General features: G+C 36.3%; 65 protein-coding genes and 5 tRNA genes (1 of these 70 only partly in view). 25 read left to right on the top strand and 45 right to left on the bottom strand.

Annotation, left to right across the window (positions count from 1 at the left end; translation table 11 throughout):
• The first annotated feature begins 632 nt into the window (after window positions 1-632).
• Window positions 633-1,295, top strand: a complete 663-nt coding sequence (locus BUC21_RS11480) for a uracil-DNA glycosylase family protein (RefSeq protein WP_073402500.1) — start codon at window positions 633-635, stop codon at window positions 1,293-1,295.
• A gap of 629 nt (window positions 1,296-1,924) precedes the next feature.
• On the opposite strand, the gene BUC21_RS11475 is transcribed toward BUC21_RS11480, so the two are convergent.
• The 5 genes from BUC21_RS11475 to BUC21_RS11455 all read right to left on the bottom strand — a co-directional run bounded on the left by BUC21_RS11475 (window position 1,925) and on the right by BUC21_RS11455 (window position 8,560).
• Window positions 1,925-2,218 (bottom strand): PG0541 family transporter-associated protein, encoded by a 294-nt coding sequence (locus BUC21_RS11475; protein WP_073402498.1) that lies wholly within the window; start codon window positions 2,216-2,218, stop codon window positions 1,925-1,927.
• A gap of 15 nt (window positions 2,219-2,233) precedes the next feature.
• Entirely contained in the window at window positions 2,234-5,380 is a 3,147-nt protein-coding gene (locus BUC21_RS11470; RefSeq protein WP_073402532.1) for an efflux RND transporter permease subunit, read from the bottom strand.
• A gap of 86 nt (window positions 5,381-5,466) precedes the next feature.
• Window positions 5,467-6,489, bottom strand: coding sequence for an efflux RND transporter periplasmic adaptor subunit (locus BUC21_RS11465; protein WP_073402496.1), 1,023 nt, complete (start codon window positions 6,487-6,489; stop codon window positions 5,467-5,469).
• 32 nt (window positions 6,490-6,521) lie between these two features.
• On the bottom strand, window positions 6,522-7,886 hold the full coding sequence (locus tag BUC21_RS11460) for a TolC family protein (RefSeq protein WP_073402494.1): 1,365 nt from the start codon (window positions 7,884-7,886) through the stop codon (window positions 6,522-6,524).
• Window positions 7,887-7,897: 11 nt separating this feature from the next.
• On the bottom strand, window positions 7,898-8,560 hold the full coding sequence (locus BUC21_RS11455) for a TetR/AcrR family transcriptional regulator (RefSeq protein ID WP_073402491.1): 663 nt from the start codon (window positions 8,558-8,560) through the stop codon (window positions 7,898-7,900).
• Between the two features lie 225 nt (window positions 8,561-8,785).
• Here BUC21_RS11455 and BUC21_RS11450 point away from each other — a divergent pair, with 225 nt between their 5' ends.
• Window positions 8,786-10,066 (top strand): O-acetylhomoserine aminocarboxypropyltransferase/cysteine synthase family protein, encoded by a 1,281-nt coding sequence (locus BUC21_RS11450; RefSeq protein ID WP_073402489.1) that lies wholly within the window; start codon window positions 8,786-8,788, stop codon window positions 10,064-10,066.
• Window positions 10,067-10,161: 95 nt separating this feature from the next.
• Here the strand turns inward: BUC21_RS11450 and BUC21_RS11445 are convergent, their stop codons facing one another.
• Window positions 10,162-10,779, bottom strand: a complete 618-nt coding sequence (locus tag BUC21_RS11445) for a cyclodeaminase/cyclohydrolase family protein (protein ID WP_073402487.1) — start codon at window positions 10,777-10,779, stop codon at window positions 10,162-10,164.
• A gap of 170 nt (window positions 10,780-10,949) precedes the next feature.
• Here BUC21_RS11445 and BUC21_RS11440 point away from each other — a divergent pair, with 170 nt between their 5' ends.
• Window positions 10,950-11,648 carry a glutamine amidotransferase-related protein gene (locus BUC21_RS11440; RefSeq protein ID WP_073402485.1) on the top strand — a complete coding sequence of 233 codons (699 nt, stop codon included), beginning with the start codon at window positions 10,950-10,952 and terminating at the stop codon, window positions 11,646-11,648.
• A gap of 1 nt (window position 11,649) precedes the next feature.
• Here the strand turns inward: BUC21_RS11440 and BUC21_RS11435 are convergent, their stop codons facing one another.
• Window positions 11,650-12,270 carry a glycine zipper domain-containing protein gene (locus BUC21_RS11435; RefSeq protein ID WP_083547681.1) on the bottom strand — a complete coding sequence of 207 codons (621 nt, stop codon included), beginning with the start codon at window positions 12,268-12,270 and terminating at the stop codon, window positions 11,650-11,652.
• A gap of 299 nt (window positions 12,271-12,569) precedes the next feature.
• Here BUC21_RS11435 and BUC21_RS11430 point away from each other — a divergent pair, with 299 nt between their 5' ends.
• On the top strand, window positions 12,570-14,384 hold the full coding sequence (locus tag BUC21_RS11430) for a MutS family DNA mismatch repair protein (RefSeq protein WP_073402481.1): 1,815 nt from the start codon (window positions 12,570-12,572) through the stop codon (window positions 14,382-14,384).
• Window positions 14,385-14,664: 280 nt separating this feature from the next.
• Here the strand turns inward: BUC21_RS11430 and BUC21_RS11425 are convergent, their stop codons facing one another.
• The 35 genes from BUC21_RS11425 to BUC21_RS11255 form a co-directional block, all read right to left on the bottom strand.
• On the bottom strand, window positions 14,665-15,192 hold the full coding sequence (locus tag BUC21_RS11425; RefSeq protein WP_073402479.1) for a hypothetical protein: 528 nt from the start codon (window positions 15,190-15,192) through the stop codon (window positions 14,665-14,667).
• Between the two features lie 545 nt (window positions 15,193-15,737).
• The gene (gene rplQ / locus BUC21_RS11420) at window positions 15,738-16,223 is read right to left on the bottom strand and encodes a 50S ribosomal protein L17 (protein WP_073402477.1); all 486 of its coding nucleotides are present in this window, start codon (window positions 16,221-16,223) and stop codon (window positions 15,738-15,740) included.
• Between the two features lie 3 nt (window positions 16,224-16,226).
• A complete protein-coding gene (locus tag BUC21_RS11415) occupies window positions 16,227-17,219 on the bottom strand; it encodes a DNA-directed RNA polymerase subunit alpha (RefSeq protein ID WP_073402475.1) in 993 nt (330 codons plus the stop codon).
• 11 nt (window positions 17,220-17,230) lie between these two features.
• Entirely contained in the window at window positions 17,231-17,836 is a 606-nt protein-coding gene (rpsD, locus tag BUC21_RS11410; protein WP_073402473.1) for a 30S ribosomal protein S4, read from the bottom strand.
• Window positions 17,837-17,951: 115 nt separating this feature from the next.
• A complete protein-coding gene (gene rpsK, locus BUC21_RS11405; protein WP_073402471.1) occupies window positions 17,952-18,341 on the bottom strand; it encodes a 30S ribosomal protein S11 in 390 nt (129 codons plus the stop codon).
• 11 nt (window positions 18,342-18,352) lie between these two features.
• Entirely contained in the window at window positions 18,353-18,733 is a 381-nt protein-coding gene (rpsM, locus tag BUC21_RS11400; protein ID WP_073402469.1) for a 30S ribosomal protein S13, read from the bottom strand.
• Between the two features lie 33 nt (window positions 18,734-18,766).
• On the bottom strand, window positions 18,767-18,883 hold the full coding sequence (gene rpmJ / locus BUC21_RS11395; protein WP_073402467.1) for a 50S ribosomal protein L36: 117 nt from the start codon (window positions 18,881-18,883) through the stop codon (window positions 18,767-18,769).
• A gap of 11 nt (window positions 18,884-18,894) precedes the next feature.
• Window positions 18,895-19,113: a translation initiation factor IF-1 gene (gene infA / locus BUC21_RS11390; protein ID WP_073402465.1), complete on the bottom strand. Its 219-nt coding sequence runs from the start codon at window positions 19,111-19,113 to the stop codon at window positions 18,895-18,897.
• 1 nt (window position 19,114) lies between these two features.
• Entirely contained in the window at window positions 19,115-19,912 is a 798-nt protein-coding gene (gene map / locus BUC21_RS11385; RefSeq protein WP_073402463.1) for a type I methionyl aminopeptidase, read from the bottom strand.
• A gap of 10 nt (window positions 19,913-19,922) precedes the next feature.
• Entirely contained in the window at window positions 19,923-21,269 is a 1,347-nt protein-coding gene (gene secY / locus BUC21_RS11380; protein WP_073402461.1) for a preprotein translocase subunit SecY, read from the bottom strand.
• 4 nt (window positions 21,270-21,273) lie between these two features.
• The gene (gene rplO, locus BUC21_RS11375; protein WP_073402459.1) at window positions 21,274-21,720 is read right to left on the bottom strand and encodes a 50S ribosomal protein L15; all 447 of its coding nucleotides are present in this window, start codon (window positions 21,718-21,720) and stop codon (window positions 21,274-21,276) included.
• 31 nt (window positions 21,721-21,751) lie between these two features.
• A complete protein-coding gene (rpmD, locus tag BUC21_RS11370) occupies window positions 21,752-21,928 on the bottom strand; it encodes a 50S ribosomal protein L30 (protein WP_073402457.1) in 177 nt (58 codons plus the stop codon).
• 9 nt (window positions 21,929-21,937) lie between these two features.
• Window positions 21,938-22,456 carry a 30S ribosomal protein S5 gene (gene rpsE, locus BUC21_RS11365; RefSeq protein ID WP_073402455.1) on the bottom strand — a complete coding sequence of 173 codons (519 nt, stop codon included), beginning with the start codon at window positions 22,454-22,456 and terminating at the stop codon, window positions 21,938-21,940.
• Window positions 22,457-22,461: 5 nt separating this feature from the next.
• Window positions 22,462-22,806, bottom strand: coding sequence for a 50S ribosomal protein L18 (gene rplR, locus BUC21_RS11360; protein WP_073402453.1), 345 nt, complete (start codon window positions 22,804-22,806; stop codon window positions 22,462-22,464).
• 21 nt (window positions 22,807-22,827) lie between these two features.
• Complete coding sequence (rplF, locus tag BUC21_RS11355) at window positions 22,828-23,382, bottom strand: 50S ribosomal protein L6 (RefSeq protein WP_073402451.1); 555 nt, start codon at window positions 23,380-23,382, stop codon at window positions 22,828-22,830.
• Window positions 23,383-23,399: 17 nt separating this feature from the next.
• A complete protein-coding gene (gene rpsH / locus BUC21_RS11350; protein WP_073402449.1) occupies window positions 23,400-23,795 on the bottom strand; it encodes a 30S ribosomal protein S8 in 396 nt (131 codons plus the stop codon).
• A gap of 52 nt (window positions 23,796-23,847) precedes the next feature.
• Window positions 23,848-24,117, bottom strand: coding sequence for a 30S ribosomal protein S14 (gene rpsN, locus BUC21_RS11345; RefSeq protein WP_073402447.1), 270 nt, complete (start codon window positions 24,115-24,117; stop codon window positions 23,848-23,850).
• Window positions 24,118-24,123: 6 nt separating this feature from the next.
• Complete coding sequence (gene rplE, locus BUC21_RS11340; protein ID WP_073402444.1) at window positions 24,124-24,681, bottom strand: 50S ribosomal protein L5; 558 nt, start codon at window positions 24,679-24,681, stop codon at window positions 24,124-24,126.
• Window positions 24,681-25,001: a 50S ribosomal protein L24 gene (gene rplX, locus BUC21_RS11335; protein WP_073402442.1), complete on the bottom strand. Its 321-nt coding sequence runs from the start codon at window positions 24,999-25,001 to the stop codon at window positions 24,681-24,683. The genes rplE and rplX overlap by 1 nt, the downstream gene beginning before the upstream one ends.
• A gap of 20 nt (window positions 25,002-25,021) precedes the next feature.
• Entirely contained in the window at window positions 25,022-25,387 is a 366-nt protein-coding gene (gene rplN, locus BUC21_RS11330) for a 50S ribosomal protein L14 (RefSeq protein WP_073402440.1), read from the bottom strand.
• Between the two features lie 2 nt (window positions 25,388-25,389).
• Window positions 25,390-25,647 carry a 30S ribosomal protein S17 gene (gene rpsQ, locus BUC21_RS11325; RefSeq protein WP_073402528.1) on the bottom strand — a complete coding sequence of 86 codons (258 nt, stop codon included), beginning with the start codon at window positions 25,645-25,647 and terminating at the stop codon, window positions 25,390-25,392.
• Window positions 25,648-25,655: 8 nt separating this feature from the next.
• Window positions 25,656-25,853: a 50S ribosomal protein L29 gene (gene rpmC / locus BUC21_RS11320; RefSeq protein ID WP_073402530.1), complete on the bottom strand. Its 198-nt coding sequence runs from the start codon at window positions 25,851-25,853 to the stop codon at window positions 25,656-25,658.
• 5 nt (window positions 25,854-25,858) lie between these two features.
• Window positions 25,859-26,293: a 50S ribosomal protein L16 gene (rplP, locus tag BUC21_RS11315; RefSeq protein ID WP_073402438.1), complete on the bottom strand. Its 435-nt coding sequence runs from the start codon at window positions 26,291-26,293 to the stop codon at window positions 25,859-25,861.
• Between the two features lie 24 nt (window positions 26,294-26,317).
• Window positions 26,318-27,049, bottom strand: a complete 732-nt coding sequence (gene rpsC, locus BUC21_RS11310; RefSeq protein ID WP_073402436.1) for a 30S ribosomal protein S3 — start codon at window positions 27,047-27,049, stop codon at window positions 26,318-26,320.
• A 5-nt stretch (window positions 27,050-27,054) separates the two neighbouring features.
• On the bottom strand, window positions 27,055-27,465 hold the full coding sequence (gene rplV, locus BUC21_RS11305) for a 50S ribosomal protein L22 (RefSeq protein WP_073402434.1): 411 nt from the start codon (window positions 27,463-27,465) through the stop codon (window positions 27,055-27,057).
• Between the two features lie 41 nt (window positions 27,466-27,506).
• Window positions 27,507-27,776: a 30S ribosomal protein S19 gene (gene rpsS / locus BUC21_RS11300; RefSeq protein ID WP_073402432.1), complete on the bottom strand. Its 270-nt coding sequence runs from the start codon at window positions 27,774-27,776 to the stop codon at window positions 27,507-27,509.
• A 20-nt stretch (window positions 27,777-27,796) separates the two neighbouring features.
• A complete protein-coding gene (gene rplB, locus BUC21_RS11295; RefSeq protein ID WP_073402430.1) occupies window positions 27,797-28,621 on the bottom strand; it encodes a 50S ribosomal protein L2 in 825 nt (274 codons plus the stop codon).
• Between the two features lie 5 nt (window positions 28,622-28,626).
• Window positions 28,627-28,917, bottom strand: a complete 291-nt coding sequence (rplW, locus tag BUC21_RS11290) for a 50S ribosomal protein L23 (protein WP_073402428.1) — start codon at window positions 28,915-28,917, stop codon at window positions 28,627-28,629.
• 3 nt (window positions 28,918-28,920) lie between these two features.
• Complete coding sequence (gene rplD, locus BUC21_RS11285; protein ID WP_073402426.1) at window positions 28,921-29,559, bottom strand: 50S ribosomal protein L4; 639 nt, start codon at window positions 29,557-29,559, stop codon at window positions 28,921-28,923.
• The gene (gene rplC / locus BUC21_RS11280) at window positions 29,559-30,176 is read right to left on the bottom strand and encodes a 50S ribosomal protein L3 (RefSeq protein WP_073402424.1); all 618 of its coding nucleotides are present in this window, start codon (window positions 30,174-30,176) and stop codon (window positions 29,559-29,561) included. The genes rplD and rplC overlap by 1 nt, the downstream gene beginning before the upstream one ends.
• A gap of 18 nt (window positions 30,177-30,194) precedes the next feature.
• A complete protein-coding gene (gene rpsJ, locus BUC21_RS11275; RefSeq protein ID WP_073402422.1) occupies window positions 30,195-30,500 on the bottom strand; it encodes a 30S ribosomal protein S10 in 306 nt (101 codons plus the stop codon).
• 20 nt (window positions 30,501-30,520) lie between these two features.
• On the bottom strand, window positions 30,521-32,635 hold the full coding sequence (fusA, locus tag BUC21_RS11270; RefSeq protein WP_073402420.1) for an elongation factor G: 2,115 nt from the start codon (window positions 32,633-32,635) through the stop codon (window positions 30,521-30,523).
• Between the two features lie 13 nt (window positions 32,636-32,648).
• Window positions 32,649-33,125, bottom strand: a complete 477-nt coding sequence (gene rpsG, locus BUC21_RS11265) for a 30S ribosomal protein S7 (RefSeq protein WP_073402418.1) — start codon at window positions 33,123-33,125, stop codon at window positions 32,649-32,651.
• 154 nt (window positions 33,126-33,279) lie between these two features.
• The gene (gene rpsL, locus BUC21_RS11260) at window positions 33,280-33,690 is read right to left on the bottom strand and encodes a 30S ribosomal protein S12 (RefSeq protein WP_073402416.1); all 411 of its coding nucleotides are present in this window, start codon (window positions 33,688-33,690) and stop codon (window positions 33,280-33,282) included.
• Window positions 33,691-33,890: 200 nt separating this feature from the next.
• A complete protein-coding gene (locus BUC21_RS11255) occupies window positions 33,891-34,199 on the bottom strand; it encodes a DUF3467 domain-containing protein (protein WP_073402414.1) in 309 nt (102 codons plus the stop codon).
• A 579-nt stretch (window positions 34,200-34,778) separates the two neighbouring features.
• Between BUC21_RS11255 and BUC21_RS11250 the strand changes: the two genes are divergently transcribed.
• The 3 genes from BUC21_RS11250 to BUC21_RS11240 all read left to right on the top strand — a co-directional run bounded on the left by BUC21_RS11250 (window position 34,779) and on the right by BUC21_RS11240 (window position 38,484).
• Entirely contained in the window at window positions 34,779-35,438 is a 660-nt protein-coding gene (locus BUC21_RS11250) for a porin family protein (protein ID WP_073402412.1), read from the top strand.
• 91 nt (window positions 35,439-35,529) lie between these two features.
• Window positions 35,530-37,989 (top strand): replication restart helicase PriA, encoded by a 2,460-nt coding sequence (priA, locus tag BUC21_RS11245; protein ID WP_073402410.1) that lies wholly within the window; start codon window positions 35,530-35,532, stop codon window positions 37,987-37,989.
• Window positions 37,990-37,992: 3 nt separating this feature from the next.
• Window positions 37,993-38,484: a low molecular weight protein-tyrosine-phosphatase gene (locus BUC21_RS11240; RefSeq protein ID WP_073402408.1), complete on the top strand. Its 492-nt coding sequence runs from the start codon at window positions 37,993-37,995 to the stop codon at window positions 38,482-38,484.
• Window positions 38,485-38,548: 64 nt separating this feature from the next.
• Here the strand turns inward: BUC21_RS11240 and BUC21_RS11235 are convergent, their stop codons facing one another.
• Window positions 38,549-40,648 carry an HD family phosphohydrolase gene (locus tag BUC21_RS11235; RefSeq protein WP_073402526.1) on the bottom strand — a complete coding sequence of 700 codons (2,100 nt, stop codon included), beginning with the start codon at window positions 40,646-40,648 and terminating at the stop codon, window positions 38,549-38,551.
• Window positions 40,649-40,794: 146 nt separating this feature from the next.
• Between BUC21_RS11235 and gltX the strand changes: the two genes are divergently transcribed.
• Together gltX and BUC21_RS11225 are read left to right on the top strand one after the other, a co-directional pair.
• A complete protein-coding gene (gene gltX / locus BUC21_RS11230) occupies window positions 40,795-42,315 on the top strand; it encodes a glutamate--tRNA ligase (RefSeq protein WP_073402406.1) in 1,521 nt (506 codons plus the stop codon).
• A gap of 10 nt (window positions 42,316-42,325) precedes the next feature.
• The gene (locus tag BUC21_RS11225; RefSeq protein ID WP_073402404.1) at window positions 42,326-43,546 is read left to right on the top strand and encodes a 3-deoxy-D-manno-octulosonic acid transferase; all 1,221 of its coding nucleotides are present in this window, start codon (window positions 42,326-42,328) and stop codon (window positions 43,544-43,546) included.
• 84 nt (window positions 43,547-43,630) lie between these two features.
• Here BUC21_RS11225 and BUC21_RS11220 read toward each other — a convergent pair whose 3' ends face one another.
• Entirely contained in the window at window positions 43,631-44,143 is a 513-nt protein-coding gene (locus BUC21_RS11220) for a gamma carbonic anhydrase family protein (RefSeq protein WP_073402402.1), read from the bottom strand.
• 42 nt (window positions 44,144-44,185) lie between these two features.
• The gene (locus BUC21_RS11215) at window positions 44,186-45,967 is read right to left on the bottom strand and encodes an aminopeptidase P family protein (RefSeq protein WP_073402400.1); all 1,782 of its coding nucleotides are present in this window, start codon (window positions 45,965-45,967) and stop codon (window positions 44,186-44,188) included.
• 253 nt (window positions 45,968-46,220) lie between these two features.
• Here BUC21_RS11215 and rpsU point away from each other — a divergent pair, with 253 nt between their 5' ends.
• The 16 genes from rpsU to rpoB all read left to right on the top strand — a co-directional run.
• Window positions 46,221-46,412 carry a 30S ribosomal protein S21 gene (gene rpsU, locus BUC21_RS11210; protein ID WP_073402398.1) on the top strand — a complete coding sequence of 64 codons (192 nt, stop codon included), beginning with the start codon at window positions 46,221-46,223 and terminating at the stop codon, window positions 46,410-46,412.
• Between the two features lie 75 nt (window positions 46,413-46,487).
• The gene (gene xerA, locus BUC21_RS11205; RefSeq protein ID WP_073402396.1) at window positions 46,488-47,369 is read left to right on the top strand and encodes a site-specific tyrosine recombinase/integron integrase; all 882 of its coding nucleotides are present in this window, start codon (window positions 46,488-46,490) and stop codon (window positions 47,367-47,369) included.
• Between the two features lie 14 nt (window positions 47,370-47,383).
• Window positions 47,384-47,683 carry a ribosome hibernation-promoting factor, HPF/YfiA family gene (gene hpf, locus BUC21_RS11200; protein ID WP_073402393.1) on the top strand — a complete coding sequence of 100 codons (300 nt, stop codon included), beginning with the start codon at window positions 47,384-47,386 and terminating at the stop codon, window positions 47,681-47,683.
• A gap of 96 nt (window positions 47,684-47,779) precedes the next feature.
• Window positions 47,780-47,853, top strand: a tRNA-Thr gene (locus BUC21_RS11195).
• An 11-nt stretch (window positions 47,854-47,864) separates the two neighbouring features.
• Window positions 47,865-47,947 (top strand) — tRNA-Tyr (locus tag BUC21_RS11190).
• Window positions 47,948-47,977: 30 nt separating this feature from the next.
• Window positions 47,978-48,050, top strand: a tRNA-Gly gene (locus BUC21_RS11185).
• Between the two features lie 9 nt (window positions 48,051-48,059).
• Window positions 48,060-48,131, top strand: a tRNA-Thr gene (locus BUC21_RS11180).
• A 50-nt stretch (window positions 48,132-48,181) separates the two neighbouring features.
• The gene (tuf, locus tag BUC21_RS11175) at window positions 48,182-49,369 is read left to right on the top strand and encodes an elongation factor Tu (protein ID WP_073402391.1); all 1,188 of its coding nucleotides are present in this window, start codon (window positions 48,182-48,184) and stop codon (window positions 49,367-49,369) included.
• Between the two features lie 45 nt (window positions 49,370-49,414).
• A tRNA-Trp gene (locus tag BUC21_RS11170) sits at window positions 49,415-49,487 on the top strand.
• A gap of 14 nt (window positions 49,488-49,501) precedes the next feature.
• A complete protein-coding gene (secE, locus tag BUC21_RS11165) occupies window positions 49,502-49,705 on the top strand; it encodes a preprotein translocase subunit SecE (RefSeq protein ID WP_073402389.1) in 204 nt (67 codons plus the stop codon).
• Between the two features lie 16 nt (window positions 49,706-49,721).
• Complete coding sequence (gene nusG, locus BUC21_RS11160) at window positions 49,722-50,264, top strand: transcription termination/antitermination protein NusG (protein ID WP_073402378.1); 543 nt, start codon at window positions 49,722-49,724, stop codon at window positions 50,262-50,264.
• 55 nt (window positions 50,265-50,319) lie between these two features.
• The gene (gene rplK, locus BUC21_RS11155) at window positions 50,320-50,763 is read left to right on the top strand and encodes a 50S ribosomal protein L11 (protein ID WP_073402376.1); all 444 of its coding nucleotides are present in this window, start codon (window positions 50,320-50,322) and stop codon (window positions 50,761-50,763) included.
• Window positions 50,764-50,778: 15 nt separating this feature from the next.
• Complete coding sequence (rplA, locus tag BUC21_RS11150) at window positions 50,779-51,477, top strand: 50S ribosomal protein L1 (RefSeq protein WP_073402372.1); 699 nt, start codon at window positions 50,779-50,781, stop codon at window positions 51,475-51,477.
• A gap of 14 nt (window positions 51,478-51,491) precedes the next feature.
• Window positions 51,492-52,004, top strand: a complete 513-nt coding sequence (rplJ, locus tag BUC21_RS11145; protein WP_073402369.1) for a 50S ribosomal protein L10 — start codon at window positions 51,492-51,494, stop codon at window positions 52,002-52,004.
• 46 nt (window positions 52,005-52,050) lie between these two features.
• Entirely contained in the window at window positions 52,051-52,425 is a 375-nt protein-coding gene (gene rplL / locus BUC21_RS11140) for a 50S ribosomal protein L7/L12 (protein WP_073402366.1), read from the top strand.
• Window positions 52,426-52,529: 104 nt separating this feature from the next.
• Window positions 52,530-54,701, top strand: the 5' portion of a protein-coding gene (gene rpoB, locus BUC21_RS11135; protein ID WP_073402363.1) for a DNA-directed RNA polymerase subunit beta. The gene runs 1,641 nt beyond the window's last position; the window shows 2,172 of its 3,813 coding nt (coding positions 1-2,172); its start codon is at window positions 52,530-52,532; its stop codon lies beyond the right edge, outside the window.

Genomic DNA, 54,701 nt, shown 5'->3' with positions numbered 1-54,701 from the left:
CGTTCATCCTGAGCCAGGATCAAACTCTTCATTGTAAAAGTTTCATTTAAATTCTGTTCAGGATTCCGTTTATCTTAATTGACGGTTCGCATTTTTATTTACCAAGTACATGTATCAATACACGCACTTAATGCTCTTGTACTACTTGTTTCGTTTATTTATAATCTATTCAAAGAACGATTTCTTTTTGTTACGCTATTTTCGTAAGCGGATGCAAAGGTAGAACTTTTAATTTTAACCTCCAAATGTTTTCGAGAATATTTTTTAAATTCTTTTTCTCTAAAACCTCGATGAATGCACCGGTTATCTTACATTATGTCAACTGCGTAAGCTTTGTCTCTCTTGCAAAGCGGGTGCAAAAGTAGACCTTTATTCCTGCCAATCCAAATATATCTCACTCTTTTTTATAACTTTTTTTGCAATTAATAGATAACTCGCTGAATTACAAACGTGTTACAGAACATATTTTTTTCTTCTTTGCAAGGAACATTGGGAAAGGTTACTTCTTTATATACATTATTAATTTACGTGCGCGCGTAAGGAGTGATAAAAAGAAGTCGATAACTAAACACAAATATTTCATATCCCACTATTATTCTGTTAGAATAGTTACCTTTGCAAAAAATAAATTTATGAGATCAAAAGACTTAAAATCGGCACAACCAGCCAAAGTATTAGTAATTGGTGAAGATTCTAATCTGCAATGGTCGGACACTGCAACCGAATATGCAATGTTCGCCGACTACTATTTTCGTAGTTTTCCTGAAGATCATGGTGAACGCAGCAGAAATGTAGAAGCACGTAACCTGTTTAACCACATTATGTACGTTACCCTTAATAATTTTAAGTCCGACGAGATTTACATAACTAACTTATGCAATGATTATTTAGAACCGGCTCCAAAAGGTAAAAGAGTACTGATACCTGAGGAAAAAGCAATAAAAGGATATGAGCACATAAAATGGGTATTGGAGCAAAATCCAACCATCGAGATTGTTTTGTCCATGTCATTGCAAACCAACTACTGGTTACAGAAATTAGGTCTTTATGGCGGAGATGAGACTTTTCTTCATGGTGCTCAGCCACGCCGAGTAGGTTTGGAATCTTTCGAACCTTATTACCAGCCTGTTGATGGAAAATCACTTAGAACAATCTGCGGAAATGTTTATGATGCTATTAACTTTCCTGTAAAGGTTATCCCTATACTTCCAGCGAAAGATTATCCGTTAAAAGACAAAAACCTTGAGCTGTTCAGTGCTGCTTATGAGAATATCCGATCATATTTTCGTAAATAATCACTGCATTTCAATCAAAAAAAAGAAAAGATCTGCCACATCCCCCACTAAAACACGAAAAAAGCCCTAATAAAGGGGCTTTCAAGTGGTGGGAGATAAAAAAATCATCTGCCACTAGCTTTTTTATCTGCCACTACCAGACTTTACCTGTAAGCATATCAAAAGTGATTATTCTCACCTCAGTAACAAGACTGGTTCAAGAAACCTATTATTCCGAGAAAACATATTGTAATTAGACAGAATATAACCTGACTGATTTTATATTTAGTCTAGACACATTTTTCGTTTGATATACATCTAAAGGGTGCTTTGATATACATCATAACCATGCTTAGATGTACATCAAAATAGGTTTTAGATATACATCAAACAACAATTATTAGAAGGGCTTTTCTATACTTACTAGTTGTATTATCAGGAATAAGAAGATATACATAGAAGTATGTGCTATAACTGCAACATACACTGTTTTCTGAATTCTAGTAGCAGATGAGAATTTTTAGTAGCAGATAATTTTAGATCTGCCACCAGCCAAAGTCCCCATAGATAAAGGGTTCTATACAATTTAGTGGCAGGTAGCAGATCTTTTTGTGTTTTTTTGAATTAAAACACCTGGTATTTATATTGGCTTAGATGCTCTTCTCTATATTCCAGACAAAAGCACGAAGTCCAAGTTGTTCGGTAGATTTATCCAGACGATGAAGCATTTCAAGAAGTCGGTCAACTCTATCATCTTCTACTACTGTAATAATAGCAGAGCACATGGATGGCCACGCATGACTTCCATAATGAGGATCCCCCGTTTTACTACCCCTTCCTCTTACATCTTCAACATAAGAAAATCCACGGCAGCTATTTCTATCAAGAATAGCTATCACACGATCGTAAAAGGCTTGGTCAAAAGTTATCAATACTGATTTCATATTTCGTTATTTTCATTATTCATTATTATTTTCTACAGCATTCAATGCAGCCTCGAACTCGCGCATCTTTCTACGTCTGCGTTTCACACCAGTTCCGGCAAATATACAGTACAGAACAGGCACAATAACTAAGGTTAATACAGTAGAAATAGTTAATCCGCCAATTACTGCAATACCCATAGGCTTCCACATTTCCGATCCTTGTCCTCCGCCAATAGCCATTGGAATCATACCAAGTATCGCTGTTAATGAAGTCATTAGTACCGGACGTAAACGAGACTTTCCTCCTTTTACTACAGAATTAATAATACCCAGGCCACGTTCACGGTTCAGGTTTATATAATCCACAAGTACAATACCATTCTTAACCACAATACCAATCAACATAATCATACCAATTGCCGACATCAGATTCAATGTACTGCCAGATATCCACAAAGCCATGAGTACTCCCGACAATGCAAACGGCAATGCAAACATAATAATAAACGGATAGGTAAGAGACTCAAATTCTGCTGCCATCACAATAAATACCAGAATAATAATAAGTCCACCAAGCGTAAGCAAGTCAGAGAATGATTCCTGCTGATCTTCATAAGTACCCGAAACCTGTACAGTTACACCCGAAGGAACATTCAGTTGAGATATTTGCTGACGAGCGGCAGCTACGACCTTATCCATTGAAGCTCCGGAGATTACGGCCTGAACGGTATTTACGCGTTCGCGGTCTTTTCGTTCAATTGTAGGAGGTGCACTTTCTTCAACAACAGTGCCCAAATCTTTAATACGTATTCCCTTACCCTGGTTATTATATACCATTATATTTTCAATAGATTCAATAGACTGTCGATATTCGGGAGCATACATAACCTTGATGTCATATTCATCACCCTCTTCGCGATATTTAGATGCTGTTGCACCATTGATTCTATTTCTTGCGTATGTTGCGGCAGTAGAAAGATTCAATCCATTCAATGCCAGTTTTTCGCGATCGAACTTAATCTGGTATTCAGGTTGATAATCTCCACGGCTGATTGTTACGTCCACACAACCGGGCACCTTACTCATACGTTCTCTTAAATCTTTGGCAATCTTATCAGTCTGTGTAAAATCGTATCCGTAAACTTCAAGGTCGAGTGTAGCCTGTCCGCTACCCATCATGCTAGATCTGCTACCACCAACGTTTACCGTAAACTTCTTTAATTCTGGATAGTTACCAAGATCTTTACGCATGTCATCACAGATTTCCACAATCCCCCTTTTACGATCAGCCGGATCAGATAAACGGATATTGAAAGACATAATATGAGTTCCATTATCACTCATCGAAGCCCAGGCATTATCCGAAGAAGCCTGACCAACAGTAAAGTTGATAGCCTGCATTTCAGGATATTTAGCTTTCCACTGTTTTTCAATTTTCAGGGCTATATCACGCGATAACTCAGTTCGGGTTCCAATAGACATTTCAAGAGTTACACCAATTCGCCCGTTATCCTGGGTAGGCATAAACTCTGTACCTATGAATTTAAATAAGAACATAGACGCGATAAAGAAAATAAAACCTCCAGAAACAACAACTGTTCTATGGCGAACTGCCCAGTTTACCAGTTGTGCATATTTTACATCAAGCTGATCTAATCCTCTCTTAACAGGAGAATAGAACTTCTCGAAAACTTTATTATGTTTTGGATTTAGCTGAAGCAACTGAGAGCTCATCATTGGAGTCAGCGTCAACGCACAGATAAGAGAGATAGCCATAATAATACAAACCATCCATCCTAACTCGCGGAACAAGACACCCGTCATACCCGAAACCAAAGTCAGCGGGAAGAATACCGCAAATAAAGTCAGTGTAGAGGCAACAACAGATAAGGCCATTTCATTTGTTCCATGAACGGCAGCCTGCCTTGGATGACTACCTCTTTCAATATGCGTGGTTACATTCTCCAATACCACAATGGCATCATCTACTACCAATCCAATTGCAATAGACAGAGAAGACAAAGAAATAATATTCTGAGAACTACCCGTAACCGCCAGATAGATAAACGAAGCTACCAAAGAGAGCGGTATAGTTATAAGAATAATCACACAAGATCTCCATCTACCAAGGAAAATAAACACAACTAATCCCACAAAGATCAATGCATCACGTATTACATCGGCCAACGAAGCAATTGTATTTTTAATATTATCTGAGGTATCTACAATAATATCCAGCTTCACATCAGATGGAAGTTTTGCTTGCAAAGAAGGCAAAGCAGCACGTACCTTATCTGCAATTTCCACAGAGTTTGCACCCGTTTGCTTCTGGATAACAATCATTGCTCCTTGTACCCCATCATTAAAAGTTTCCTGAGTACGTTCCTCAACAGAATCTTTAATTCTTGCAACATCTTTCAGATAGATATTCTTACCATTAAAGCTACCTACAACAATGTTTGCCATTTGTGAGGCGTCATCAAATTCTCCTTCTACTCTTAACGAATAAGTATTACTACCAATATCGAAATTACCGCCCGGCACATTCTTATTCTCTGCTGCTATGATTGCCGAAATAGTTTCCACACTCAGATGATATGCTTCCAAACGAACCGGATCTATATATACCTGAATCTGTCTTTTCGGAGCACCTGAAACAGATACGGTTCCCACACCACCAATTCTGGCAAGCGGATTGGCAACACCTTCGTCCAAAATCTTATACAAGGCCGGCATGCTCTCTTTTGCCTTGGCAGAAAGCACGATAATAGGAATCATGTCTGTACTAAACTTAAAGATAGTAGGATTTTCAGCGCCATCTGGAAGAGATGACTTAACTAAATCCAGTTTATCACGAACGTCGTTTGTCAGTTCATCAATGTTTTTTCCATAATCAAACTCCAAGGTAATTACAGAGATATTTTCTCTTGACTTTGAAGTTATATGCTTTAGATTACTTACCGTATTTAAAACATTTTCGAGAGGACGGGAAACATTGTTTTCAATATCCGAAGCACTTGCACCCTGATATGATGTCATTACCATTATGGTATTGGTTTCAATATTAGGGTACAAGTCAATGGGCAATTTTTTCAAAGAAAAAAGCCCAAGCACCAGCACTGCTACAAAGCAGAGCGAGGTCATTACAGGACGATTTACGGCTCCTTTATATATACTCATATATTCTTTTAATTTTTTAGTCCGCCTTTCTTTAAGAATCAATACATATATAAAGATGTATCAACATAAAAAGGACTGCCCAATTATTATTTTTCAACTACAACAGCTGCACCATTATTCAAGCGAGTCTGTCCTGCAATTACTACCTGAGAGTTATTTGGAACGCCAGAGATCAATTCATATTCTGCCCCCATCTGGCGACCAAGAACTACTTTATTATATGAAACTTTGCCGTCATTATATACATAAACATATCGGTCGCCAGAACCAGTTTGCTTAACAATAGCACGATCAGGTACTACAACGTGTTCCATAGAACCAAAGCTCATTGTAACGCGGGCAAACATTCCCGGACGCACTTTCTGTCCGCCATTAGCAACAGTTATTTCAACAGGGAATGTACGGGTGGTATTGTCCACTGTAGGATAAACAAGACTAACTCTTCCGGTAAATTCTTCATCACCATAAACATCAAGCTTAATCTTCGTTGTCATCCCCTTCTTCACTTTAGTAAAGTAATCCTCAGAGATATTAATCATTATCTTTACAGGAGAAATCTGTTCCACAGTAAGCACTGGCAGACCGCCCGAATACATATCGCCACTATCATAATTACGAGCAGTTACCACTCCGCTTATGGGACTAGTTAAAGAAGTATTTCTCACAAGGTTATGGTAGGAAGTCTGAATCATATCAAGATTCATTTTCTTAGCATCCCATTCAGATTTTGAAGCACCGCCAACTTTGTATAGTTCGTCAATTCTTGCAAATTCAATTTTCTGATTATCCAATTGAGCTTTTACCTGATTCAAACTAGAAGCATCCATCTGCACAAGTTTCTGACCTTTACGAACCTGATCGCCAACTTCAACAAAAATCTTTTCAATTCGTACAGGACTTGAAGGAGCTATATTATTTTTAATATCAGACTCTACTGTTGCAGTAAATTCTTGTATTTGCTCTACATTCTCTGCTTTAACAGAAGCCAGCTTAACTTTAGGTTTCTCTTCCTTAACTTGTGAACTTGAAGCTTTATCTCCTTTTCCACAAGAGCAAAGCAGCATCAAAGTCGTTAAAGTGAATAACTGAATTTTACCAGATCTTTTCATATTTATAAGTTTATTTTAATTCGTTTCGTGTTCTATTTATTTAGTTCTTCATTTTTTTGAGTTGTATTGACAACTTTATCTTTGCCCAAAACCAGCTCAAGATCAGCCTTTGCCGATAGGTAATCGAAAATAGCCTGGGTATATGCCAATTTAGATTGAGTAAGAGCCAGTTCAGAGTCATTCAGTTCAAGAACAGTGCCTTTACCAACTTCATATCTTTTCTTAGCAATTACACAACCTTTCTCAGCCTGCTTTACACTTTCTTTATTAGATCCCACTTGCTCTATGGATTTCTGTATATTATCCATGTAATTTTTTACCTGAAGATCAATGTTTCTGCGTAAGTTCTGTGTATTTAAGGTTAATTGCTCCATTTGAAGCTTTGTTTGTTTCACTTTATAAGAGCGGCCACCACCATTATAAATTGGAATAGAGAAAGTAAACCCAACAGTGCTATAAGGATTCCACTGATAATCTCCGAATTTAAAGTTATTTGCCATAGAGACATAAGAGAACTGAGACGTCAATGATACAGAAGGAAGATAAGCACTTTTATTAAGTTTTAATTGTTTATCAAGCATCTCCGCCTGCAATTTCATTTGTTTTAATTGCGTGTTATTTTGAACCATTGCAGTATCTACATCCAATGCTTCGGCATACATATTGTTTTCATAATCCGAAAGATTTCCAACAATCTCTATCTCCTGATTGGTATCCAGTCCCATTAATACCTTCAATTGAAGTTTTGTCAGATTAACAGCATTCTCTGCCGAAATCATACTTGGTTTTAGATTTCTTACCTGAACCTCTGCACGTATTTTATCATATTCGGATACAACGCCCTGCTTAAATTTATTATTCACAACCTCATAATTAGCCTCCGATTGTGCATAACCTTTTTTAAGAACCTCATAAGAATCTTGGGCCAGTAATAATTGATAATATGCCTTGGTTACTTCATTAACAAGATTAAGATTGGAGGAGCGAGCGCTTTCTACAGCCAACTCTACATCTTTGGCCGACAGGTCAATTGACTTCATCAATGTTGGTGCAAAAAGAGGCAATGAAAGATTTATGCCTGCATTGTAGTTATTGGTCTGCCCAACCTTTAATGTTTGTCCCATTATAGCAAATGTCTGCTTCTTAATTGTGTAAGTAAACCCGCCGCCTACATTTATATTAGGGAACAACCCCGCTATTACTTCTTTCTTTGCGTACTTCTTTTTTTCTATTTCCTTATTTGCAACCTTTATTGTGGGATTTTCGCTTTGTGCAATTTCCAAGGCTTTTTCCAGGTTAAAAGATAACTTTTCCTGTGCCTTTGCACCACTGTACAATAGCAAAGCAATAATTATGCATACAAACTTTTTAGAAAAAAAATGTTTTCTTTTATTCATATCTCCGTAGTTTAAATCTGTCCAGACTGATTTATATTTTGTTTTCTGTATTCACTAATAAATTCTTCTAATATTTGTTGTCCCCTATTTGTTGATATTCCACGCAAGAACGTAAACATGATTAACTCATAAACTTCAACCAACGAATACGATTTAAGCATATCGCTATTTATAAGAAATTCCACTTGCTTATGTAATAGGAAATAAACTATCTCAAAATCAATATCATCTCTGAAAAGTCCTTGTTCTGTACCTTTTTTAAAGAAATCAATCGCTTTGGTTCTGTTCTTGTCGAGTTTATTGCTTAGAAGTTCTTTTACTTTTGGATATTTACTTAGATCTTCAAAAAATCTTTTATTTATTTTATAAAAGATTTCAATGTATGTTTTATATAATATAAGAATAACCTGAAGCGCATTGTCTGTTTCTGACAAAACTTTGATTTCAAATTTTTCTTTCTCTTCAATTTGTAACTGCACACATGCCAATAGCAATGTTTCTTTGTCTTCAAACATCTCGTACAAGGTACGTTTTGAAATTCCGAGATCAGAAGCAATATGATCCATTGTTACACTTTTTATCCCATTCATTGTAAAAGATTTCAGTGCTGCAGCAATTATTCGTTCTCTAAGTTCAGGCTTTATATCATTCTGTTTATTTTCAGTTCCGGGCATTCTATATTTGTTTATTTTTATATACTTGTTTATTCATTCTATTTTGGTTACAAATATAGCATGAAAACTCAAACAACAAAAATAGTTTTCCGGCTTTTATTAAATAAAAGCAGCATTTATTGCGGCTCATAATGAAATAATTAAATGGGCTACTAATAATCTTCCATAGGATTTGTGTACTTTTGTAGTCATAAAATCACAGACCACTTAAAAACATTATATAAAATGACTAAGAAAATTAAACCGGAAACAATATGCGTTCAAGCTGGATGGGAACCTAAAAAAGGAGAACCTCGTGTGCTTCCCATATATCAGAGTACTACTTTCAGATACGAAACCAGCGATCAGATGGCCCGATTATTCGACCTGGAAGAAAGTGGATATTTCTACACCCGTTTACAAAATCCTACCAATGATTCGGTAGCTACTAAAATTGCAGCCCTCGAAGGCGGAGTTGCAGCAATGCTTACTTCATCAGGACAATCGGCTAATTTTTATGCCATCTTTAATATTTGTTCTGCAGGAGATCACATTGTAAGTGCATCTACTATTTATGGAGGAACATTCAATTTGTTTGGCGTAACATTGAAAAAGCTGGGCATTGAAGTTACTTTTGTTGATCCGGATGGTAGTGAAGAAGAAATCTCAAAAGCATTTCAACCAAATACAAAAGCACTTTTCGGTGAAACAATCTCTAATCCCGGATTGAATGTACTCGATATAGAGAAATTTGCACGAATTGCTCACAGTAATGGAGTACCTTTGATTGTTGATAACACTTTCGCTACTCCAATTAACTGTCGCCCGTTTGAATGGGGAGCAGATATTGTTGTTCATTCTACAACTAAATACATGGACGGACATGCCACTTCTGTAGGCGGTGCCATTGTTGACAGCGGAAATTTTGACTGGGATGCACATGCAGATAAGTTCCCGGGATTAACACAACCAGATGATTCTTACCACGGATTGACTTACACTAAAAGCTTTGGAAAGAATGCCTATATTACGAAAGCTACAGTACAACTGATGCGTGATTTAGGTTCTGTTCAGTCTCCATTCAATGCATTCTTACTTAACATCGGACTTGAAACTCTTCACTTAAGAGTTCCGCAGCATTGCCGAAATGCTCAACAAGTTGCTGAATACCTTGAACAAAACGACAAAGTAGCATGGGTTAATTACAGCGGATTGAAAAGCAGCAAATATTATGATCTGGCACAAAAGTACTTACCAAACGGTTCTTGTGGGGTAATTGCATTTGGATTGAAAGGCGGACGTGATGTTGCTATTAAATTTATGGATAGCTTAAAATTGGCTGCTATTGTAACTCATGTTGCCGATGCGCGCACATGTGTACTTCACCCAGCAAGTCACACTCACCGTCAGCTTAGTGACGAGCAATTAATTGAAGCCGGAGTTGCACCCGACTTAATTCGCTTCTCTGTAGGTATTGAAAATGCCGACGATATTATTGCTGATATTGAACAAGCATTAGGCCAATAATATATCAGTAAAAAACAATAATTCCCCGAATCCAAAGCAGATATCGGGGAATTACTGTTTATATCAGTACCTTTTCAGGAAATCACAAAATCTTCCTATTTCCTTATCCAATCGAGCAGTTCCTGTTCTTTTTGGAATGCAAGCTTTTGAAAATCATCCGATTTCTTTGTCAGTTCAATCACTATACCTTTACTTTTTAACTGAAGTATATTTTCCTTTGTTATAAGTGATGAACCAAAAACCGCACTACGAGCTAGAGACATTGCAGCACAAACGTCGGAAATAGTCTTTTTATCTGCTTGCTTAGCTACTTCAAAAATAAAATCCATCATCAGCACAGCCATCTCGGCCACGTCAAAAGGTCTCATTGCAGCAATTAGAATCGATTTCTGAATCTGTTCATCACGATCTTTTTTATCATCTTCAGTCTCTTCCGGCATTTTATATGCATTCGCAAGTTCCTGGTAAGCTTCCACATCACGATCAATACACTGAGTAAATTCCTCACGCAGGGCATTCATTCGTTCCGATATCTCTTCCATTTCGGCTTTGGCATCTTCATTTTCTTGCTTAGAGGCAATAAGATTAGCTATTTTTTCTGTTAGAGAAGCAGCCAAAGCAGCACTTAGCGCTGATGCGCTACCTCCGGCAGGAACAGCATTCTTTCCCGCTGTCTTCTCCAAATATTCTTTTATTGTTAAGTCTGATAACATTATTCTTCCTTTTTATCTTGTTATTATACTGACGAAGATAAAAGATTCCGTAACAATGAGCAACTGTTTATAAAGATTTTAGCTCTAAGGGCAAAAGAATTAAGAAAAACTTTCTCATATTCTAAAAAAGGAAGTTACTTTGCAGATAATTACCATCCAAAATAGAATTTATGAAATTAAACATTCTTCTTTGCGACGCATTTACAGGAGTTCTTCCTTCCTTTATTGAGTCTTATCAGTCCATGTTTTACACTCTATTTGATTCTGTTTCGAAAGATATGGAATATCAAGTTTACGACGTTCAGAAAGGTCAGATTCCTAAAGAGATCCGCACGGACGAATTATACCTTATTCCGGGAAGCCGCGCCGGAGCTTATGAAGATACTCTCTGGATTAAGGAATTGATTAATTTTATCCGAAAAGCTCACGAAGTCCGTGCAAAACTTATCGGAGTTTGTTTCGGCCATCAGGTTATTGCACAAGCATTGGGTGGAGTAGTCGAAAAATCGGATAAAGGATGGGGAACTGGAATAAGAACTTCCCAGATAGTTTTACCCGAAGCAAAAAAGTTCTTTCCTGATGGATTTATGAATATGCATTATAATCATCACGATCAGGTTATGGAACTTCCAAAGGAAGCAACACTCTTTGCCAGCAGCGATTTTTGCCCGAACGAAGGATTCATCATAGGAAACCATATTCTTACTTTTCAAGGGCACCCTGAGTATACAAAAGATTATGGTCGACACGTAATTCAGTACCGGGCAGAAGACGAGCCACAAGCTGTGAAGGAAGAAGCCTTGAAAAGCATTGAGACTTTATCGGCTATGGGAGAAAATGCCGCACGCTGGATGATTAGCCTTATTTAGGCTATTCTCCTTGTGTACGGATAGAAAATTCTTCCTTTGGAGTATCAAAGCCATTTCTTTCTTCAAGATAAATTTCAAAGACTGCTTCCTGAGTTCTTACTCCGGATGACGCCATAAGATTAACTTTATAGAGTACTCCTTCACCGGGTTTGATATTATCAATTATGAGCGGTGGCGAATAAATGAGATTTCGCGTTCCTTTCAGTCCTTTAATTATAGGCTTTACATCGTATGCTGTCTGTCCGCCTTCATTATATATCTCAAAAATAAGACGACAGTTTTCATTAGGCTCTACTTTTCTGTTCCAGTTTTCATCCTGCAGACGAATATCACGGATAACGAGATCCGGAGATGAATTAGACACAATAACCGCTTTCCGATCTGTTTCTTCCTGCTGTCTTGCTACAATGCTTGCGCCAATCATGGCACCGGCAGCAGATCCTACAAATGATCCTAAATAAGATCCTCTATAACCGCCAATATTGTCTCCAATAATAGAACCAGCAATACTTCCAAGGGCTGCACCTGTTTGAGTAGCCACTATAGATCGAGATACCTGATCCATAGAACCACATCCTGATAAAAGGAGCGCACTAATCGAATAAATCAATAACTTCTTCATATTATTAATGTATTACTAATCATTAATAGCCTGAAACACATACAAAGATAAGCATTTATTGCATCAATGTTTATGCAAAACATGGTTATATACTTCTTTAACAGATTAGGCAAAAATGGAATTAAGTGTACATCTTTTATATATTATATGTACTCTATATTATATTTAGCTGTACTGCTTTCTAAAAAGATATAGTTAAACATTAGCTTAACTGTGGCGTTAAAAGTCATAAACAAAAAAGAAGCATGAACTTTATTTTCTCTACCTTTGCATCAATAAGAATTATTAAGGCAAACAGAATGAGCAATTTAGAAAAGATAAGCAATACGTATAAGCAGATTATAAAAGAAACTCAAGGCAAACTTACCGAGGTTAAAAAGAAGATCTACCGCATCAGTACAATACGGGTACTTCTGTTTATTGCCGGAGTTACAGGAGTTATTTATTTCTTTACGGCCGGATGGCTTTCTATCTGTGGTGTTATAGCATGCACTTTTGTTCCTTTTCTGGCATTAGTTAAACACCATAATCGTCTATTCTACAAAAAAGATTATCTGGAAAAGAAGATAGGGGTTAATCAACAAGAGCTGTCGGCTATTGATTATAATTTCTCGGCATTCGATGATGGAAAGGAATTTATTAACTCTGCTCACTTATATTCTTATGATCTGGACTTGTTCGGAAACAACTCATTATTCCAGTACATAAACCGTACATCGACTTTATTCGGAAAGAATCTTCTGGCAGATTGGTTCAACAATCACCTGAAAAATAAAGATCTGATCGAGAAGCGTCAGGAAGCCGTACGCGAATTAGCTCCGGAACTTAGATTTCGTCAAAGGTTCCGCATTTTAGGTTTATTGTATAAAGGAGATATTTCCGACGGAGAAAAAATTAAAGAGTGGGCTGAAAGCAAAAGTTTATTTAAGGAGAATCGCTTTCTTAGAACGCTAACTTATATAGTTCCGGCTGTCAACTTCATTATTCTTGCTCTTGCAATAGCCGGCATCGTATCTTTCAATTTACTGGGCGCTTCTTTTGTCTTTTTTGTTATTTGCAGCATGCGGCTTTCCAACCGTATTACAAAGGTGCAGATTTCGTATGGAAAGAAACTTCAGATTCTGACGACCTATGCCGGACTGATTGAGATGATAGAAAAGTTTGAAACGAAAAGTAAGGCATTGCAAGAAGTTAAGCAGATGCTTGGAAAGAACGAGAAATCAGCTTCAGTTGCCGTTAATAAGTTGGCAAAACTAATGAATGCGCTCGACCAACGGAATAATATTCTGGTAACAGCACTGCTTAATGGATTTCTTTTCTGGGAACTTCGTCAGATTATCAAAATTGAATCATGGAAAGAGGAGCATGCAGATAAACTTCCGGTGTGGCTGAAAGCTGTTGGAGAGATAGATGCTCTTTGTTCGCTATCTACTTTTGCTTTTAATCATCCCGGATATAACTACCCGGTCATTAACAATAAACCATTCGCTCTTAAGGTTACAGAAATGGGACATCCATTAATGAACCGAAGTAAATGTATAAAGAATGATGTTGATATTCCCAAACGCCCGTATTTTGTTATTATTACGGGAGCAAATATGGCAGGGAAAAGTACCTATCTGCGCACAATCGGTGTGAATTATCTTTTAGCTTGCATTGGGTCTCCAGTGTGTGCCAAAGAGATGGAAATATATCCGGCTCAGCTAATCACCAGTCTGAGAACCACTGATTCACTTACAGATAATGAATCATATTTCTTTGCAGAACTAAAACGCCTGAAGCTGATTATTGATAAACTTGAAAATAAAGAAGAATTATTCATTATTCTGGATGAAATTCTAAAGGGAACAAATTCAATGGACAAGCAAAAAGGTTCGTTTGCACTGATTAAACAGTTTATGTCACTTAATGCCAATGGAATTATTGCCACTCACGATCTGTTGTTGGGCTCATTAATCGATCATTATCCAGAAGACATTAGCAACTATTGCTTTGAAGCGGAGGTGAAAGATAATGAACTAAACTTTTCGTATCTGCTAAAAGACGGTGTGGCTCAAAATATGAATGCTTGTTTCTTAATGAAAAAAATGGGGATAGCAGTTATTGATAGCTAACTTGTAAGCTTATCCGCGCACGACTGATTAAAAGCTTAAAAATGGGGTTAGCTATCGATAACAGCTATCCCCAGATTATAAGTTATTGTACATACCTCAATTACATCTTGCAACTGCGCACAAGCTTTCTGGACTACTAAGTCTGATGTAATTTATAGCCCATCGCCTCTACGGCATGCACTTTTGCCCCAGATTCTAATCTGCTAAGTAAGTGCAAGAACATTTTATTCATGCTGAATAATAGAAACACCTACGTGTATTCTATTCATGCAATTTATACCTATCCCAATTTACTTAAGAAAGCAGAAACTTCCTCGGCTTGCTCTCCATGGAAATAAGTAATTGGTGTATTGACAGTAAATTTGTATAAAGAGAACTGAAATAACTGAAGCGCTACAAACTTTCCATCTTCTGATTTTAGAATATCAAGCCTCACACTCCCCTTTTCATTAGATTGAACTGCTCCGGTAAAGACTCCAGACTTAATCATTTTTTCCAGTTTATTCAATTCGCCAATCTCAAAGAACAGAGATTCCTTCATAACTTTGCTCCCGGTAGGCCCATAAACCAATATTTTGGATTTCCAAAACAAGATATATATACCAATGAGAAGAAAACAACCTGCAAGAAACAAAAGTGTAAGCGTTATAGCAGCAGCAACTCTGTCTAACTGACTATAAACGATTAAGGAAACAGCACTTAGCAAGATTAGTAAAACAGCCAAAAACGCACTTGAAATATTAGTACGTTGCTCAACATCCTGATGACTGGATTCAAAAAGATGTTTCTCAATTAATTTTTTCTCCATAGTATTCAAAGGTTATATTTCACATTAATCAAAAATAAACTGGCAACTAAACGAAGCAATCAAAATATAATTCACAAAATTTAAGGCTTTCCACAAAGATAAATAATAATTTGAGACAAACAAGTTATTGAAGAAAAAAGGAATAATTAAGACTAATTTTAAGCTTAAACTGGTAGACGGTAAAATAATACATGAGTAAATCAGAATAAAAGCAAATACCGAATATTACTTAAGCACAACACAATATCATTATGCTAATTATTTATAAGAATTATAGCAGAGAAAGAGCTGTTTCAAACTGTGCATTTACAAAATCATTATAGAGAAAGGGGGGCAGAATCGGATTAATAAACTTAAGAGATACAAAACTCTCCATATCAAAATTAGAGTATATTTTTGCTTAAAATTTAAACTCCTCAAGTTTTCCAAAGAAGCTAGAAATATAGAATATAATTATTTTGATGAAAATCAATAAGAAGTATATATAACAAAAAAGGGAACATCTTATTAAAAGACATTCCCTTATATGAATATATTGGTGTATATTATTCAGCTTTTGCTTCTTCAGCAGGAGCAGCTTCAACTGGAGCTTCAACAGCAGCAGAGTCAGCAGCTTTCTTAGAACGACGAGTACGAGTAGCTTTCTTAGCAACTTTTTCCTTCGCCATATTTTCGTTGTAATCAACTAGTTCGATAAAACACATTTCTGCGTTATCACCTAAACGGTGACCAGTTTTGATAATACGAGTATAACCACCTGGACGATCAGCAATCTTCACAGAGATTTCTTTGAACAATTCTGTTACAGCGATTTTATCTTGTAAGTTACTAAAAACAACACGACGAGAATTTGTTGTATCATCTTTAGACTTAGTAATTAAAGGCTCAACGAATTTCTTCAAAGCTTTTGCCTTTGCAACAGTCGTAGTGATTCTTTTGTGCTTAATCAAAGAGCACGCCATGTTAGATAACATTGCACCTCTATGAGAAGCAGTACGACCTAAATGATTGAATTTTTTATTGTGTCTCATTTTTTAATCTTTATCTAATTTATATTTAGAAATATCGGTTCCAAACGACAGATTCAGACTTTCGAGCAAATCATCAAGCTCAGTAAGCGATTTCTTACCAAAGTTTCTGAACTTAAGAAGATCAGTCTTATTGAACACTACAAGGTCTCCCAATGTTTCAACATCAGCAGCCTTCAAGCAGTTAAGAGCACGAACTGACAAGTCCATGTCAACAAGCTTAGTTTTCAATAATTGACGCATGTGCAATACTTCTTCATCAAATTCTTCATTACCGTCAACATCTGTATTTTCAAGAGTAATCTTTTCATCAGAGAACAGCATAAAGTGATAAATAAGAATTTTTGCAGCTTCTTTAAGCGCATCTTTTGGGTGAATAGAACCATCTGTTGTAATTTCAAGTACCAATTTTTCATAGTCAGTCTTCTGTTCAACACGGAAGTTTTCTACAACGTACTTTACGTTACGGATAGGTGTATAAATTGAATCAATTGGAATTACATTAACATCGGTACAATATTCGCGATTTTCATCAGCAGGAATATATCCACGACCTTTATTAATTGTAATATCAATTTGCATTGTAGCTTTAGAATCTAAATGGCAAATAACTAATTCAGGATTTAACACTTCAAATCCAGTCAAATACTTGCCTATATCACCTGCCTTAAATTCAGTAGAATTTTCTACAGAGATAGTGACCTTCTCACTTTCAAACTCTTCAACCACTTGCTTGAATCTTACTTGTTTCAGATTCAAAATAATGTTAGTTACGTCTTCCTTGACTCCTGGAACAGTTGAAAATTCGTGCTCAACACCTTCTATTTTAATAGTAGTGATGGCATAACCTTCTAATGAAGAGAGAAGAATACGGCGCAAAGCATTACCCACAGTAATACCAAATCCAGGTTCCAGCGGACGAAATTCGAATTTACCGAATTTTGCATCTGCCTCTAACATCAATACTTTATCAGGTTTTTGAAATGCTAATATAGCCATGAAATTAATTATTATTTAGAATACAACTCTACAATCAACTGCTCTTTAATGTTTTCAGGAATGTCTGCTCTTTCAGGAACATGCAATAATTTGCCAACCTTAGAAGTTTCGTCCCATTCTAACCATGGGTATTTGCTGTGATTAAAACCTGCAAGTGAATTTGCAATCACTTCCATAGATTTAGATCTTTCACGTACGCCAATAACCTGACCTGGTTTAACTGAATAAGAAGGAATATTAACTACTTTTCCATCAACAGTGATGTGTCTGTGACTTACCAACTGGCGAGCTGCTGCACGTGTATTTCCGATACCTAAACGGAATACGATATTATCAAGACGAAGTTCCAATTGTTGAACAAGGATCTCACCTGTAATACCTTTAGCACTTTCAGCTCTTTCAAATAGATTACGGAATTGTTTTTCTAAAACTCCATAAGTATATTTCGCTTTTTGTTTTTCACGAAGTTGGATACCATATTCTGAAGTTTTTCTCTTTCTAGAATTTCCGTGTTGTCCAGGAGGGTAATTCTTCTTTGATAATACTTTATCAGGACCGAAGATACCTTCACCAAACTTACGTGCAATTCTTGATTTAGGACCTGTATATCTAGCCATTTTTTTTTAATATTTAATTGTTTGTTAATGAACTTAATCTGTTGCAGCCGCGATTACAGAAAGGAAAATGTAATCCAATAACAAAATCAAGTATCATATTTAAAATAAAGAAATTTTAGACTCTCCTTCTTTTTGGAGGACGACAACCATTATGTGGAAGTGGGGTTACGTCTACAATTTCAGTAACTTCAATACCGGCACCATGAATAGTTCTGATAGCTGATTCACGACCGTTTCCTGGTCCTTTTACATATGCTTTAACTTTTCTCAAGCCAAGATCATATGCAATTTTTGCACAATCTTGTGCAGCCATCTGAGCTGCATAAGGAGTGTTCTTTTTAGAACCTCTAAATCCCATCTTTCCTGCTGAAGACCATGAGATAATCTGACCTTCACTGTTTGCTAAAGAAACAATAATGTTGTTGAATGATGAATGAACATGTAATTGTCCATTAGCATCAACCTTTACATTTCTTTTCTTAGCTGCGACTGTTTTTTTTGCCATATCAACAATTATTATTTAGTAGCTTTTTTCTTATTTGCAACTGTTTTCTTTCTACCCTTACGTGTACGTGCATTGTTCTTAGTACTTTGACCTCTAACAGGTAAGCCAATACGGTGACGAACACCACGGTAGCAACCAATATCCATTAATCGCTTAATGTTTAGTTGAACTTCAGAACGAAGATCACCTTCTACTTTAAATTCTGCGCCAATAATTTCACGGATTTTAGCAGCTTGATCATCAGTCCAATCTTTAACTTTAACATCTCTGTCAACTCCAGCCTTATCCAAAATCTTAGCTGAACTACTGCGACCTATTCCATATACATAGGTTAACGCTATCTCACCTCTTTTGTTCTGAGGTAAATCTACACCAACTATTCTTATAGCCATATATTAAATTATTTTTTTTGCAAAAATAATAAATTATCCTTGACGTTGTTTATACTTAGGATTTTTCTTATTAATAACATACAAACAGCCATTACGTCTAACGATTTTGCATTCCGGCGTACGTTTTTTTAATGATGCTCTTACTTTCATATTATTTTTTATTATTTATATCTAAAAACGATTCTTCCTTTAGATAAATCATAAGGGGACATCTCCACTCTCACTTTATCACCAGGCAAAATTTTAATGTAATGCATTCTCATTTTTCCCGAGATATGAGCAGTAATCTCATGCCCATTTTCTAACTCTACATGAAACATTGCGTTAGACAATGCTTCAACTATAACTCCATCTTGTTCTATTGCAGATTGTTTAGCCATATTAAATCGCTTTATCACCTAAAACTTGTTCAACATAATCAAAAGTAGATAGTATATCAGCACCATTTGGACCTACAGCAATTGTATGCTCAAAATGTGCAGCTGCTTTGCGGTCTCTGGTTCTGACAGTCCAGCCATCACGCTCCATAACAATTTCGCGAGAACCTAATGTGATCATTGGCTCAATAGCTATGCACAATCCTTTTTTAAGTAATGTGCCATATCCACGTTTCCCATAATTAGGAACCTGAGGATCTTCATGCATATCTTTACCAATACCGTGACCAACAAATTCTCTCACGACACCATATGAATTAGACTCACAATATTGTTGTATTGCATACCCGATATCACCTAGACGTTTTCCAACAACAGCATTCTGTATGCCAACATAAAGTGACTCTTTTGTAACTTTTAATAATTTACGAACTTCCGGATCAACATCACCTACACAAAATGTATAAGCTGAATCTCCGCAAAAACCATTCATAAATGTACCACAGTCAATCGAAACAATATCACCATCCTCCAATGGATTATCATTTGGTATACCATGTACTACTTGATCATTAACAGAAGTACAAAGAGTGCTTGGAAATGGATCACCATATTGATTAGGAAATCCTTTAAAAGTAGGAATTGCACCATTATCTCTAATGAACTCTTCAGCTACTTTATCAAGCTCACGTGTAGTAACACCTGGTTTTATAAGCTTTGCAACTTCTGCTAATGCTTTACCTACGAGCAAATTACTTGCTCGTAGTAGTTCAATCTCTTCTTCAGTTTTAAGAAATATCATTCTATAATGATTAATACGCAGCAACGCTGCCTGAACGTCCCTTAATTCTTCCAGATTTCAACAATCCATCATAGTGTCTCATCAAAAGATGACTCTCAACTTGTTGAAGAGTATCAAGTACAACCCCAACCAGAATCAACAAAGAAGTTCCACCGAAGAATTGAGCAAATTCAGCTTTAACACCAAATATACCAGCAAAAGCAGGCATAATTGCTACTGCAGCCAAGAATAAAGAACCAGGTAAAGTTATGCGAGACATAATCTCATCAATATACTCTGCTGTTTTCTTACCAGGTTTAATTCCTGGAATAAAACCATTATTTCTCTTCATATCCTCTGCCATCTGGGTAGGATTAATTGTAATTGCTGTATAGAAATATGTGAAAAGAATAATCATAACAGCAAAAACAAAATTATACCAAAATCCTGTATGGTTAGTTAATGCACGAGCAACACCACTTGCACTTGCCACATTTGAATATCCAATAATAGCTACTGGAATAAACATAATAGCTTGAGCAAATATAATAGGCATTACATTAGCAGCGTTAACTTTCAAAGGGATATACTGTCTAGCACCACCGTATTGTTTATTACCAACAATTCTCTTGGCATATTGTACAGGAACTTTTCTTGTACCTTGTACCAACATGATAGCACCAGCAATAACTAATAACAAGAAGACAATTTCAAATAAGAACATGATTAGACCACCCGCACCAGTATCAGTAGTACGAGACACAACTTCCTGAGATAGAGCCTTTGGAAGACGCGCGATAATACCAAGCATGATAATTAATGAAATACCATTGCCTATACCCTTGTCTGTTATTCTCTCACCAAGCCATAATATGAACATACTTCCAGCAGCCAAAATGATTGTAGAAGTTATCATAAATAAAGTCCAGTTCAATGAAGGATTCAAAGAAGGACCAGCTTGTGCTTTCAAATTCATCAAATAAGAAGGAGCTTGAAACAATAATATTGCTATAGTTAAATAACGAGTATACTGGTTAATTTTTATTCTACCACTTTCTCCTTCACGTTGCAGTTTCTGAAAATAAGGGACTGCAATTGCTAAAAGTTGAATAACAATTGAAGCAGAGATATAAGGCATAATACCCAAAGCGAAAACAGAAGCATTAGAAAATGCTCCTCCAGAGAACATGTTCAACAAAGCTAATAGACCTTCACTAGTTTGCTTATGCAGTTGAGTTAACATTCCAGGATTAATGCCTGGCAAAACTACAAAGGAACCAAAACGATAAATCGCTGCAAATAATATAGTGATGAGGATCCGTTGTCTCAGATCCTCAATCTTCCATATATTTTTTAATGTTTCAATAGCTTTTCTCATTGAATTAGAGTTTTACAGCATTTCCACCTAAAGACTCAATGGCAGCAACTGCACTCTTTGAAAAAGCATTAGCTTCTACATCAAGTTTGCTTGTCAAGCTACCATTACCTAAAATCTTCACTAATTGATTTGAAGAGATAAATCCAGCTTCAATAAAGTCATTAATACCAACTTTTGACAAACTTTTAGCTTCAGCTAGTTTTTGCAAAGAATCAAGATTTAAGGCTTTATATTCTACTCTATTTATATTCTTAAAACCAAATTTAGGGACACGACGTTGGAGAGGCATCTGTCCACCTTCAAAACCAATCTTTCTAGAATAACCAGATCTTGATTTTGCTCCTTTGTGACCTCTTGTAGAAGTACCACCTAAGCCTGAACCAGAGCCACGTCCGACTCTTTTTCTTGTTTTGGTAGATCCTTCTGCAGGTTTTAAATTACTTAAGTTCATATTGTAATTAGTTTTATTATTCAACAATAAATTACTTAATGATGGTTACCAAGTGTTTAACTTTCGCTACCATACCAAGAATTGAAGGAGTTTCTTCGTGCTCAACCACACGATTCAATTTACGAAGTCCTAATGCATCAAGCGTTCTCTTTTGATCAGCTGGAGCACCAATTCTACTTTTAATTTGTTTGATCTTAATAGTTGACATATTTCCTCCTTATCCTCTAAATACTTTATCCATACTAACACCTCTATTCTGAGCTACAGTTCTTGCATCTCTCATCTCACCTAAAGCTATAATTGTAGCTTTAACAAGATTGTGAGGATTAGAAGAACCTTTAGATTTAGCCAAAACATCAGTTACACCAACGCTTTCAAGTACTGCACGCATAGCACCACCTGCTACAACACCTGTACCGTGTGAAGCTGGTTTAATGAATACTTCAGCACCGCCAAATCTTGCAGTTTGTTCATGAGGAACGGTTCCTTTCAAAACTGGCACTTTAATTAAGTTCTTTTTAGCTGACTCAACACCTTTAGCGATTGCTGCAGTTACTTCACCAGCTTTACCAAGTCCCCAACCAATAACACCATCTTCGTTACCAACAACTACTATTGCAGAAAAACTGAAAGTTCTACCACCCTTTGTTACTTTTGTAACACGATTAATAGCAACTAATCTGTCTTTAAGCTCAATATCACTTGATATTTTAAATCGATTACTTATTCCTGCCATAATAATTAAAATTTAAGTCCACCGTTACGAGCAGCATCAGCTACCTCTTTTACTCTCCCATGATATAAGTAACCATTACGATCGAATACAACAGTTGTAATACCTGCTTCCTGCGCTTTTTTAGCGATTAATTCGCCAACTTTAGCAGCTTGTTCTTTCTTTGCTAATTTTTCTTCAAGTCCAAGAGAAGAAGCAGAAGCTAAAGTTTTTCCACACAAATCATCAATGATTTGAACATAGATTTGTTTGTTACTTCTAAACACACTCATACGTGGACATCCGGTAGTACCAGAGATCTTATTACGTACTCTGTATTTAATTTTAATTCGTCTTTCTATTTTTGTTGTCATGATAATACAAATTTATGTAAATTACTTAGCACCGGCTGATTTGCCCGATTTTCTGCGAATTTCTTCTCCAACAAATTTAATACCTTTACCTTTATATGGTTCTGGCTTACGGAAAGAACGTATTTTTGAACAAACTTGACCTAGTAACTGTTTGTCACAAGATTCTAAAATGATAAGAGGATTCTTATTTCTTTCAGACTTTGTTTCAACTTTAACTTCTGAAGGCAATTGCAAGAAAATATTATGTGAATAACCAAGAGCAAATTCGATAATGTTACCATTGTTTGTTGCACGGTAACCAACACCAACTAACTCAAGCTCTTTCTTGTAACCTTCAGAAACACCAACAACCATATTATTAATCAAAGAACGATAAAGACCATGAAATGCTCTTTCTTGTCTTTCATCGCTATTACGAGTCAATAAAATCTGATCATCAGCTACCTCCACTTTAATAAGCGGATTAACATACTGACTTAATTCTCCCTTTGGTCCTTTTACAGTAACCACATCATCTTTCAGAGTAACAGATACTCCTGCTGGGATACTAATGGGTAATTTTCCTATTCTAGACATTGCTTATTCCTCCTAAATTAATATACATAACACAAGACTTCTCCGCCAATCTTAAGCTCAGCAGCCTCTTTGTTAGTCATTACACCTTTGGAAGTAGATATTATAGCAATACCCAAACCATTAATAACACGTGGCATATCTTTGTATCCAGTATACTTACGTAAACCTGGAGAAGATATTCTAATCAATTTTTTGATTGCGTTTACTTTGTTAACGGAATCATACTTCAAGGCAACCTTAATAGTTCCTTGAGGTCCATCTTCTACAAACTTGTAATTAAGAATGTAGCCTTTCTCAAAAAGGATTTTTGTAATTTCCTTTTTAAGGTTAGAGGCAGGAATTTCAACAACTCTGTGCTTTGCACCGATTGCGTTTCTCAACCTCGTTAAATAATCTGCTATTGGATCAGTCATATAAAATTTGTTAAATTAATCAGGCATTCCTGACAATATTTAAAAAAATAATTTACCAGCTTGCTTTTTTAACTCCGGGAATAAGACCATTAGATGCCATTTCACGAAATTGAATTCTTGAAATACCAAACTGACGAATATAGCCCTTTGGACGACCAGTTAATTTACAACGATTGTGTAAACGAACAGGTGATGCATTCTTAGGCAAAGCCTGTAATGCATCATAATCACCGTCTTTTTTTAACTGAGCTCTCTTTTCAGCATATTTGGCTACAAGTTTTGCTCTCTTTACTTCGCGAGCTTTCATTGATTCTTTTGCCATAATATATTAGTCTTTTTTTGAGTTTTTAAAAGGTAAACCAAATTCTTTCAATAAAGCATATCCTTCTTCATCTGACTGAGCAGTTGTAACAAAAGTTATGTTCATACCAAGAATTTTAGTAATACTATCAATGTTGATTTCAGGGAAAATAATTTGTTCCTGAATACCTAAAGTATAGTTACCTTTACCATCAAATTTACTTTCGATACCTTTAAAGTCACGAATACGAGGCAAAGCAACACGAACCAATTTTTCTAGGAATTCATACATTCTTTCACGACGTAAAGTAACCATCACACCGATAGGCATTTTTTTACGTAACTTAAAGTTTGCAATATCCTTACGAGAAATTGTAGCTACAGCTTTCTGACCAGTAATCGCAGTCATCTCATTTATTGCAACTTCAATAATTTTCTTATCAGCAACAGCAGATCCTAAACCTTGATTGATAACAATCTTTTTAAGAACTGGAACTTGCATAGATGAGCTATATTGAAATTGCTCTTTTAATGCAGGCGCAATACGCTCTGCATATTCTTTCTTAAGGCTAGCAGTATTACTCATTACTTAATCTCCTCTCCTGATTTTTTAGAATAACGCACTAAAGTTCCATCAGAACTTTCTTTTCTCCCAACACGTGTTGCTTTTCCAGTCTTCGGATCTACAAGGTTTAAGTTAGAGATATGTATAGAAGCTTCTTGCTTTACAATACCACCTTGAGGGTTCTTAGCATTTGGTTTAGTACTTTTAGATACCAAATTCATGCCTTCAACAATTGCACGTCCTTTTTTAACAAGAACTTTCAACACGCGTCCAGTTTTGCCTTTATCTTCACCGGCATTGACCAAAACTGTGTCGCCTTTTTTAATATGTAATTTACTCATTACTTAAATCTTTTACAAAATTAAAGTACCTCTGGTGCTAATGATACAACCTTCATGTTTGTAGCACGAAGTTCTCTCGCAACCGGTCCAAAGATTCTACTTCCTCTAATTTCACCTGCGTTATTTAACAAAACACAAGCATTATCATCAAAACGAATGTACGAACCATCAGCACGACGGATTTCTTTCTTTGTACGTACAATCAAAGCTTTAGACACTGCACCTTTTTTAATATCACTCGAAGGGATAACACTTTTTACTGAAACTACAATAACATCCCCAACAGAAGCATAACGACGTCCTGTGCCACCCAAAACACGGATACACAAAACTTCTTTAGCTCCACTGTTGTCACATACTGTAAGTCTGGATTCTGTTTGTATCATAATTACTTAGCTCTTTCAATTATTTCAACTACTCTCCATCTCTTTGTCTTACTCAAAGGACGAGTCTCACTGATTCTAACAGTGTCACCAATGTTACAATCATTATTTTCATCATGAGCATGGTATTTCTTCGTTTTACTTACGAACTTACCATAGATAGGGTGTTTTTCTTTAAACTTAGCTGCAACAGTAATAGTTTTATCCATTTTGTTGCTAAGAACAACCCCAGTTCTTTCTTTTCTTAAATTTCTAGCTTCCATCAAACCCATTATTTATTGTTAAGTTCTCTTTGGCGTAATTCTGATTTCATACGCGCAATCGTCCTGCGTAACTGTTTTATTTGTGCAGGATTATCCAAAGGGGAGATAGAATGGTTTAACACCATTTGGTTATAGCCGGCTACTTCAGCCTCAATTCTTTCTACCAGTTCTTTGGTATTTATTTCTCTAATTTCTGCAATTTTCATAAACATTATGCATTTTGATTTTGAGTATCATAATCACGTCTTACTATAAACTTAGTAGTGACAGGAAGCTTCTGAGCTGCTAAACGCAATGCTTCTTTAGCGATTTCATAAGATACGCCTTCTACTTCAATCATAATTCTACCAGGAGTAACAGGAGCTACAAATCCTTCAGGACTACCTTTACCTTTACCCATACGTACTTCGGCTGGTTTCTTTGTAATAGGTTTATCCGGAAATATTCTGATCCAAATCTGGCCTTGACGTTGCATATATCTAGTAACAGCAATACGGGCAGCTTCAATTTGTCTACCTGTAATCCATTTATTTTGCAAAGCTTTTATACCAAAAGAACCAAAAGCGAGTTGGTTGCCTCTTTGGGCATTACCTTTCATGCGACCCTTTTGTTGTCTTCTGAATTTTGTCTTTTTCGGTTGTAACATAATTTCCTAAAATTCAAATTCGTTTTAGCGATTATTTTTCTTTCTTTTGAAGTTTTTCCCACCGTCTCTGCTACCTGCATTACCACGGCCTCCTTCTTTGCTTTGAGTAAAGTTAGGAGCAAGTTCTTTCTTGCCAAAAACTTCACCTCTACAAATCCAAACTTTCACACCAAGAAGTCCAACCTTAGTCAATGCTTCAGCATGACAATAGTCAATATCTGCTCTAAATGTGTGTAACGGAGTTCTTCCTTCCTTATACATCTCAGAACGAGCCATTTCAGCTCCATTCAAACGTCCTGAAATTTGCACTTTGATACCTTCTGCTCCCATACGCATTGTATTTGCGATAGCCATTTTAATAGCACGACGATAAGCAATCTTACCCTCTACCTGGCGAGCAATGTTATTTGCTACAATTACAGCATCTAACTCAGGTCTTTTTACTTCAAAGATATTAATTTGAATATCTTTATCAGTGATCTTCTTCAACTCTTCTTTTAACTTATCAACTTCCTGACCACCCTTACCGATGATAATACCTGGACGGGCTGTACATACGGTTATTGTAACAAGTTTCAGTGTGCGCTCAATAACTATTCTTGATACGCTTGCTTTTGCAAGTCTTGCATTAAGATATTTACGAATCTTGCTATCTTCTAGCAAAGAATCACCATAATTATCGCCACCATACCAATTGGAATCCCATCCTCTGATAATTCCTAAACGGTTACTTATTGGATTAACTTTTTGTCCCATCTAGCTTAATTTTGATTATCATTAGTACTCTTAGAATCAACGAACAAAGTCACGTGATTTGAGCGTTTACGAATTCTGTAACCTCTCCCCTGTGGTGCTGGTCTCATTCTTTTCAATGTTGCTCCACAATCAACAAAAATCTTTGTTACAAATAATTCACCGCTTTCTGCTTTACGTTCGTTTTTCTGTTCCCAGTTAGCAATAGCAGAGCGCAACAATTTCTCAACTCTTGCAGAAGCTTCTTTCGATGAAAACTTCAAAACACCAAGAGCTCTGTTCACTTCCATACCACGGATCATATCAGCCACAAGACGCATCTTACGTGGAGAGGTCGGAACATTTTGCAATTTGGCAAAATACATGGTTTTAAGGGCTTCTTTTCTTTTATCAGCCGATATTTTCTTTCTTGCTCCCATTATTTTTTATTACTTTATTATTTCAGATTTAATATATCCTGTTAACGTTTCTTGTTACCAGCATGGCCTCTGAAAGTACGAGTAGGAGAGAATTCTCCTAACTTGTGCCCAACCATGTTTTCGGTAACGTAAACAGGAATAAATTTATTTCCGTTATGAACTGCAATAGTATGCCCAACAAAATCAGGCGAAATCATTGAAGCTCTAGCCCAAGTCTTAACAACAGCTTTTTTGCCTGACTCATTCATAGCAAGCACTTTTGTTTCAAGCTTAATATTAATATAAGGACCTTTTTTTAATGAACGACTCATAGTTTACTCAATTAATCAGATTACTTTTTTCTTCTCTCAATAATATACTTAGAAGATTGCTTCTTTGGAGCTCTAGTCTTCAAGCCCTTAGCATACAATCCCTTACGAGATCTTGGATGACCTCCAGAAGCGCGGCCTTCACCACCACCCATTGGGTGATCAACTGGGTTCATAACAACACCACGGTTACGAGGACGACGACCTAACCATCTTGAACGTCCAGCTTTACCAGAGCATTCCAATCCATGATCAGAGTTACCAACGCTACCAATTGTAGCTTTACATGTACTAAGTATTTGTCTTACTTCACCAGAAGGCAATTTAATAACACAATATTTGCCTTCTCTTGAAGTCAACTGAGCAAAATTACCTGCAGATCTAACCAAAGCAGCACCTTGACCAGGACGCAACTCAATGTTATGAATTACAGTACCAACAGGGATATTTTGTAAAGGAAGTGCATTACCAATCTCTGGCGCTGCATTCTCACCTGACATAAGAGTATTACCTACTTGTAATCCATTGGGAGCAATAATATATCTTTTTTCACCATCGGCATAAAATAACAAAGCGATACGAGCCGAACGATTCGGATCGTATTCTATTGTTTTTACTACTGCCGGAACACCGTCTTTATTTCTCTTGAAATCAACGATTCTGATTTTCTTCTTATGACCACCGCCAATATAGCGCATAGTCATCTTTCCTTCGTTGTTACGACCACCAGAAGAAAGCTTACCAAACACAAGAGATTTTTCTGGTACTGATGCAGTTATCTCCTCATAAGTACCAATAATTTTATGTCTTTGCCCCGGTGTTGTGGGCTTAAATTTACGTACTGCCATTTTTATTAAATATTGCTATAAAAATCAATAGTATCTCCTTCTTTCAATGTCACAACTGCTTTTTTATAAGCATTTGTTCTACCATTGATCATTCCAGCCTTTGTATAACGACTTTTATTCTTACCGGAATAACGAATTGTATTTACATCAACAACTGTAACATTGTATAATGCTTCGACTGCGCTCTTAATTTCCAATTTGTTAGCTTCAGGACGCACGATAAATCCGAAACGATTTAACTTTTCAGATGCAGCAGTCATTTTCTCTGTAACTAACGGTTTAATAATAATTCCCATTATTTAAGCCTCCTTTTTCATTAAGATACTGTCAATAGCTGAAAGAGAACTTTCAGTAAGCACCAATGCGCCAGCATTCAATACATTGTAAGTATTTAATCCAGCGACAGTTAATACATTAGCTCTCTCGATATTACGAGCCGACAAATATACGTTTTTATTTGGTTCTGATAATACAAAAAGTAACTTTTTGTCAGAAACTTTAAGATTATTTATCAATGCTACAAAATCTTTAGTCTTTGGAGTTTCAAAAGAGAAATCTTCAACAACTACAATAGCATTACCTTGAGCCTTGTAAGATAAAGCTGATTTTCTAGCTAAAGACTTAACTTTCTTATTCAACTTAAAGAAATAGTCTCTTGGCTTAGGACCAAAAACTCTTGCACCACCAACAAATACAGGTGAATTAATATCACCAGAACGTGCTCCACCAGTACCTTTTTGTTTTTTCAACTTTCTAGTACTACCTGAAAGTTCACTTCTTTCTTTTGATTTGTGAGTTCCCTGACGTTGACTAGCCATAAATTGTTTTACATCCAAATAAATAGCATGGTCATTAGGCTCAATTCCGAAGATTGATTCATTTAACGTAATCTTTCTTCCAGTGTCTTCACCTTTAATGTTATATACGTTAACTTCCATTATTTCTCAATTATTACGATTGAACCTTTGCATCCCGGAATAGAACCTTTAATCAATAAAAGGTTGTGTTCTGGAATAACTTTTAAAACTCGCAAATTTTGAACAGTAACTCTGTCACCGCCCATTTGTCCACCCATTCGCATTCCTTTGAATACTTTTGCTGGGTAAGAACAAGCACCGATAGAACCCGGTTTACGTAAACGGTTGTGCTGTCCGTGAGTAGACTGTCCAACACCACCAAATCCGTGTCTTTTAACTACACCCTGAAAACCTTTACCCTTAGAAGTTGCAATAACGTCTACAAATACTGCATCATTAAACAACTCTACAGAGATTGTGTCTCCTAGATTAAGTTCATTTTCAAATTCTTTGAACTCGGCCAAGTGTCTCTTTGGTGTTACTTTGGCTTTAGCGAAGTGTCCCATTAATGGCTTAGTAGTATGTTTTTCCTTTTTTTCCTGGAAACCTACTTGAACAGCTTCGTAACCATCTTTTTCAACTGTTTTCAGTTGAGTAACAACACAAGGACCTGCTTCGATAACAGTGCATGGTACATTTTTACCATCGGCACTGAAAACGGATGTCATTCCGATTTTCTTTCCTAATAATCCTGGCATTTCACTTTTTTTTAATTATCAAACTTTAATTTCTACTTCTACTCCGCTTGGCAATTCCAGCTTCATCAAAGCGTCAACAGTCTTAGCTGTAGAGCTATAAATGTCAATCAATCTTTTGAATGAAGACAATTGAAATTGTTCTCTGGATTTTTTGTTAACAAAAGTAGAGCGGTTCACTGTAAAGATACGCTTGTGCGTAGGAAGAGGTATAGGGCCACTTACGATGGCACCTGTAGTCTTCACAGTTCTTACGATCTTCTCAGCTGACTTGTCAACCAAGTTGTGATCGTAAGACTTCAACTTAATTCTAATTTTTTGGCTCATATTTATTTTTAACTATAATTTTATACTAAATCAACACGTCCCTTAACTTCTTCAAGAACTGTTTTAGCAATAGAAGAAGAAACCTTCTCATAATGTGAGAATGTCATAGATGATGTTGCACGACCAGAAGTGATAGTACGTAATGAAGTTACATAACCGAACAATTCTGACATAGGAACTTTAGCTTTTACGATTCTTGCACCTGTACGACTAGATTCCATACCTTCAACCTGACCACGACGTTTGTTTAAGTCTCCGATTACATCACCCATACTTTCTTCTGGAGTTACAACCTCAAGACTCATAATTGGTTCAAGAAGAGCAGGACCAGCTTTAGCACAAGCGTTTTTGTAAGCCTGGATAGCACAGATTTCAAATGATAACTGGTCAGAGTCAACTGGGTGGAAAGATCCATCAGTCAAAGTAACCTTTAAAGTATCAAGAGGGAATCCTGCAAGCACACCATTCTTCATTGCACTTAAGAAACCTTTCTGTACAGCAGGGATAAATTCTTTAGGAATATTACCACCTTTTACTTCGTCAATAAATTGAAGAGTTCCTTCGAAGCCTTCGTCAGCTGGACCAATATTTACAATGATATCAGCAAACTTACCACGACCACCAGATTGTTTTTTGTAAACTTCACGAAGGTTTACAGTCTTAGTGATTGCTTCTTTGTAAGATACCTGAGGACGACCTTGGTTACATTCTACCTTAAACTCACGTTTCAAACGGTCGATGATAATATCCAAGTGAAGCTCACCCATACCAGCAATAACTGTCTGACCACTTTGCTCGTCTGTTTTAACAGTGAAAGTTGGATCTTCTTCAGCTAACTTAATTAATCCGTTAGTAAGCTTATCCATATCTTTCTGAGTTTTTGGCTCAACAGCAATAGCAATTACAGGATCTGGGAAGTCCATTGATTCAAGAACGATTGGTTTATTTTCATCGCAAAGAGTATCACCTGTACGAATATCTTTGAAACCAACACCTGCACCAATATCACCAGCACCAATTACTTCAACTGGGTTTTGTTTATTTGAATGCATCTGGAATAAACGAGAAACACGTTCTTTCTTTCCAGAGCGAGAGTTATAGATATAAGAACCAGCATCAATCTTACCTGAATAAACACGGAAGAAAGTCAAACGACCAACGTAAGGGTCAGTAGCAATCTTAAATGCCAAAGCAGAAGTAGCTTCATCTTCAGATGGCTTTCTATCTTCTTCTTCACCTGTATCAGGGTTAGTACCAACTACAGCTTCTGTATCAAGAGGAGAAGGTAAGAATGCACAAACATAGTCTAACAAAGTTTGAACACCTTTATTCTTAAATGAAGAACCACAAAGCATTGGAACGATAGCCATCTGAACAGTTGCCTTACGAAGAGCATTAATAACTTCTTCTTGAGTGATAGTTGAAGGATCATCAAAGAATTTCTCCATCAAAGTATCATCAAATTCAGCAACAGATTCAAGCATCTTACCTCTCCACTCGTTGCATTCATCAATAAGTTCTGCTGGAATTTCTTCTTCAGAATAGTCCGCACCCATTGACTCATCATGCCAGTAGATAGCTTTCATTTTAATAAGGTCTACCAAACCTTTGAAGTTTTCTTCAGCACCGATTGGAACAACGATAGGACAAGGATTAGCTCCTAATACGTCTTTCATTTGGCGTACAACTTCAAAGAAGTCTGCACCAGAACGGTCCATTTTGTTCACATATCCAATACGAGGAACGTTATATTTATCAGCTTGTCTCCAAACAGTTTCAGATTGTGGTTCTACACCACCAACTGCACAATAAGTAGCAACTGCACCATCCAATACACGAAGAGAACGTTCTACCTCAGCGGTAAAGTCAACGTGTCCCGGAGTGTCAATCAAGTTGATTTTAAATGTATTGTCGTTCCATTTCCATTTGGTAGTTGTAGCCGCAGATGTAATAGTAATACCACGTTCTTGTTCCTGAGCCATCCAGTCCATAGTTGCAGCACCTTCGTGCACTTCACCAATCTTATGAGTAAGACCAGTATAGAAAAGGATACGTTCAGAAGTTGTAGTTTTACCAGCATCAATGTGAGCCATGATACCAATATTACGAGTCAAATGTAAATCTTGTTTTGCCATCTTATTCTACAATTTAAAATCTGAAATGAGCAAATGCACGGTTAGCTTCAGCCATTCTATGCATATCTTCTTTACGCTTAAATGCACCACCTTGTTCGTTGAATGCATCAATAATTTCAGCTGCTAATTTATCAGCCATGCATTTTCCGCCTCTTTTACGTGCGTACAAAATCAAGTTCTTCATAGAAACTGATTCTTTACGATCAGGACGAATTTCAGTAGGAACTTGGAATGTTGCACCACCAACACGTCTAGATTTTACTTCAACTTGAGGAGTGATATTATCTAATGCTTTTTTCCAGATTTCCAATGAGGTTTTTTCCTCGTTAGGAAGTTTAGCCTTAACAGTTTCTAAGGCTGCGTAGAAAATTTCGTATGAAGTATTTTTCTTACCATCATACATCAAGTGGTTTACAAATTTAGAAACCTTTTGATCATTAAACACGGGATCCGGAAGGATAACCCGTTTTTTTGGTTTTGCTTTTCTCATTTGTTTGAAAAATAATGTTTTGTTTTTGGCTGCATTAATTCGTCTTCAACATCCCCGCTGGGGTATTTACTCAACCTTTATAGCTTATTCCAACAAATCAAAACGGAATTTGTATTTTTTTTAATCTAAAAAATAGCTCAGCTAACGATCGAAATTACTTTTTCTTTCCTTTAGCTGGAGCTGCTGCTTGTCCTGGTTTTGGACGTTTTGCACCGTATTTAGAACGTCTTTGAGTACGTCCTGCAACACCCGCTGTATCTAACGTACCACGAACGATGTGATAACGTACACCCGGAAGGTCTTTTACACGACCACCACGTACTAATACGATAGAGTGTTCTTGCAAGTTATGTCCTTCTCCTGGAATGTACGAGTTAACTTCCTTCTGGTTTGTTAAGCGCACACGAGCTACTTTACGCATTGCAGAGTTAGGCTTCTTTGGAGTTGTTGTGTAAACTCTCACGCAAACACCACGTCTTTGAGGACATGAGTCTAACGCTGGAGACTTACTTTTGTCAACCAAAACGGCCCTTCCTTTTCTTACTAATTGCTGAATTGTAGGCATTTTTAATTGTTTTTTAATTATTATATTATTGTTATATTAATTTCAAAAGTGTACATTTTGGGGTGCAAAAATACGAAATATATTTGAATAACCAATTGATTATTCAAAGTTTTTTCTATTTATCAGCAAAAATAGCTTTTTAACAGAACTAAAAGCACTGAAACACCTCAAACTATATGTATCTTACTAAGAAACAAGCCTTAAGCTTCTCCTGCGAAACCAGGAATTGGCTGCATAGAATTTTCTTCGTTCAAACGAATCGGACCAAAAGAATTTTCATATTTACGCACATTATCTTCCAAAGCTCTCATTAATCTTTTGGCATGTTCCGGAGTTAAAATCACACGACTTTTTACACCAGCTTTTGGTAAGCCCGGCATTACCCTTATAAAGTCTACAATAAATTCAGAACTGGAATGAGTTATAACAGCCAGATTAGCATAAGTTCCCTGAGCGACTTCATCACTCAATTCTATCTGTAACTGATTTGTTGGGTTTTCATTATTCATTTCTAAGCAAATTTCTTCATGATTAATTTGGCTGCAAAGATAGCAAATTGCTATTAGAATATTGTAAATTAAGCTTTTAATTTATCACAAAACAATAAACAAATTTTAATTTCAATTGAATATTTACAAGAAGATGAGTCATTATTATGAGATAACATTTAATCGTGCGGAAAAAAAACTAATATTTCTGCATTTATAGGGGGTGAAAATAATTTTTCCGCAGCTTACAATCAACCTATTAGCTCAAAAAGTAAAACGGATTGTCAGAAAACAACCTTAAGTTTTACTCATACTCAACCTCTTGCCGAGTTAAAATATGTTTCATTTCTAATTATCAAAGCATTATGATGTTACATTCGTTTTAAAGAAATGAAAATTCACTTCAAGAAAAACGCCAAAATAATTTAAGTTTTAAATAGCAGCAATAACAAATTAAAAAGAAGAAAAGGCATTAAAACACTCTACAATAGGGATATTTCTTATTTTTTAAAACAAGAATAATATCAAAACTTATATAATTATAATTACATTTCAAATATTTTATATACTTTTGCAAGCAAACAAAACGATTATAGACTTATGAAAAAGATTTTTAGCACTCTTTTGATAGCAATCTGCTTACTTCTTGCTATCCCTGCACAAGCACAAATTAAATTTGGTGTAAAAGGTGGATTGAACCTTGTAAATGCTGATTTTTCAGGATTAAAAGAGAACTTCAAGACTGACAACATGTCTGGTTTCTTTATTGGACCAATGATAGACATTAATATTCCTATCGTAGGATTAGGAATTGATGGAGCTATTGTTTACAATGAAAAAGGGACTAAGATTACTAACACAAAAACAAATGATGATGTTACCAACAAACGTAAATCTTTTGATATTCCAGTCAACCTGAAATATTCTATCGGGTTAGGAAGTATGGCAAGTGTATTTGTTGCTGCTGGTCCTAATTTCTCGTTTGATATCAATAGTGATAATCTGGCTACCGACTTAACAAGCATTGCAACTCAGGCTATTTCGGGTACAACACCTTCAATCGATAATAAGAAGGCTGAGGTTTCATTAAACATCGGTGGTGGTGTTAAATTGCTACGCCATTTACAGGTTGGTTTGAACTATAACTTACCATTAACAGATTCAGCAAGCGGTGATTTAGGTGAACTAGCAAAAGATATTAACGTTTCTTTCAAAAGCAAAACAAAAATGTGGCAAGTTTCTGTAGCCTACATTTTCTAAAAACATTTATCTTATATAAAAAAGGAGGTTTCTCATTTATGGGAAGCCTCCTTTTTTTATATCTTTGCCATACTCAAAAAAAAGAAATAGTGTGAAAAAGTTTGCAGACGTTATATTGCCTCTACCTTTACCCAAATGCTTTACTTATTCTATACCAGAAGATATAGCAAATAATATAAAAATTGGGTGTAGGATAATTGTACCCTTCGGACGCAAAAAGTTCTACACTGCAATTGTATACAACATACATTTTTCTGCCCCCGAAGGATATGAGACAAAAGAGGTAGCAACCATTCTTGATTCCGAGCCAATACTCCTTCCTATACAATTCAAGTTCTGGGAGTGGATTTCTTCATATTATCTTTGCACGCAAGGCGATGTTTATAAAGCCGCACTACCCTCAGGTTTAAAACTAGAGAGCGAAACAATTGTAGAGTACAATCCCGATTTCGACTATTCGGTTCAACTATCAGAGAAAGAACAAATATTAATAAATCTGATGGAGAACAAACCCGAGCAATCGGTTACTCTACTGGAAAAAGAGAGCGGATTGAAAAACCTTCTGCCAACAATTAAATCGCTGCTTGATAAAGAGGCTATCTTTATTAAAGAGGAGCTGAAACGAAATTATCAGCCTAAAGTGGAAATCCGGGTTCGCCTAACTGACTATGCAAAAGAAGAAACCAATCTTCAGAAAATTTTCGATGAGTTGAAGCGTGCCCAGAAACAACTTGCACTTTTGATGAAGTATCTGGAGCTATCTCATTTTCACAGCAGTAAAAGCATCAAGGAGGTCAGTAAAAAGGAACTGATAAAGAAAACAGATGCTTTACCTGCAGCTCTTAACAGTCTGGTCGATAAAAATATTTTTGAGGTTTATAAACAAGAAATTGGCCGTTTGGATACTTCAGAGAAGCCTACTTTGGAAATTAACCCGCTTAACGAATATCAGCAACAGGCTTACCAAGAGATTCTTACTAGCTTCAAAAAGAAGAATGTATGTCTGCTTCATGGAGTAACATCCAGCGGAAAAACAGAAATCTATATTCATCTTATAGAAAGAACAATAAAAGAAGGAAAGCAAGTTCTTTATTTACTTCCTGAGATTGCGCTGACTACTCAGATAACCGAACGTTTAAAGCGGGTATTTGGTAATAAGTTAGGCATCTACCATTCTAAATTCTCGGATGCTGAGAGGGTGGAAATCTGGCGCAAGCAATTAGGAAACGATGGGTACAATATTATACTTGGAGTTCGTTCTTCTATTTTTCTGCCATTCCACAAACTTGGTTTAGTAATTGTAGACGAAGAGCACGAAAATACATACAAGCAATATGATCCGACCCCGCGTTATCATGCGCGTAACGCAGCAATTGTTCTGGCATCATTATATGGGGCAAAGACATTATTGGGAACAGCCACTCCTTCTGTTGAGACTTATTATAATGCCACAAAAGGGAAATATGGATTAGTAGAACTTAATGAAAGATATAAGGATATTCAATTACCCGAGATTCTACCGGTTGATATCAAGGAACTTGCACGCAAGAAACGGATGAACGGGCAATTCTCTCCTTTTCTATTGGAGCACGTACGCAAGGCATTAGAGAATAAAGAGCAAGTGATTCTTTTCCAAAACAGAAGAGGCTTTGCTCCGATGATTGAATGCAAAACCTGTGGATGGGTTCCCCGATGTAAAAATTGTGATGTGAGTCTTACTTATCACAAAGGAATAAATCAGCTCACCTGTCATTATTGTGGTTATACTTATCAGTTACCACGTTCTTGCCCGGCTTGCGAAGGAGTGGAATTAGTAAACCGTGGATTTGGAACTGAAAAGGTAGAGGATGATATAAAGACTATATTCCCCGAAGCAAGGGTTGCCCGTATGGATTTAGATACGACCCGAACCCGCACAGCTTACGAGAAGATTATCGCAAACTTTGAGCAGAGAAAAACAGATATACTAATCGGCACCCAGATGGTTTCGAAAGGACTGGATTTTGATAATGTCAGCGTGGTAGGTATTCTGAATGCCGACACAATGCTTAATTATCCCGATTTCCGTTCTTACGAACGTGCTTATCAGCTAATGGCGCAAGTATCAGGAAGAGCTGGAAGAAAAAATAAACAAGGTTTGGTTATATTGCAGACAAAGTCGATAGATCATCCAATTATCCACCAGGTAATTGCAAACAATTATCAGCAGATGTTTGCCAGTCAGTTAGCAGAACGTCAGATGTTCCGATATCCGCCATATTACAGGCTTGTTTATGTATACCTTAAAAACAGAAACGCCGACTTGCTCGATACAATGGCTCGCACTATGGCCGAAAGACTTAGAAGTATATTTGGTAATCGTGTACTGGGTCCGGATAATCCTCCGGTAGCTCGTATTCAGATGCTTTTTATCAAAAAAATCATTGTAAAGATTGAATATAATGCATCAATGGAGAAAGCTCGCGCTCTGTTATTGCAAGTGCAGAAAGAGATGATTGAAGACGAGCGATTTAAATCATTAATCGTGTATTACGACGTAGACCCATTTTAATTTATGAGCGAAAAAACAAAATACAGAATTCTATTCGTATGTCTTGGAAATATTTGTCGTTCACCACTGGCAGAAGGAATTATGCAAACCTATCTTGAAAGAGAAGGATTAAACAATACTATAAAAGTCGACTCAGCCGGTATTCTCAGCTATCATCAGGGAGAATTGCCTGATTCGCGAATGCGTGCTCATGCTGCAAAAAGGGGCTATAACTTAGTAAGTCGTTCCCGACCGATGAGAAGTGACGATTTTGATAATTTCGATCTGATATTAGGTATGGACGACCGCAATATTGATGATCTTAAGGATTTGGCTCCATCTATCGAAGCAATGCAGAAAATTGGCCGTATGACAGATTTCTGCCAACGTATTCCTGCAGATTATGTGCCCGACCCCTACTTTGGCGGTGCTTCTGGATTCGAAAAAGTTTTGGATATTCTGGAGGATGCTTGCGAAGGACTATTGGAATATTTAAAAAACATGCCCGAACAATAAAATTCTCTTGTACAAAAGAAAACAATCTTCTGTACAAAACAATTAAATCTTTTGTACAGAAGAATTAATTGTTTTGTACAGCATTTAATTTATTATTCTCTTCGTTTCTATTAATTAATTCCGGGTATCTGATACGCGTATGATAAATTGTACGAAGTTTCTCTTTAAAAACAATTTTCACAGTAGCAATGTCTCTAAATGTAATAGGACAGTACTTAAAGCATCCATCTGCAATCTGTGAATCAATTATCTTCTCTACTAAATTACTTATAGATTCTTCTGTATATTCAGGCAAACTACGAGAAGCCGCTTCTACTGAATCCGCCATCATCAATATGGCTGTTTCCTTAGAAAAAGGATTAGGTCCCGGATAAGTAAAGACCTCTTCGTTAACTTCTTTATCGGGATTTTCATTCTTAAATGATACATAGAAATACTTAGTCTTACTTAACCCGTGGTGTGTGCGAATAAAATCCTTGATTACTTTAGGTAAATTGTGCTTTTCGGCAAGTTTCAATCCATCGGTTACATGGTGAATTACAACCTGTGCACTTTGTTCATAACTCAATGACTTATGAGGATTTACTCCCGATTGGTTTTCAGTAAAGAAAGCCGGATTTTCCATTTTTCCAATATCATGATAAAGAGCTCCGGTTCTCACCAGCTGACTTTTGCCCCCTACCCTGATAGCTGCTTCAGCTGCCAAATTAGCCACCTGCATTGAATGTTGGAATGTTCCAGGTGCAACCTCGGACAGTTTACGCAACAAAGGATTATTAATATTCGAAAGTTCAACCAAGGTTACATTAGATGTAAATCCAAATATTTTCTCAAACATGAACAACAGCGGATAAGCAAAGAGCAGCAATATGCCGTTAATCATGAAGTTTACATACATGCTTAGATTAAGCTTTGAAAGATCTGTTTCATGAATTAGTTCCATAGAGAAATTCAAAAGTGCATAACCAAGAACAATTAAAAATGCAGACCGGAACAATTGTGAACGCTGAGATAATTCTCTTAAACTAAATATTGCTATTATGCCCGCTGTTAATTGAAGCAAAATAAATTCATAAGGATAACGCAAGGTTATTGAACATATTAAGATGGTTAAGGTGTGGGTCATAAATGCTGTGCGCGAATCAAGGAATATTCTTATAATAATCGGCAACATAGCATAAGGAACCATATAAACACTGAAAAAGTTATACTTAACCATGAAAGCTGTAATCACAGAAAAAAAGATCGTCAGCGTAAACAGCAATGACAAACCGCCTTTCTGTTGATAATAATCCTTTCTGAATAAATCAAGAAACAGCATAAAGCAAAACATTAGGATACTAACAAAAAGAACTTGTCCAAGCAAAATAAAACGTTGCTGATTGACAGACGCATTTCTTTTTATTGATTCTTTCTGCAAAGACTCCAAAATATGAAAAGTGCGATCATTAACAATCTCCCCCCTGTCAATTATCTTTTGACCAGACTGAACAAGCCCGGTAGCCCACGAAATTGTGCCAAGAAGTTCTGTCTTTACGGATTCGGATTTCTTCCTATCAAAGACTAAATTGGGTATAATATAATTATCCAGATCACATTGTCTTAGGATTTCTTTGTTAAAATGAATAGTGTCTGCTTTCAGTAAATATTCATAAGCTGTTTTTATGGTAAAAAGCTCAGCAGAAGGCTTTGAATTTGCCATTTTTTTCTCTGTAATCATAACAGTCTGAATATTATCTTTTTTAAGATTACCCATGTCGGCACTAGAGACAACACCCCGTTTATAAATACCTTTCAGTACAGTATTTATATGCTGGTAATAATAAACTGAAAGCATTTTGCTTTTAAGCCTTCCTTGATAGTCGGACTTAAGTTTCGACAGAGCCTTTTGCTCCATTCTTTGATTGTAGATAAAGTAGGGCTGATAAAACCTCATTATACTATCCTGCTCTTGCTTAACCAAGGCTTCATCTTTGTAAATTGGGAAGTCAAAAGAAGCTGTCAGCAACCCATATTTCCAAGGCTTGTTAATATCAAATTGATAGTTAAATTTCCCGCTTCGAGGTAAAAAGTACACAATAACAGCCACTGTTGCCAGGAATATCAGGGCCTTAAATATCAAATCTTTATAAGTAGAACGTTTTTTATTTCTTAACTTATTCATTTTATTCAAATTTTGTCGAAAAATACAAAAAAAAACAATAAGAACACTCTTTTTTACCATTAAGACCAATACAAACATCAAAGTTATGCTGTAGTTCGGAAAAAATAGATTAATTTTGCCCCGATTTTTATTTTATATAAAACAATATGACAGAAAGAAAAGTAAGAGTTCGTTTTGCTCCAAGCCCCACAGGAGCATTACATATTGGCGGTGTGCGTACTGCATTATATAACTATTTATTTGCTCGTCAGCACGGTGGTGATATGATTTTCCGTATAGAAGATACGGATTCTCAACGCTTTGTTCCAGGAGCAGAAGAATATATTATCGAAGCTTTCAAATGGTTAGGCGTAGAGTTTGATGAAGGTGTAAGTTTCGGAGGAAATTATGGACCTTACCGTCAATCAGAACGCAAAGAAATATACAAGAAGTATGTTAAAATTTTATTGGATAACCAAAAAGCATACATAGCCTTTGATACTCCTGAAGAATTAGATGCTAAACGTGCTGAAATAAAAAACTTCCAATACGATGCTTCTACGCGATTAAGTATGCGCAACTCTTTGACTCTTTCTGAAGAAGAAGTTAAAAGCCTTATTGACTCAGGAGAGAAATATGTAGTCAGAATAAAAATCGAACCAAACGAAGACGTTCATGTACAAGATATAATCCGTGGAGAAGTAATTATCAATTCTTCCATCCTGGATGATAAGGTTTTATATAAATCAGCTGACGAATTGCCCACATATCATCTTGCAAATATCGTAGACGATCATTTAATGGATGTATCTCATGTAATCCGCGGCGAAGAATGGTTACCGTCTGCACCATTACATGTACTTCTTTACCGTGCATTTGGCTGGGAAGAAACAATGCCGCAGTTCGCACATCTTCCTCTTTTACTGAAACCTGACGGAAATGGCAAACTTAGTAAACGAGATGGTGACCGACTGGGATTTCCTGTTTTCCCATTAGAATGGAAAGACCCTAAAACGGAAGAAATCTCTTCTGGATACAGAGAAGCTGGTTATCTGCCTGAAGCAGTAATCAACTTCCTCGCATTATTAGGATGGAATCCGGGAAATGATCAGGAAATTATGAGTATGGATGAGCTTATTCAGCTTTTTGATCTACACAGATGTAGCAAAGCCGGTGCAAAATTCGATTACGAAAAAGGTAAATGGTTCAATCATCAATATATTCAGCTTAAGTCAAACGAGGAAATAGCAAATTTATTCATTCCATATTTAAAAGAACAAGGCGTAGAAGCTCCTTTTGAAAAAGTTGTCACTGTTGTAGGACTTATGAAAGAACGAGTTAGCTTTGTAAAAGAACTCTGGGATGTTTGCAAATTCTTCTTTGTTGCTCCTACAGAGTACGATGAAAAGACTGTAAAAAAACGCTGGAAAGAAGATTCTCCTGCACAGATAACAGAGCTTATGCATGTACTCGAAGCCATTGAAGATTTTTCTTTGGAGAACCAGGAAAAAATTGTAATGGAATGGATCGAGAACAAAGGATATCATCTAGGAAATATCATGAATGCTTTCCGTCTCACACTTGTTGGAGAAGGGAAAGGACCTCACATGTTTGACATCTCTGCTGTATTAGGCAAAGAAGAAACAATTGCCCGAATGAAAAGAGCAATAGAGGTTATAAAGAAGTAAAAGAACAGACATGTTTTATAATTTTGGAATTTATATATACTCGCTATTAATTCATCTACTTGCACCTTTCAGCAGAAAGCCACGCAAGATGATGAAAGGGCATTGGATAGTATACGAACTTCTACGTCAACAAAAAGAAGATGGTGCTAAATATATTTGGTTTCATGCTGCATCTTTAGGTGAATTTGAACAAGGACGTCCGCTCATCGAGAAAATCAGAGAAAGATATCCTGAGTATAAGATATTGCTTACTTTCTTTTCTCCATCAGGATATGAAGTTCGTAAAAATTACAAAGGAGCAGACATTGTTTGCTACCTTCCGCTTGATAAGCCTCGTAATGTAAATAAGTTCTTAGACATTATACAGCCTTGCATGGCTTTCTTTATTAAATATGAATTCTGGAAAAACTATTTGGATGAGTTACACAAAAGGAATATTCCTGTTTACAGTATTTCATCCATTTTCCGAAAAGAACAGATATTTTTTAAATGGTATGGAGGGACTTACAGAAAGGTTTTAGCTAATTTTGATCAGTTATTTGTTCAAAATGAAACCTCAAAACGCTTTCTTTCCAAGATTGGTATTAATAAGGTTACTGTAGTTGGCGACACTCGTTTCGATCGTGTTCTTGAAATTCGTCAGGAAGCAAAGGATCTGCCTTTAGTAGAAGCATTCAAAGGCAATTCAATGACAATTGTAGCCGGAAGTTCATGGCAACCGGATGAAGATCTCTTTATTGAATATTTCAATACACATCCTGATATCAAACTAATTATTGCTCCTCATGTAATTGATGAAAATCATTTAGTAGAAATAATTAGTAAGCTAAAGCGTCCATACGTTCGCTATTCTAAAGCAAATGAACAAAATGTGAAAAATGCGGACTGCCTGATTATTGATGGATTTGGACTATTATCTTCCATTTACAGATACGGAGAAATAGCTTATGTAGGCGGAGGATTTGGAGTGGGTATTCACAATATACTTGAAGCTGCCGTATATGGTATTCCGGTTATTTTTGGTCCTAAATACCATAAATTCATGGAAGCAAAACAGCTTTTAGAAGAAAACGGAGCCTTCTCCATAAAGAATTATGAAGAGCTAAGTCAATTACTGGACAAAATGATTTCAGACACTGAATATCTGAAGGAAGTTGGGGCAAATGCCGACAACTATGTGAGTAAAAACTTAGGGGCTAGTGAAAAAATCCTGGATCAGATTAAGTTCTAGAAAACAGATATAACATTGCTAAATAAAGAATGTCCGGCTTTATGGTATTAGACCTAAAGCCGGACATTTTATTTTTATCCATTCCTACTTATACCAATCAGAGTACATAAGATAGTTATGGGCAATTTTTTCATTCAATTCTTTCGCCTGTTCTGGATCTACCTTTTTAATAAACTTAGCAGGAACACCTCCCCAAATGCTACCCGGTTCAATTATTGTGTTACTTAACACCAAAGATCCGGCAGCAACAATGGCTCCTTCACCTATAACAGCATGATCAAGAATAGTTGAACCCATCCCAACCAATGCATAGTCTTTTATTGTTGCGCCATGAATAGTAACATTATGCCCTACTGAAACATTATTTCCAATTTCAATAGTAGACTTTTCGTATAAGGTATGCAATACCGATCCATCTTGAATGTTTACTCTATTTCCTATACGTATAGAGTTTACATCACCACGCAATATTGTACCAAACCAGATACTGCATTCGTTTCCCATTTTAACATCACCAATAATAGTTGCATTATCTGCCAAGAAACAATTCTCACCAAACTCCGGCGTAAATCCGCGCACTGATTTTATTAATGCCATTTTATTTTATATGTTTATATTATACTATAATGTAGTAAAGAATTAAATCGCTATAGTTTTAGTTCTCAACCACAAAGATTCCTCCTCAGAAAGATAAGGGCTAAGTCTATCAAAAACTAACTGATGATAATCATTTAACCAATTAATTTCAGCATCAGAAAGCAGAGTTTTTATTATGCCCTCTGTACAAATAGGACATAGTGTCACTGTCTCGAAACGATAGAATTCGCCAAACTCAGTCTCAACATCTCTTCGAACCAAGGTTAAATTCTCTATGCGAATACCATGACGCCCCCCCTTATATATACCCGGCTCATTAGAAGTCAACATTCCAGGTAATAATAAAACCGGAACATCGTTCAAACGAATACTTTGCGGTCCTTCATGAACACTTAAAAAATGTCCAACACCATGACCAGTACCATGCAAATAGTTCATTCCTCTCTGCCATAAAGCAAGACGAGCCAAAACATCAATCTGCGCCCCACGGGTTCCGTATGGGAACTTACATGTAGCAATAGCTATATGACCTTTAAGCACCAAAGTATAATCAATCTTTTCTTCTTCTGTTAGACGTCCCAAGGCAATTGTTCGTGTTATATCGGTCGTTCCATCTAAATACTGTGCACCTGAGTCAAGCAATAAAAAGCCTTCAGGCTTCAATATAGATGAGCTCTCGGGTGTAGCAGAATAGTGAACAATGGCTCCATGTTCCTTATACCCTGCAATGGTATCAAAACTTTCTCCCATATACAAATCCTGAGCAGCGCGGAATTCATGGAGTTTTTCATCTATACTTAATTCTGTTTCGCTTCCTGCAGGAACAGCTATTTCAAGCCAACGAAGAAACTTAACCAAAGCCACACCATCACGAATCATTGCCGCATGTATTCCTATAATTTCCTGTTCATTTCTTACAGCCTTCAATAGAGCTATAGGAGAATTACCACGAACAATTTTACATAAAGGATTAACAGCCGAGAATGCATCAAAGTTTGTTTTTGCAGGATTAATTAATAAGGTTGTTACATCAAGTTGCGATAAAACAGAATTTATTTCACTATAATTCTTAATCGTTACTTTTTGAGAGAGAAGATATTCCTTCACTTCATCTGTAAGTTTCTCCGGAGCAATAAAGAAGTCGCAATGATATTTTGTAATAAGCAAATAACTAATAACAACAGGATTACATTTCACATCATTACCTCGAAGATTTAACATCCATGCAATTTCATCAAGTGTTGATACAAGTAAACTTTCAACACCTGCATTTTTCATCTTCTCGCGAACTTGAGTAATCTTATCCAAACTTGCAACTCCAGCATATTTTGTTTCATAAATAAAAGCTGGATCCTGAGGCATAGCAGGTCTGTTTTCCCAAATTAAATCAAAAGGATCTAAAGATGTATCGACTGATATATTTCTCTTTAAAAAACTATTTTTCATATCTTCAACATCTATAACAGAAAACATCTTACCGTCAATACCCAAAGATTCACCATCTTTGAGTTCGCTAGCAAGCCAGTTTGTAATAGATGGAGTCTCAGGTAAACCGTCCTTAAAAAGAGTAATGCCAGAATTTTCCAATTGCTCTGCAGCTTGAAGGAAATAACGAGAATCAGTCCAAAGACCAGCTTTATCTAGTGTTACTACAACAGTACCCGCCGAACCGGTAAAACCAGAAATCCATTCACGTGATTTCCAATGAGAAGCAACGTATTCACTAAGATGAGGATCTGTACTTGGAATAATAAATGCAGAAAGACCCTTTTCTGAAAGCAGTTTTCTTAAAGAATCAATACGACTAACTATGTTCTGTCTCATAATTACATTTTTAATTTTACAATAATAGCAAAGATAAGTATTCTTTTTATTATATAAATTTATAAGAGTGTATGTTTTGCTAATAAAGATAAAGAGTTTCAAGCAGATAGGAATATCATCTTAAAAAAGAAATTTGTTTCTACTTTTTAGAATAATTATTAGTCGAAAGTTTTGTGAATAAAGAAAGTATGTGTAATTTTGCCGCGCATTTTGACTGAAGAAATTATAAATCAACATATTTAATATTAATAAAATGATAGTAGTACCTGTAAAAGAAGGCGAAAACATCGAAAAAGCGCTGAAGAAATTCAAAAGAAAGTTCGAAAAAACCGGAGTAGTTAAAGAATTAAGAAGCAGACAACAGTTTGACAAACCATCTGTAACTAAAAGGTTTAAGAAAGAACGCGCTGTTTATGTTCAAAAACTTCAGCAAGTAGAAGAATAATAATTCATCATTTCTCTTGAATTATTAAATTCTTTTTCATACATTCGTTGCAGAATTATTAACGCAACGATTCATATGCTGATTGACTCTTTTCTAAATTTTCTTCAATATGAAAAGAACTACTCAGAAAAAACTATTAACAGTTATAGAGTAGATTTAATACAACTTGAAGAATATATAAAAAACGATAGTGAGGAGTTAACATTAACTGAAGTTGATGCTGACATTATTCGTCAGTGGATTATTGATCTGACAAAAAAAGGATACACAACTTCATCAGTGAACCGAAAGTTGAGTTCATTGAGATCTTTTTATAAGTTTCTTTTATTAAAACAGGAGATAATCAAGGATCCAACAAGAAAAATCAATGGACCCAAAAAGAAAAAACCACTCCCTATATTCTTAAAAGAGAAAGAGATAAACAAGATTCTTGAAGAAACCAATTTCAAAGAAGGATTTATTGAAATTAGAGACCAAATGATTATTGAGATGTTTTACGCCACTGGCATTAGGCTCTCAGAATTAATAGGACTAGACAATAAAGATATAAACTTTGAAGATTCACTCATTAAAGTTAAGGGAAAGAGAAACAAAGAAAGACTAATTCCATTCGGAGACGAACTGAAAGAGTCTATGCTAAGATATATCAGTGTACGAAATGAGACTATAACAGTAAAATCGGAAGCCTTTTTTATAAAAGAAAACGGAGAACGACTTTACAATGCATTAGTTGAAAGGTTAGTAAAACGACAATTATCAAAAGTTGTAACGCTAAAAAAGAAAAGCCCACATGTGTTAAGACACACATTTGCTACAGCAATGTTAAACAACGAAGCGAATCTTAATGCAATAAAGGAGATTCTTGGACATACAAGCCTCGCGGCAACGGAAGTCTACACGCACACAACATTTGAGGAGTTAAAGAACATCTATAAACTAGCTCATCCTAGAGCATAAAAAAGGAGGTATGTATGGAAATTAGAATTCAATCTATTCACTTTGATGCTTCAGAGCAATTACAATCTTTCATCCAAAAGAAAGTAACAAAGTTAGAGAGACTTTACGATGATATAAAAGTAGTGGAGGTGTCATTAAAGGTTGTTAAACCTGAATCAGTAAAGAACAAAGAAGCCGGAATAAAGATAATTATACCGAACAATGAGTTCTATGCAAGCAAAGTAAACGATACATTTGAAGAGTCTATTGATGAAGGATTAGACGCACTATCAAAACAATTGTTGAAACACAAGGAAAAACAACAGAACAAATAAAAAAAAACCAAATAACTTTGCGGTTATAAAATAAATAACTAAATTTGCAGCCGTTTCGCTTAGATTAAACGTAACGGTTGCATTTTTAAGATACCCGCCTCTTTAGCTCAGTTGGCCAGAGCACGTGATTTGTAATCTCGGGGTCGTTGGTTCGAATCCGACAAGAGGCTCAAAATTTTTAGGGCAAATACCAGAGTGGCCAAATGGGGCAGACTGTAAATCTGCTGTCTTTCGACTTCGGTGGTTCGAATCCATCTTTGCCCACAAAGACAAAGCAAATGCTTTGGCAAGAATGCGGAAGTAGCTCAGTTGATAGAGCATTAGCCTTCCAAGCTGAGGGTCGCGGGTTTGAGTCCCGTCTTCCGCTCTCATTCTTGCTGTTGTAGCTCAGTGGCAGAGCACTTCCTTGGTAAGGAAGAGGTCACGGGTTCAACTCCCGTCAACAGCTCATAATAATGTAAATGCTGATTATTAATCAAATAAATAACAAGTAAAGCTATGGCTAAAGAGAAATTTGAACGTACCAAACCGCACGTTAACATTGGTACTATTGGTCACGTAGACCACGGTAAAACGACTTTAACAGCTGCTATCACAACAGTGTTGGCAAAAAAAGGTCTTTCTGAATTGCGTTCATTCGATTCTATCGATAACGCTCCTGAAGAAAAAGAAAGAGGTATTACTATTAATACTTCACACGTTGAGTATCAAACAGCTAACCGTCACTACGCACACGTTGACTGTCCAGGACACGCCGACTACGTAAAGAACATGGTAACTGGTGCTGCTCAAATGGATGGTGCTATCATTGTAGTTGCTGCAACTGATGGTCCTATGCCTCAAACTCGTGAACACATCCTATTAGCTCGTCAGGTAAACGTTCCTAAATTGGTTGTTTTCATGAACAAATGCGATATGGTTGAAGACGAAGAAATGTTAGAACTTGTTGAAATGGAAATGAGAGAACTTCTTTCATTCTATGAATTCGACGGTGACAACACTCCAATCATCCGTGGTTCTGCCCTAGGTGCACTTAACGGTGTAGAAAAATGGGAAGATAAAGTAATGGAATTAATGGACGCTGTTGATACATGGATTCCACTTCCTCCACGTGATGTTGATAAACCATTCTTGATGCCAGTTGAAGACGTATTCTCTATCACAGGTCGTGGTACAGTTGCTACAGGTCGTATCGAAGCAGGTATTATCAAAACAGGTGAAGAAGTTCAAATCATCGGTCTTGGTGCTGAAGGAAAGAAATCAGTTGTAACTGGTGTTGAAATGTTCCGTAAGATTCTTGATGAAGGTCAAGCTGGTGACAATGTAGGTCTTCTACTTCGTGGTATTGAAAAAGAAGCAATCAAACGTGGTATGGTTATCTGCCATCCAGGAAAAATCACTCCTCACACTTCATTCAAAGCTGAGGTTTATATCTTGAAGAAAGAAGAAGGTGGTCGTCACACTCCATTCCACAACAAATATCGTCCTCAATTCTACCTACGTACATTAGACTGTACAGGTGAAATCACTCTTCCAGAAGGAACTGACATGGTTATGCCAGGTGATAACGTTACAATCAATGTAGAATTGATTTACCCAGTAGCTCTTAACTTAGGTCTTCGTTTCGCTATCCGCGAAGGTGGACGTACAGTAGGTGCTGGTCAGATTACAGAAATCTGTGATTAATAAAATAAATTATCAGTTCTTGAGTAATATCAAGAACTGATATTTACGGGAGTAGCTCAGTTGGTAGAGCACCGGTCTCCAAAACCGGGTGTCGGGAGTTCGAGCCTCTCCTCCCGTGCAAATACATTAGAGATGAAAAAATTAGTAGAAAAAGTAGTATCTTACTTAAAAGAAACTTACGACGAACTTGTACATAAAGTATCGTGGCCTACGTATTCTGAATTGACTAACAGTGCAGTGGTTGTTTTATATGCTTCCCTACTCATTGCAGTGGTAGTTTTCGTTATGGACTCTTGCTTCCAGACTCTTATGGAAGATATCATTTATCCACATTAACACAAAGGAGTAAAAAATGTCTGAGATTGAAAAGAAATGGTATGTTCTACGTGCCATTAGCGGTAAAGAAAGCAAGGTAAAAGAATATCTTGAAGCTGATATAAAAAACAGCAACCTTGGTGATTATGTATCTCAGGTATTGATTCCTACTGAAAAGGTATATCAGGTTCGCAACGGAAAAAAAGTTGTGAAAGAAAGAAATTATCTTCCTGGTTACGTTCTAGTGGAGGCAGCTCTTGTTGGTGAGGTTTCTCATCATTTAAGAAATACTCCTAATGTGATAGGTTTTTTAGGTGGTTCGGAAAATCCAACACCCCTAAGACAGTCAGAAGTGAATCGTATACTTGGTACAGTAGATGAACTACAGGAAACGGGAGAAGAACTAAATATCCCATATATGGTAGGAGAAACTGTAAAAGTAGCTTTTGGTCCATTCAGCGGATTCAGTGGAACCATTGAAGAAGTGAATAACGAAAAGAAGAAATTAAAGGTTATGGTAAAGATATTCGGGCGAAAAACTCCGCTTGAATTAGGCTTTATGCAAGTTGAAAAGGAATAGCATTGGTTACGCTGTGTTATCCCTTAATTAATGTTTATATAAAATCAATAAAAAAATGGCTAAAGAAGTTGCTGGACTAATCAAATTACAGATTAAAGGAGGCGCTGCAAATCCATCACCTCCCGTTGGACCTGCTCTAGGTTCTAAAGGGATCAACATTATGGAATTCTGCAAGCAATTCAATGCCAGGACCCAAGACAAAGCAGGTAAAATATTACCTGTCGTTATTACTTATTACGCAGACAAGTCTTTTGATTTTGTAATCAAGACTCCGCCTGTTGCTATCCAGTTATTGGAAATAGCTAAGCTTAAGAGCGGTTCTGCTGAGCCAAATCGTAAAAAAGTTGCCGAGATTACTTGGGAACAGGTACGTACTATTGCTCAGGACAAAATGGTTGACTTGAACTGTTTCACTGTGGAAGCTGCCATGACAATGGTTGCTGGTACAGCTAGAAGTATGGGTATCACTGTAAAAGGGGAATTCCCGGGTAATAATTAATAATCTTCAATTATAATGGGAAAACTGACAAAAAATCAAAAGTTGGCTGCCGCTAAAATTGAAGCAGGGAAAGCATACTCACTAAAAGAAGCATCAGCATTAGTAAAAGAAATAACTACTACTAAATTTGACGCTTCATTAGATATTGATGTACGATTAGGTGTAGATCCACGTAAAGCTAACCAAATGGTAAGAGGCGTTGTATCTCTTCCTCACGGAACTGGTAAAGAAATTAAAGTCTTGGTTCTTTGTACACCTGATGCTGAAGCTGCTGCAAAAGAGGCCGGAGCTGATTATGTAGGTCTTGATGAATATATTGAAAAGATCAAAGGTGGATGGACAGACATTGATGTAATTATCACAATGCCATCTATCATGGGTAAAATTGGTGCTTTAGGTCGTGTTCTAGGTCCACGTGGGTTAATGCCTAACCCAAAGAGTGGTACTGTAACTATGGATGTTGCTAAAGCTGTTAAAGAAGTTAAACAAGGAAAGATCGACTTCAAAGTTGATAAAAGCGGTATTGTTCACACTTCAATTGGTAAAGTTTCATTTGAATCAGATAAAATTCGTGAAAACGCGAAAGAATTTATCTCAACTCTTCTTAAACTAAAGCCAACAGCTGCTAAAGGCACATATATAAAGAGTATTTATCTTTCTAGTACAATGAGTTTGGGTATTAAAATTGACCCAAAATCAGTTGAGGAAATCTAATAATAGGAGGAATAATGAGAAAGGAAGATAAAAATACAGTAATTGAACAAATTGCTGCAACTACAAAAGAATATTCTCACTTCTATCTTGTAGATACAACTGCAATGAATGCAGCTTCTACAAGTGCGTTAAGAAGAAAATGTTTTGAATCAGACATTAAACTACTTGTCGTTAAGAACACTTTACTTCAAAAAGCATTAGATAGCTTAGAAGTTGATTATTCTCCTTTGTACGGATCACTAAAAGGATCTACCACTGTTATGTTTTGTAATACTGGTAATGCTCCTGCAAAGTTGATCAAAAGTGTAGCTAAAGACGGTATACCTGGTCTTAAAGCTGCATACGTAGAAGAAAGTTTCTATGTAGGTGCTGACCAGTTAGAAGCTCTAATTAGTATCAAGAGTAAGAATGAAGTTATTGCTGACGTTATTGCTTTGCTGCAATCTCCAGCCAAGAATGTTATTTCTTCTCTTCAATCAGGTGGAAACACCCTTCACGGAGTGCTAAAAACTCTTGGTGAAAGATAAACCAAAACAAATTATTTAGTAAATTAAACATTAAAATCATACAAAAATGGCAGATTTGAAAGCTTTTGCAGAACAATTAGTTAACTTAACAGTAAAAGAAGTTAATGAACTTGCTACTATCCTTAAAGATGAATATGGTATTGAACCTGCTGCTGCAGCTGTTGCTGTTGCTGCTGGTCCTGCTGCAGGTGCAGCAGCTGCTGAAGAAAAAACTTCTTTTGATGTAGTATTGAAAAGTGCAGGTAGCGCAAAATTACAAGTTGTTAAAGCAGTAAAAGAACAATGTGGTCTTGGCTTGAAAGAAGCTAAAGATTTAGTTGATGGCGCTCCTAGCGTAGTTAAAGAAGGTGTTGCTAAAGCTGATGCTGAAGCATTGAAAGCAGCATTGGAAGAAGCTGGAGCTGAAGTTGAACTTAAATAACATTAGCCTGTTAATCAGGTAATTCGGTTAAGAGCCCTCCTTAAGAGGGTTCTTAACCTTTTTGTGTATATATTTATAAATAAGTTCTACAAATTCATTAACAGATGTCTTCAAATACTGTAAATCAAAGAGTTAATTTTGCTTCTATCAAAAATCCATTTGGATATCCTGATTTCTTAGAAGTACAATTGAAGTCATTCAAAGACTTTCTACAATTAGATACCCCGCCAGAAAAGCGTAAAAATGAGGGATTGTACAAAGTATTTGCTGAAAACTTCCCTATAGCCGACACAAGAAATAATTTTGTTCTTGAGTTTTTGGACTACTATATTGATCCGCCAAGATATACAATCGATGATTGTATAGAGCGTGGATTAACTTATAGTGTCCCTTTAAAAGCAAAACTCAAGTTATACTGCACTGACCCAGATCATGAAGACTTTGACACTGTTATTCAAGACGTGTTCCTTGGTCCTATTCCATATATGACGGATAAAGCAACATTCGTTATTAATGGTGCAGAACGAGTTGTTGTGTCTCAGCTTCACCGTTCACCAGGCGTCTTTTTCGGTCAAAGCGTACATGCAAACGGTACAAAACTTTATTCAGCTCGTATAATACCATTCAAAGGTTCTTGGATTGAATTCGCAACAGACATTAATAATGTTATGTATGCGTATATTGATCGTAAGAAAAAATTGCCAGTAACAACATTACTAAGAGCAATAGGCTTTGAAAAAGACAAAGATATTCTTGAAATATTTGATCTTGCAGAAGATATTAAAGTAAACAAGAGTAATCTTAAAAAAATTGTTGGCAGAAAACTTGCAGCTAGAGTATTAAAGACTTGGGTAGAAGATTTCGTAGATGAAGACACAGGTGAAGTAGTGTCAATCGAACGTAATGAAGTTATTATCGATCGTGAGACTATACTAGAACAAGAACATATTGACGAAATTCTGGAATCAGGTGTTCAAAGTATTCTAGTACATAAAGATGAACCAAATCAATCTGATTATTCAATTATATATAATACACTTCAGAAGGATCCTAGCAACTCAGAAAAAGAAGCTGTATTATACATATATAGACAGCTCCGTAATGCAGACCCAGCTGACGATGCAAGTGCACGAGAAGTAATTAATAATCTGTTCTTCTCTGAAAAAAGATATGATTTAGGTGAAGTTGGTAGATATAGGATTAATAAGAAATTAGATCTAACTACCAGCATGGATGTCAAAGTTTTGACAAAAGAAGATATTATAGAAATCATTAAATATTTAATTGAGTTAATAAACTCAAAGGCAATAGTTGATGATATCGACCATTTAAGTAACAGACGTGTACGTACAGTTGGAGAACAGCTATCAAATCAATTTGCAATTGGTTTAGCTCGAATGTCTCGTACAATACGTGAAAGAATGAATGTAAGAGATAATGAAGTTTTTACTCCAATAGACTTGATTAATGCGAAGACAATTTCTTCTGTAATTAACACATTCTTTGGAACAAATGCTTTATCTCAATTTATGGACCAAACTAATCCATTGGCTGAAATAACTCATAAAAGACGTATGTCTGCCCTTGGTCCTGGTGGTCTATCTCGTGAACGTGCCGGATTTGAAGTACGTGACGTTCACTATACACATTATGGTCGTCTCTGTCCTATTGAGACTCCAGAAGGTCCAAATATTGGTCTGATCTCATCATTATGTGTATATGCTAAAATTAATGATCTTGGATTTATTGAGACTCCATATAGAAAAGTTGCAGATGGTAAAGTTGATTTTTCTCCAGAAGGACTAACATACTTAACTGCAGAGGAAGAAGAAGGAAAGATTATTGCTCAAGGAAATGCTCCTGTAGATAATGACGGTAAATTTATTAATTCTAGAATAAATTGTCGACAAGATGCAGATTTTCCTGTAGTTGATCCTTCAGAAGTTGAACTTATGGACGTTGCTCCTCAACAAATTGCATCTATCGCAGCATCATTGATTCCTTTCTTGGAGCATGATGATGCTAACCGTGCATTAATGGGATCTAACATGATGCGCCAGGCTGTTCCATTATTAAAATGTGAATCACCAATAGTAGGAACAGGTATAGAAAAACAATTAGTTGAAGATTCACGTACACAAATTGCTGCAGAAGGTGATGGTATTATTGAATTTGTTGACGCAACAGTCATTAAGGTCCGTTATGACCGAACAGAAGACGAAGATTTTGTTAGTTTTGAAAGTGCTTTAAAAGAGTACAAACTACCTAAGTTCCGC

Origin of the sequence: Bacteroides luti, from assembly GCF_900128905.1 — a bacterium.
GTDB lineage: Bacteria > Bacteroidota > Bacteroidia > Bacteroidales > Bacteroidaceae > Bacteroides > Bacteroides luti.
This window is presented reverse-complemented; position numbering and strand designations above follow the sequence as displayed.

What these genes read in the sequence shown, in the direction of transcription:
- nusG (WP_073402378.1), top strand. Translation starts at nt 49,722, where the DNA reads ATGTCTGAGATTGAAAAGAAATGGTATGTTCTACGTGCCATTAGCGGT.
- BUC21_RS11220 (WP_073402402.1), bottom strand. Translation starts at nt 44,143, where the DNA reads ATGGCATTAATAAAATCAGTGCGCGGATTTACGCCGGAGTTTGGTGAG.
- rplD (WP_073402426.1), bottom strand. Translation starts at nt 29,559, where the DNA reads ATGGAAGTTAACGTATATAACATTAAAGGTGAAGACACTGGAAGAAAG.
- rplX (WP_073402442.1), bottom strand. Translation starts at nt 25,001, where the DNA reads ATGAGTAAATTACATATTAAAAAAGGCGACACAGTTTTGGTCAATGCC.
- rplK (WP_073402376.1), top strand. Translation starts at nt 50,320, where the DNA reads ATGGCTAAAGAAGTTGCTGGACTAATCAAATTACAGATTAAAGGAGGC.
- rpsG (WP_073402418.1), bottom strand. Translation starts at nt 33,125, where the DNA reads ATGAGAAAAGCAAAACCAAAAAAACGGGTTATCCTTCCGGATCCCGTG.
- rplW (WP_073402428.1), bottom strand. Translation starts at nt 28,917, where the DNA reads ATGGGAATTATTATTAAACCGTTAGTTACAGAGAAAATGACTGCTGCA.
- secE (WP_073402389.1), top strand. Translation starts at nt 49,502, where the DNA reads ATGAAAAAATTAGTAGAAAAAGTAGTATCTTACTTAAAAGAAACTTAC.
- rpmJ (WP_073402467.1), bottom strand. Translation starts at nt 18,883, where the DNA reads ATGAAAGTAAGAGCATCATTAAAAAAACGTACGCCGGAATGCAAAATC.
- BUC21_RS11255 (WP_073402414.1), bottom strand. Translation starts at nt 34,199, where the DNA reads ATGAATAATGAAAACCCAACAAATCAGTTACAGATAGAATTGAGTGAT.
- rplN (WP_073402440.1), bottom strand. Translation starts at nt 25,387, where the DNA reads ATGATACAAACAGAATCCAGACTTACAGTATGTGACAACAGTGGAGCT.
- rplC (WP_073402424.1), bottom strand. Translation starts at nt 30,176, where the DNA reads ATGCCAGGATTATTAGGAAAGAAAATCGGAATGACATCCGTTTTCAGT.
- rplL (WP_073402366.1), top strand. Translation starts at nt 52,051, where the DNA reads ATGGCAGATTTGAAAGCTTTTGCAGAACAATTAGTTAACTTAACAGTA.
- hpf (WP_073402393.1), top strand. Translation starts at nt 47,384, where the DNA reads ATGGAAATTAGAATTCAATCTATTCACTTTGATGCTTCAGAGCAATTA.
- gltX (WP_073402406.1), top strand. Translation starts at nt 40,795, where the DNA reads ATGACAGAAAGAAAAGTAAGAGTTCGTTTTGCTCCAAGCCCCACAGGA.
- BUC21_RS11450 (WP_073402489.1), top strand. Translation starts at nt 8,786, where the DNA reads ATGACTAAGAAAATTAAACCGGAAACAATATGCGTTCAAGCTGGATGG.
- rpsK (WP_073402471.1), bottom strand. Translation starts at nt 18,341, where the DNA reads ATGGCAAAAAAAACAGTCGCAGCTAAGAAAAGAAATGTAAAGGTTGAT.
- secY (WP_073402461.1), bottom strand. Translation starts at nt 21,269, where the DNA reads ATGAGAAAAGCTATTGAAACATTAAAAAATATATGGAAGATTGAGGAT.
- rpsS (WP_073402432.1), bottom strand. Translation starts at nt 27,776, where the DNA reads ATGAGTCGTTCATTAAAAAAAGGTCCTTATATTAATATTAAGCTTGAA.
- rpsU (WP_073402398.1), top strand. Translation starts at nt 46,221, where the DNA reads ATGATAGTAGTACCTGTAAAAGAAGGCGAAAACATCGAAAAAGCGCTG.
- rplP (WP_073402438.1), bottom strand. Translation starts at nt 26,293, where the DNA reads ATGTTACAACCGAAAAAGACAAAATTCAGAAGACAACAAAAGGGTCGC.
- BUC21_RS11455 (WP_073402491.1), bottom strand. Translation starts at nt 8,560, where the DNA reads ATGCCCGGAACTGAAAATAAACAGAATGATATAAAGCCTGAACTTAGA.
- BUC21_RS11250 (WP_073402412.1), top strand. Translation starts at nt 34,779, where the DNA reads ATGAAAAAGATTTTTAGCACTCTTTTGATAGCAATCTGCTTACTTCTT.
- xerA (WP_073402396.1), top strand. Translation starts at nt 46,488, where the DNA reads ATGCTGATTGACTCTTTTCTAAATTTTCTTCAATATGAAAAGAACTAC.
- rplE (WP_073402444.1), bottom strand. Translation starts at nt 24,681, where the DNA reads ATGAGTAATACTGCTAGCCTTAAGAAAGAATATGCAGAGCGTATTGCG.
- BUC21_RS11240 (WP_073402408.1), top strand. Translation starts at nt 37,993, where the DNA reads ATGAGCGAAAAAACAAAATACAGAATTCTATTCGTATGTCTTGGAAAT.
- BUC21_RS11430 (WP_073402481.1), top strand. Translation starts at nt 12,570, where the DNA reads ATGAGCAATTTAGAAAAGATAAGCAATACGTATAAGCAGATTATAAAA.
- rpsL (WP_073402416.1), bottom strand. Translation starts at nt 33,690, where the DNA reads ATGCCTACAATTCAGCAATTAGTAAGAAAAGGAAGGGCCGTTTTGGTT.
- BUC21_RS11445 (WP_073402487.1), bottom strand. Translation starts at nt 10,779, where the DNA reads ATGTTATCAGACTTAACAATAAAAGAATATTTGGAGAAGACAGCGGGA.
- BUC21_RS11415 (WP_073402475.1), bottom strand. Translation starts at nt 17,219, where the DNA reads ATGGCTATATTAGCATTTCAAAAACCTGATAAAGTATTGATGTTAGAG.
- tuf (WP_073402391.1), top strand. Translation starts at nt 48,182, where the DNA reads ATGGCTAAAGAGAAATTTGAACGTACCAAACCGCACGTTAACATTGGT.
- rplR (WP_073402453.1), bottom strand. Translation starts at nt 22,806, where the DNA reads ATGACAACAAAAATAGAAAGACGAATTAAAATTAAATACAGAGTACGT.
- map (WP_073402463.1), bottom strand. Translation starts at nt 19,912, where the DNA reads ATGATATTTCTTAAAACTGAAGAAGAGATTGAACTACTACGAGCAAGT.
- rpsD (WP_073402473.1), bottom strand. Translation starts at nt 17,836, where the DNA reads ATGGCTAGATATACAGGTCCTAAATCAAGAATTGCACGTAAGTTTGGT.
- rpmC (WP_073402530.1), bottom strand. Translation starts at nt 25,853, where the DNA reads ATGAAAATTGCAGAAATTAGAGAAATAAATACCAAAGAACTGGTAGAA.
- BUC21_RS11435 (WP_083547681.1), bottom strand. Translation starts at nt 12,270, where the DNA reads ATGAAGAAGTTATTGATTTATTCGATTAGTGCGCTCCTTTTATCAGGA.
- rpsN (WP_073402447.1), bottom strand. Translation starts at nt 24,117, where the DNA reads ATGGCAAAAGAATCAATGAAAGCTCGCGAAGTAAAGAGAGCAAAACTT.
- BUC21_RS11215 (WP_073402400.1), bottom strand. Translation starts at nt 45,967, where the DNA reads ATGAGACAGAACATAGTTAGTCGTATTGATTCTTTAAGAAAACTGCTT.
- rplF (WP_073402451.1), bottom strand. Translation starts at nt 23,382, where the DNA reads ATGTCTAGAATAGGAAAATTACCCATTAGTATCCCAGCAGGAGTATCT.
- infA (WP_073402465.1), bottom strand. Translation starts at nt 19,113, where the DNA reads ATGGCTAAACAATCTGCAATAGAACAAGATGGAGTTATAGTTGAAGCA.
- rplJ (WP_073402369.1), top strand. Translation starts at nt 51,492, where the DNA reads ATGAGAAAGGAAGATAAAAATACAGTAATTGAACAAATTGCTGCAACT.
- BUC21_RS11475 (WP_073402498.1), bottom strand. Translation starts at nt 2,218, where the DNA reads ATGAAATCAGTATTGATAACTTTTGACCAAGCCTTTTACGATCGTGTG.
- BUC21_RS11465 (WP_073402496.1), bottom strand. Translation starts at nt 6,489, where the DNA reads ATGAAAAGATCTGGTAAAATTCAGTTATTCACTTTAACGACTTTGATG.
- rpsQ (WP_073402528.1), bottom strand. Translation starts at nt 25,647, where the DNA reads ATGGAAGCTAGAAATTTAAGAAAAGAAAGAACTGGGGTTGTTCTTAGC.
- BUC21_RS11425 (WP_073402479.1), bottom strand. Translation starts at nt 15,192, where the DNA reads ATGGAGAAAAAATTAATTGAGAAACATCTTTTTGAATCCAGTCATCAG.
- rplA (WP_073402372.1), top strand. Translation starts at nt 50,779, where the DNA reads ATGGGAAAACTGACAAAAAATCAAAAGTTGGCTGCCGCTAAAATTGAA.
- BUC21_RS11225 (WP_073402404.1), top strand. Translation starts at nt 42,326, where the DNA reads ATGTTTTATAATTTTGGAATTTATATATACTCGCTATTAATTCATCTA.
- fusA (WP_073402420.1), bottom strand. Translation starts at nt 32,635, where the DNA reads ATGGCAAAACAAGATTTACATTTGACTCGTAATATTGGTATCATGGCT.
- BUC21_RS11480 (WP_073402500.1), top strand. Translation starts at nt 633, where the DNA reads ATGAGATCAAAAGACTTAAAATCGGCACAACCAGCCAAAGTATTAGTA.
- rpsC (WP_073402436.1), bottom strand. Translation starts at nt 27,049, where the DNA reads ATGGGACAAAAAGTTAATCCAATAAGTAACCGTTTAGGAATTATCAGA.
- BUC21_RS11440 (WP_073402485.1), top strand. Translation starts at nt 10,950, where the DNA reads ATGAAATTAAACATTCTTCTTTGCGACGCATTTACAGGAGTTCTTCCT.
- rpsE (WP_073402455.1), bottom strand. Translation starts at nt 22,456, where the DNA reads ATGGCAGGAATAAGTAATCGATTTAAAATATCAAGTGATATTGAGCTT.
- rpsJ (WP_073402422.1), bottom strand. Translation starts at nt 30,500, where the DNA reads ATGAGCCAAAAAATTAGAATTAAGTTGAAGTCTTACGATCACAACTTG.
- BUC21_RS11460 (WP_073402494.1), bottom strand. Translation starts at nt 7,886, where the DNA reads ATGAATAAAAGAAAACATTTTTTTTCTAAAAAGTTTGTATGCATAATT.
- BUC21_RS11470 (WP_073402532.1), bottom strand. Translation starts at nt 5,380, where the DNA reads ATGAGTATATATAAAGGAGCCGTAAATCGTCCTGTAATGACCTCGCTC.
- rplO (WP_073402459.1), bottom strand. Translation starts at nt 21,720, where the DNA reads ATGAACTTAAGTAATTTAAAACCTGCAGAAGGATCTACCAAAACAAGA.
- rpsM (WP_073402469.1), bottom strand. Translation starts at nt 18,733, where the DNA reads ATGGCTATAAGAATAGTTGGTGTAGATTTACCTCAGAACAAAAGAGGT.
- BUC21_RS11235 (WP_073402526.1), bottom strand. Translation starts at nt 40,648, where the DNA reads ATGAATAAGTTAAGAAATAAAAAACGTTCTACTTATAAAGATTTGATA.
- rpmD (WP_073402457.1), bottom strand. Translation starts at nt 21,928, where the DNA reads ATGTCAACTATTAAGATCAAACAAATTAAAAGTAGAATTGGTGCTCCA.
- rplQ (WP_073402477.1), bottom strand. Translation starts at nt 16,223, where the DNA reads ATGAGACACAATAAAAAATTCAATCATTTAGGTCGTACTGCTTCTCAT.
- rplB (WP_073402430.1), bottom strand. Translation starts at nt 28,621, where the DNA reads ATGGCAGTACGTAAATTTAAGCCCACAACACCGGGGCAAAGACATAAA.
- rplV (WP_073402434.1), bottom strand. Translation starts at nt 27,465, where the DNA reads ATGGGAGCAAGAAAGAAAATATCGGCTGATAAAAGAAAAGAAGCCCTT.
- rpsH (WP_073402449.1), bottom strand. Translation starts at nt 23,795, where the DNA reads ATGACTGATCCAATAGCAGATTATTTAACGAGGTTGAGAAACGCAATC.